The 56,105-nt window shown below is 60.5% G+C and carries 58 protein-coding genes, 1 tRNA gene and 1 pseudogene (2 of these 60 running past the window's edge); 33 read left to right on the top strand and 27 right to left on the bottom strand.

Annotated features, from left to right (window positions below; all coding sequences use genetic code 11):
- The 7 genes from ACR9ZN_RS09360 to ACR9ZN_RS09330 all read left to right on the top strand — a co-directional run.
- Window positions 1-231: the final stretch of a baseplate J/gp47 family protein gene (locus ACR9ZN_RS09360; RefSeq protein ID WP_481272045.1), read on the top strand. 1,011 nt of this gene lie to the left of the window's left edge; the window shows 231 of its 1,242 coding nt (coding positions 1,012-1,242); the start codon falls outside the window, past its left edge; the stop codon is at window positions 229-231.
- 3 nt (window positions 232-234) lie between these two features.
- Window positions 235-987 carry a DUF2612 domain-containing protein gene (locus ACR9ZN_RS09355; RefSeq protein ID WP_481272044.1) on the top strand — a complete coding sequence of 251 codons (753 nt, stop codon included), beginning with the start codon at window positions 235-237 and terminating at the stop codon, window positions 985-987.
- 9 nt (window positions 988-996) lie between these two features.
- Window positions 997-2,217: a hypothetical protein gene (locus ACR9ZN_RS09350; protein ID WP_481272043.1), complete on the top strand. Its 1,221-nt coding sequence runs from the start codon at window positions 997-999 to the stop codon at window positions 2,215-2,217.
- Between the two features lie 7 nt (window positions 2,218-2,224).
- Entirely contained in the window at window positions 2,225-2,887 is a 663-nt protein-coding gene (locus ACR9ZN_RS09345) for a hypothetical protein (RefSeq protein ID WP_481272042.1), read from the top strand.
- A gap of 9 nt (window positions 2,888-2,896) precedes the next feature.
- Window positions 2,897-4,819, top strand: coding sequence for a beta strand repeat-containing protein (locus ACR9ZN_RS09340; RefSeq protein WP_481272041.1), 1,923 nt, complete (start codon window positions 2,897-2,899; stop codon window positions 4,817-4,819).
- Between the two features lie 6 nt (window positions 4,820-4,825).
- On the top strand, window positions 4,826-5,158 hold the full coding sequence (locus ACR9ZN_RS09335) for a hypothetical protein (RefSeq protein WP_481272040.1): 333 nt from the start codon (window positions 4,826-4,828) through the stop codon (window positions 5,156-5,158).
- Window positions 5,159-5,226: 68 nt separating this feature from the next.
- On the top strand, window positions 5,227-5,865 hold the full coding sequence (locus tag ACR9ZN_RS09330) for an acetyltransferase (protein ID WP_481272039.1): 639 nt from the start codon (window positions 5,227-5,229) through the stop codon (window positions 5,863-5,865).
- On the opposite strand, the gene ACR9ZN_RS09325 is transcribed toward ACR9ZN_RS09330, so the two are convergent.
- Both ACR9ZN_RS09325 and ACR9ZN_RS09320 read right to left on the bottom strand, forming a co-directional pair.
- A complete protein-coding gene (locus ACR9ZN_RS09325) occupies window positions 5,859-6,707 on the bottom strand; it encodes a glycosyltransferase family 2 protein (RefSeq protein WP_481272038.1) in 849 nt (282 codons plus the stop codon). The two genes, ACR9ZN_RS09330 and ACR9ZN_RS09325, sit on opposite strands and share 7 nt — an antisense overlap.
- Window position 6,708: 1 nt before the next feature.
- Window positions 6,709-7,389, bottom strand: coding sequence for a class I SAM-dependent methyltransferase (locus ACR9ZN_RS09320; RefSeq protein WP_481272037.1), 681 nt, complete (start codon window positions 7,387-7,389; stop codon window positions 6,709-6,711).
- Between the two features lie 143 nt (window positions 7,390-7,532).
- Between ACR9ZN_RS09320 and ACR9ZN_RS09315 the strand changes: the two genes are divergently transcribed.
- From ACR9ZN_RS09315 to ACR9ZN_RS09275, 9 genes are all read left to right on the top strand, one after another.
- Window positions 7,533-8,444 (top strand): hypothetical protein, encoded by a 912-nt coding sequence (locus ACR9ZN_RS09315; protein ID WP_481272036.1) that lies wholly within the window; start codon window positions 7,533-7,535, stop codon window positions 8,442-8,444.
- Between the two features lie 78 nt (window positions 8,445-8,522).
- A complete protein-coding gene (locus ACR9ZN_RS09310; protein WP_481272035.1) occupies window positions 8,523-8,888 on the top strand; it encodes a septal ring lytic transglycosylase RlpA family protein in 366 nt (121 codons plus the stop codon).
- A gap of 123 nt (window positions 8,889-9,011) precedes the next feature.
- Window positions 9,012-9,548: a hypothetical protein gene (locus ACR9ZN_RS09305; protein WP_481272034.1), complete on the top strand. Its 537-nt coding sequence runs from the start codon at window positions 9,012-9,014 to the stop codon at window positions 9,546-9,548.
- A 626-nt stretch (window positions 9,549-10,174) separates the two neighbouring features.
- Window positions 10,175-10,696 carry a glycoside hydrolase family 108 protein gene (locus tag ACR9ZN_RS09300; RefSeq protein ID WP_481272033.1) on the top strand — a complete coding sequence of 174 codons (522 nt, stop codon included), beginning with the start codon at window positions 10,175-10,177 and terminating at the stop codon, window positions 10,694-10,696.
- A gap of 389 nt (window positions 10,697-11,085) precedes the next feature.
- Window positions 11,086-11,790, top strand: coding sequence for a hypothetical protein (locus tag ACR9ZN_RS09295; RefSeq protein ID WP_481272032.1), 705 nt, complete (start codon window positions 11,086-11,088; stop codon window positions 11,788-11,790).
- Window positions 11,787-12,080, top strand: a complete 294-nt coding sequence (locus ACR9ZN_RS09290; protein ID WP_481272031.1) for a hypothetical protein — start codon at window positions 11,787-11,789, stop codon at window positions 12,078-12,080. Before ACR9ZN_RS09295 ends, ACR9ZN_RS09290 begins: the two co-directional genes overlap by 4 nt.
- A gap of 222 nt (window positions 12,081-12,302) precedes the next feature.
- Window positions 12,303-12,668, top strand: coding sequence for a hypothetical protein (locus tag ACR9ZN_RS09285; RefSeq protein ID WP_454813746.1), 366 nt, complete (start codon window positions 12,303-12,305; stop codon window positions 12,666-12,668).
- A 747-nt stretch (window positions 12,669-13,415) separates the two neighbouring features.
- On the top strand, window positions 13,416-16,115 hold the full coding sequence (locus ACR9ZN_RS09280; RefSeq protein WP_481274338.1) for a type I restriction endonuclease: 2,700 nt from the start codon (window positions 13,416-13,418) through the stop codon (window positions 16,113-16,115).
- 381 nt (window positions 16,116-16,496) lie between these two features.
- The gene (locus ACR9ZN_RS09275) at window positions 16,497-17,123 is read left to right on the top strand and encodes a hypothetical protein (RefSeq protein ID WP_481272030.1); all 627 of its coding nucleotides are present in this window, start codon (window positions 16,497-16,499) and stop codon (window positions 17,121-17,123) included.
- 74 nt (window positions 17,124-17,197) lie between these two features.
- On the opposite strand, the gene ACR9ZN_RS09270 is transcribed toward ACR9ZN_RS09275, so the two are convergent.
- The 5 genes from ACR9ZN_RS09270 to ACR9ZN_RS09250 are packed head-to-tail and all read right to left on the bottom strand — an operon-like array spanning window position 17,198 to window position 19,299.
- Entirely contained in the window at window positions 17,198-17,527 is a 330-nt protein-coding gene (locus ACR9ZN_RS09270) for a DUF1493 family protein (protein ID WP_481272029.1), read from the bottom strand.
- Window positions 17,528-17,562: 35 nt separating this feature from the next.
- Window positions 17,563-17,937, bottom strand: a complete 375-nt coding sequence (locus ACR9ZN_RS09265; RefSeq protein ID WP_481272028.1) for a hypothetical protein — start codon at window positions 17,935-17,937, stop codon at window positions 17,563-17,565.
- 21 nt (window positions 17,938-17,958) lie between these two features.
- Complete coding sequence (locus ACR9ZN_RS09260; protein ID WP_481272027.1) at window positions 17,959-18,240, bottom strand: hypothetical protein; 282 nt, start codon at window positions 18,238-18,240, stop codon at window positions 17,959-17,961.
- A complete protein-coding gene (locus ACR9ZN_RS09255; protein ID WP_481272026.1) occupies window positions 18,237-18,905 on the bottom strand; it encodes an SOS response-associated peptidase in 669 nt (222 codons plus the stop codon). Before ACR9ZN_RS09255 ends, ACR9ZN_RS09260 begins: the two co-directional genes overlap by 4 nt.
- Before the next feature lie 10 nt (window positions 18,906-18,915).
- Window positions 18,916-19,299, bottom strand: a complete 384-nt coding sequence (locus ACR9ZN_RS09250; RefSeq protein ID WP_481272025.1) for a hypothetical protein — start codon at window positions 19,297-19,299, stop codon at window positions 18,916-18,918.
- Between the two features lie 137 nt (window positions 19,300-19,436).
- On the opposite strand from ACR9ZN_RS09250, the gene ACR9ZN_RS09245 reads away from it, so the two are divergent.
- From ACR9ZN_RS09245 to ACR9ZN_RS09235, 3 genes are all read left to right on the top strand, one after another.
- Window positions 19,437-19,985 (top strand): hypothetical protein, encoded by a 549-nt coding sequence (locus ACR9ZN_RS09245; protein ID WP_481272024.1) that lies wholly within the window; start codon window positions 19,437-19,439, stop codon window positions 19,983-19,985.
- A complete protein-coding gene (locus tag ACR9ZN_RS09240) occupies window positions 19,985-20,245 on the top strand; it encodes a hypothetical protein (RefSeq protein ID WP_481272023.1) in 261 nt (86 codons plus the stop codon). Before ACR9ZN_RS09245 ends, ACR9ZN_RS09240 begins: the two co-directional genes overlap by 1 nt.
- Before the next feature lie 292 nt (window positions 20,246-20,537).
- The gene (locus ACR9ZN_RS09235; RefSeq protein ID WP_481272022.1) at window positions 20,538-20,852 is read left to right on the top strand and encodes a hypothetical protein; all 315 of its coding nucleotides are present in this window, start codon (window positions 20,538-20,540) and stop codon (window positions 20,850-20,852) included.
- Here the strand turns inward: ACR9ZN_RS09235 and ACR9ZN_RS09230 are convergent, their stop codons facing one another.
- Both ACR9ZN_RS09230 and ACR9ZN_RS09225 read right to left on the bottom strand, forming a co-directional pair.
- On the bottom strand, window positions 20,853-21,128 hold the full coding sequence (locus ACR9ZN_RS09230) for a hypothetical protein (RefSeq protein ID WP_481272021.1): 276 nt from the start codon (window positions 21,126-21,128) through the stop codon (window positions 20,853-20,855).
- Window positions 21,129-21,201: 73 nt separating this feature from the next.
- A complete protein-coding gene (locus tag ACR9ZN_RS09225; protein ID WP_481272020.1) occupies window positions 21,202-21,456 on the bottom strand; it encodes a hypothetical protein in 255 nt (84 codons plus the stop codon).
- Between the two features lie 92 nt (window positions 21,457-21,548).
- Between ACR9ZN_RS09225 and ACR9ZN_RS09220 the strand changes: the two genes are divergently transcribed.
- From ACR9ZN_RS09220 to ACR9ZN_RS09200, 5 genes and pseudogenes are all read left to right on the top strand, one after another.
- Window positions 21,549-22,010, top strand: coding sequence for a thermonuclease family protein (locus ACR9ZN_RS09220; protein ID WP_481272019.1), 462 nt, complete (start codon window positions 21,549-21,551; stop codon window positions 22,008-22,010).
- Window positions 22,011-22,749: 739 nt separating this feature from the next.
- A pseudogene (locus ACR9ZN_RS09215) lies at window positions 22,750-23,337 on the top strand (methyltransferase domain-containing protein); the annotation flags it as partial.
- A 22-nt stretch (window positions 23,338-23,359) separates the two neighbouring features.
- A complete protein-coding gene (locus ACR9ZN_RS09210; RefSeq protein ID WP_481272018.1) occupies window positions 23,360-23,863 on the top strand; it encodes a hypothetical protein in 504 nt (167 codons plus the stop codon).
- Between the two features lie 29 nt (window positions 23,864-23,892).
- Window positions 23,893-24,759 carry a glycosyltransferase family A protein gene (locus tag ACR9ZN_RS09205; protein WP_481272017.1) on the top strand — a complete coding sequence of 289 codons (867 nt, stop codon included), beginning with the start codon at window positions 23,893-23,895 and terminating at the stop codon, window positions 24,757-24,759.
- A gap of 253 nt (window positions 24,760-25,012) precedes the next feature.
- Window positions 25,013-25,540 (top strand): DedA family protein, encoded by a 528-nt coding sequence (locus tag ACR9ZN_RS09200; protein ID WP_454813734.1) that lies wholly within the window; start codon window positions 25,013-25,015, stop codon window positions 25,538-25,540.
- Between the two features lie 48 nt (window positions 25,541-25,588).
- Here ACR9ZN_RS09200 and ACR9ZN_RS09195 read toward each other — a convergent pair whose 3' ends face one another.
- From ACR9ZN_RS09195 to ACR9ZN_RS09160, 8 genes are all read right to left on the bottom strand, one after another.
- Window positions 25,589-26,875, bottom strand: a complete 1,287-nt coding sequence (locus ACR9ZN_RS09195; protein WP_454813733.1) for a dihydrolipoamide acetyltransferase family protein — start codon at window positions 26,873-26,875, stop codon at window positions 25,589-25,591.
- A 12-nt stretch (window positions 26,876-26,887) separates the two neighbouring features.
- The gene (locus tag ACR9ZN_RS09190) at window positions 26,888-27,901 is read right to left on the bottom strand and encodes an alpha-ketoacid dehydrogenase subunit beta (protein WP_434956154.1); all 1,014 of its coding nucleotides are present in this window, start codon (window positions 27,899-27,901) and stop codon (window positions 26,888-26,890) included.
- Window positions 27,901-29,175 (bottom strand): thiamine pyrophosphate-dependent enzyme, encoded by a 1,275-nt coding sequence (locus tag ACR9ZN_RS09185; protein ID WP_454813732.1) that lies wholly within the window; start codon window positions 29,173-29,175, stop codon window positions 27,901-27,903. The genes ACR9ZN_RS09190 and ACR9ZN_RS09185 overlap by 1 nt, the downstream gene beginning before the upstream one ends.
- Window positions 29,176-29,273: 98 nt before the next feature.
- On the bottom strand, window positions 29,274-30,437 hold the full coding sequence (locus tag ACR9ZN_RS09180) for an isovaleryl-CoA dehydrogenase (protein ID WP_441772432.1): 1,164 nt from the start codon (window positions 30,435-30,437) through the stop codon (window positions 29,274-29,276).
- 15 nt (window positions 30,438-30,452) lie between these two features.
- Entirely contained in the window at window positions 30,453-31,424 is a 972-nt protein-coding gene (locus ACR9ZN_RS09175) for a hydroxymethylglutaryl-CoA lyase (protein WP_454813731.1), read from the bottom strand.
- Window positions 31,421-33,433, bottom strand: a complete 2,013-nt coding sequence (locus ACR9ZN_RS09170; RefSeq protein ID WP_481272016.1) for an acetyl/propionyl/methylcrotonyl-CoA carboxylase subunit alpha — start codon at window positions 33,431-33,433, stop codon at window positions 31,421-31,423. Before ACR9ZN_RS09170 ends, ACR9ZN_RS09175 begins: the two co-directional genes overlap by 4 nt.
- Window positions 33,430-34,197: an enoyl-CoA hydratase/isomerase family protein gene (locus ACR9ZN_RS09165; protein ID WP_481272015.1), complete on the bottom strand. Its 768-nt coding sequence runs from the start codon at window positions 34,195-34,197 to the stop codon at window positions 33,430-33,432. Before ACR9ZN_RS09165 ends, ACR9ZN_RS09170 begins: the two co-directional genes overlap by 4 nt.
- Window positions 34,198-34,199: 2 nt before the next feature.
- Window positions 34,200-35,807 carry a carboxyl transferase domain-containing protein gene (locus tag ACR9ZN_RS09160; RefSeq protein WP_454813728.1) on the bottom strand — a complete coding sequence of 536 codons (1,608 nt, stop codon included), beginning with the start codon at window positions 35,805-35,807 and terminating at the stop codon, window positions 34,200-34,202.
- A 112-nt stretch (window positions 35,808-35,919) separates the two neighbouring features.
- On the opposite strand from ACR9ZN_RS09160, the gene ACR9ZN_RS09155 reads away from it, so the two are divergent.
- The 3 genes from ACR9ZN_RS09155 (at window position 35,920) to ACR9ZN_RS09145 (ending at window position 40,024) form a co-directional block, all read left to right on the top strand.
- A complete protein-coding gene (locus tag ACR9ZN_RS09155; RefSeq protein ID WP_481272014.1) occupies window positions 35,920-36,582 on the top strand; it encodes a TetR/AcrR family transcriptional regulator in 663 nt (220 codons plus the stop codon).
- 349 nt (window positions 36,583-36,931) lie between these two features.
- On the top strand, window positions 36,932-38,758 hold the full coding sequence (locus ACR9ZN_RS09150) for a tetratricopeptide repeat protein (RefSeq protein ID WP_481272013.1): 1,827 nt from the start codon (window positions 36,932-36,934) through the stop codon (window positions 38,756-38,758).
- 240 nt (window positions 38,759-38,998) lie between these two features.
- On the top strand, window positions 38,999-40,024 hold the full coding sequence (locus ACR9ZN_RS09145) for an aldo/keto reductase (RefSeq protein WP_481272012.1): 1,026 nt from the start codon (window positions 38,999-39,001) through the stop codon (window positions 40,022-40,024).
- Window positions 40,025-40,042: 18 nt separating this feature from the next.
- On the opposite strand, the gene recJ is transcribed toward ACR9ZN_RS09145, so the two are convergent.
- Window positions 40,043-41,848, bottom strand: a complete 1,806-nt coding sequence (gene recJ, locus ACR9ZN_RS09140) for a single-stranded-DNA-specific exonuclease RecJ (RefSeq protein ID WP_481272011.1) — start codon at window positions 41,846-41,848, stop codon at window positions 40,043-40,045.
- 141 nt (window positions 41,849-41,989) lie between these two features.
- On the opposite strand from recJ, the gene ACR9ZN_RS09135 reads away from it, so the two are divergent.
- Window positions 41,990-43,888 (top strand): potassium transporter Kup, encoded by a 1,899-nt coding sequence (locus ACR9ZN_RS09135; protein ID WP_454813723.1) that lies wholly within the window; start codon window positions 41,990-41,992, stop codon window positions 43,886-43,888.
- Window positions 43,889-43,894: 6 nt separating this feature from the next.
- Here ACR9ZN_RS09135 and ACR9ZN_RS09130 read toward each other — a convergent pair whose 3' ends face one another.
- The gene (locus ACR9ZN_RS09130) at window positions 43,895-44,257 is read right to left on the bottom strand and encodes a DMT family protein (RefSeq protein WP_454813722.1); all 363 of its coding nucleotides are present in this window, start codon (window positions 44,255-44,257) and stop codon (window positions 43,895-43,897) included.
- An 80-nt stretch (window positions 44,258-44,337) separates the two neighbouring features.
- Window positions 44,338-45,516, bottom strand: coding sequence for a glycosyltransferase family 61 protein (locus ACR9ZN_RS09125; RefSeq protein ID WP_481272010.1), 1,179 nt, complete (start codon window positions 45,514-45,516; stop codon window positions 44,338-44,340).
- A 75-nt stretch (window positions 45,517-45,591) separates the two neighbouring features.
- Between ACR9ZN_RS09125 and rfbF the strand changes: the two genes are divergently transcribed.
- Genes rfbF through ACR9ZN_RS09105 form a run of 4 tightly spaced genes read left to right on the top strand, consistent with a single transcriptional unit; the run spans window position 45,592 to window position 49,223 of the window.
- Entirely contained in the window at window positions 45,592-46,365 is a 774-nt protein-coding gene (gene rfbF, locus ACR9ZN_RS09120; RefSeq protein WP_481272009.1) for a glucose-1-phosphate cytidylyltransferase, read from the top strand.
- Window positions 46,362-47,441, top strand: a complete 1,080-nt coding sequence (rfbG, locus tag ACR9ZN_RS09115; protein ID WP_481272008.1) for a CDP-glucose 4,6-dehydratase — start codon at window positions 46,362-46,364, stop codon at window positions 47,439-47,441. Before rfbF ends, rfbG begins: the two co-directional genes overlap by 4 nt.
- Before the next feature lie 10 nt (window positions 47,442-47,451).
- On the top strand, window positions 47,452-48,696 hold the full coding sequence (locus tag ACR9ZN_RS09110; RefSeq protein ID WP_481272007.1) for a methyltransferase domain-containing protein: 1,245 nt from the start codon (window positions 47,452-47,454) through the stop codon (window positions 48,694-48,696).
- The gene (locus tag ACR9ZN_RS09105; protein ID WP_481272006.1) at window positions 48,693-49,223 is read left to right on the top strand and encodes a dTDP-4-dehydrorhamnose 3,5-epimerase family protein; all 531 of its coding nucleotides are present in this window, start codon (window positions 48,693-48,695) and stop codon (window positions 49,221-49,223) included. Before ACR9ZN_RS09110 ends, ACR9ZN_RS09105 begins: the two co-directional genes overlap by 4 nt.
- A 40-nt stretch (window positions 49,224-49,263) precedes the next feature.
- Here ACR9ZN_RS09105 and ACR9ZN_RS09100 read toward each other — a convergent pair whose 3' ends face one another.
- From ACR9ZN_RS09100 to ACR9ZN_RS09090, 3 genes are all read right to left on the bottom strand, one after another.
- On the bottom strand, window positions 49,264-49,761 hold the full coding sequence (locus tag ACR9ZN_RS09100; RefSeq protein WP_481272005.1) for a GNAT family N-acetyltransferase: 498 nt from the start codon (window positions 49,759-49,761) through the stop codon (window positions 49,264-49,266).
- Window positions 49,762-49,878: 117 nt separating this feature from the next.
- Window positions 49,879-50,136, bottom strand: coding sequence for a YjhX family toxin (locus ACR9ZN_RS09095; protein ID WP_105864712.1), 258 nt, complete (start codon window positions 50,134-50,136; stop codon window positions 49,879-49,881).
- A 234-nt stretch (window positions 50,137-50,370) separates the two neighbouring features.
- Window positions 50,371-50,862, bottom strand: coding sequence for a DUF4189 domain-containing protein (locus tag ACR9ZN_RS09090; RefSeq protein ID WP_454813717.1), 492 nt, complete (start codon window positions 50,860-50,862; stop codon window positions 50,371-50,373).
- 285 nt (window positions 50,863-51,147) lie between these two features.
- On the opposite strand from ACR9ZN_RS09090, the gene ACR9ZN_RS09085 reads away from it, so the two are divergent.
- Window positions 51,148-51,360 (top strand): hypothetical protein, encoded by a 213-nt coding sequence (locus tag ACR9ZN_RS09085; protein ID WP_441772446.1) that lies wholly within the window; start codon window positions 51,148-51,150, stop codon window positions 51,358-51,360.
- A gap of 46 nt (window positions 51,361-51,406) precedes the next feature.
- Here ACR9ZN_RS09085 and ACR9ZN_RS09080 read toward each other — a convergent pair.
- The 4 genes from ACR9ZN_RS09080 to ACR9ZN_RS09065 all read right to left on the bottom strand — a co-directional run.
- Window positions 51,407-51,482 (bottom strand) — tRNA-Val (locus tag ACR9ZN_RS09080).
- A 115-nt stretch (window positions 51,483-51,597) separates the two neighbouring features.
- Window positions 51,598-54,021, bottom strand: a complete 2,424-nt coding sequence (gene lon, locus ACR9ZN_RS09075; RefSeq protein ID WP_434956132.1) for an endopeptidase La — start codon at window positions 54,019-54,021, stop codon at window positions 51,598-51,600.
- A gap of 533 nt (window positions 54,022-54,554) precedes the next feature.
- The gene (gene clpX / locus ACR9ZN_RS09070) at window positions 54,555-55,814 is read right to left on the bottom strand and encodes an ATP-dependent Clp protease ATP-binding subunit ClpX (RefSeq protein ID WP_434956131.1); all 1,260 of its coding nucleotides are present in this window, start codon (window positions 55,812-55,814) and stop codon (window positions 54,555-54,557) included.
- Window positions 55,815-56,094: 280 nt separating this feature from the next.
- Window positions 56,095-56,105: the 3' portion of an ATP-dependent Clp protease proteolytic subunit gene (locus ACR9ZN_RS09065; RefSeq protein WP_434956130.1), read on the bottom strand. The gene runs 622 nt beyond the window's last position; only the last 11 of its 633 coding nucleotides appear in the window; its start codon lies off the right edge, out of view; the stop codon is at window positions 56,095-56,097.

Raw genomic sequence — 56,105 nt, 5'->3', positions numbered from 1 at the left:
GCAATCATCGCGGCCTTTGGCGGCGAGGATGGCGGCATCAGAGCCAAAATCGGCACGAAGATCTATGCCAGCCGGTTCTATTCGGCAGTTGCGGCTTTGGGTTCTTGGGTCCAGATCGTCTCGATCGAGATCGGCACAAGTGCGCTCGATGCGACGCATTTCGAGGTCGGGGTGAACATCAACCAGATCCCGGTCGTCTCGGCGGCCAATATCAACGTGGCATTGAGCTGATCGATGACAGGCACCGGACCCGATTATCCCAGGCCCCCCGCAGCGGGGTCCAATGGGATCGGGCAGTTCATCATTGGCGTCAGCCAGATCGGGGATATTCCGTCGTTCGACGTCTGGAAGACGGTCATTTCGCAGTATGCGAACAGCCCGATCCTGACCCGCCTCATCGAGAACATCGCCGCTTATATCGATCCAACGAAGAACCTCGATCTCTTTTTCGATTACATCTGGAATGTGGCAACGGCCCAGGACTATGGGCTCGATGTCTGGGGTCGCATCGTTGGTGTCCGTCGGATCCTGCAGGTCCAGACCGGCGACTGGTTCGGCTTCGGTGAGGCCCTGCCAGGATCGGAACCCTTTGGACAGGCGGCGTTCTATTCAGGCACCCCGCTGACCAGCAACTACTCGCTGTCAGACGAGTCATACCGCCTGCTGATCATGACCAAGGCAGCGGCGAACATCACTGACGGGTCGATCCCCTCCATCAACCGGATCCTGATGTCGCTCTTCCCCCATCGTGGGAATTGCTACGTCACCGACGGCACCCCGCCCGGCGATTGGTTCGGTTTCGAGGAATCGCGCAACGCCCACGGTTTCAACCAGGCGCCGTTTTACGCCGGCCAGGCCCTCCCCACGATGGTGATGACCTACACCTTCGAGTTCGACCTCACGCCCGTCGAGCTTGCGATCGTCCAGCAATCCGGCGTTCTGCCCAAACCCACCGGCGTCTTCGCCTCGGTCGTCGTGCCCAACTGAGAGCCCTCCATGAAGTATAATCAGATCCCGGCGAAGTTCCTCATTCCGTGGGGAGCCAGTGCCGGCGGCGGCTTCATCAATCCGATCCCGACTGCTTCACAGATCGCCATAAATCCGGGTCGGGCATCGCTCACAGATGGCTTCCCGCCCCTGAACTTCCAGCCTGTCGGTGCCGGCGGCGTCCCGCCATTCGGCCAGGATATGAACGGTATCCTGAACCAAATCACCATGTGGAATCGCTGGCAGGCGGCAGGTGCCCCGATCAGGTTCGACGCGGATTTTTGTGCCTCGATCGGCGGCTACCCGATGGGTGCCATGCTTTCCGGCAGTACGTCCGGCACGGTCTGGCTCAACACTGTCGACGACAACCTGACTAACCCCGAAGGCCCCAGCCCCGTCGGTTGGATCAATCTGGCGACACAGTCGGCATCGATCAGCGTCGGCACCGACACAGGCGGCGCCAACGTCCTCACCGCCGACGTCAGTCCGGCACCGACGGCCTATCTCAACGGCGCGATCTACATCGTCCAGAAGATCGGCACCGCCAACAACGGCGCCATGGTGGGCAATATCCAGTCTTTGGGCCAGCGACCCATCGTCGGGCCCAACGGCGCCCCGCTGACACAAGGCCAATACCCGGCAAGCCATAATGGCATCTTGATCTATCTCACGGCCCTGTCGTCGCTGCTTCTGCTCAACCCGGCTTCAGCCGCCGATCCGAGCACCGTGCAGCCCGGGACAATCGAGTTCTATACCGGTGTTGTGCCGCCAACGGGGCGTATCAAGGCCAACGGCGCTTCGCTTAGCCGCACAACCTATGCCGCTCTGTGGTCATTCGCCCAGGTCAGCGGCAATCTCGCCGGCTCCCAAGCCCTAAAGACCGCAGGCCAGTACGGCCCCGGTGACGGTTCCTCGACCTTCACAATCCCCGATCTCAGAGGCTACTTCCTGCGAGCGTTTGATGACACTGCGGGCATCGATCCGGGTCGGGCCTTCGGCAGCACACAAGGCGACGCCTTCAAGAGCCATAGTCATGCCACCATGGCGCAGTCCGGTGGGAATGTATGGGTCGATGCCGGGAGCGTCGCAACTGGGCCGAACGCTGCTGGTCGAGCAATCAACGCTGCATTTACCGGTGTCTTCACCGGGGCAAGTTGCATCACCGGACTGACGGGCGACAGCGAGACCAGGCCGAAGAACATCAGCCTTCTCGCCTGCATTAAAATCTGAGGTCGACATGCAGATCTGGAATTACGAAGCCGGCTCCGGTGCACTCATCGGGCCCGGCACGGCGGATCCATGCCCGATCGAGGCCGGGCAATACCTTGTGCCGGCGAACGCGACGTCCATCGCGCCGCCAGAATTCGATCCGGAGACGGAAACCTGCACATTCCAAGACGATACCTGGACCGTGTCACCTCGGCCGGTGGAAGGACCGGAACCGAAACGCGAGCTATCCCAGATCGCGGCGGAATCCTCTGGTATTTGCGCCGCCATCGCCCAGGACATCCTCCGCCAGATCTATCCGGACCCGATACGGCAGGCCGCCATTCAAAGCGCTGCCGCTGTCGTCATCGGCAACGGAGGGAGTGCCCCGACATCGGGCCCGGCCGCCCAGAAGGTGCGCGATTTGGCGCGTCTGCACATCAAGGGCGCGGATGCCGTTGAGATCTTTTCGTCGATCGTCGTCACTCTCCAGCTCGCTACGATCGATCTCAACATCGCCCTGGCCTCGGCGGAGATGGCTATCGCGGCGGCCAGGAAGGTCGGGCAGATCAAGGCAGCTGTCGACGCCTTCCAAGCCTCGATCGCAACCATCGTCGCCAACATCAACGAAAGCCGGGTGCCGGCGCCTGTCGTACCGCCTGAGGCGGTCGTGTTCCCCGGAATCAACGCGTAGAGACCCGACATGAAGCTTCGTATCCTCGCCGCCCTGGCCATGTTCTGGCCAGCGCTGGCGCTTGCCCAAACGTCGCCGAACCTGACCTATGGCCAGGTGCCGACGCCTGGCCAGTGGAACAGCTACTTCGCGGCCAAGCAAGATGTCCTCGGCTACACGCCGGTGAACCGCGCCGGCGATACCATGTTCGGCACGCTGAAGACTCTTTCTCCGACGGGGAACGCGGCTGGCCTTGTGGTGACACCCGGTCTGGCGCCGTCGTCGCCGGCCGATGGGAGCATCTGGGTCACCAATACCGGCATCTTTACCCAGATCAACGGATCGACAATCGGCCCCCTCGGCGCCGGCACGATCAACGGTCCCGGGATCACGACATCAGGCAATGTCGTCACCTGGGGCAATGCCACCGGTACTGCGCTGCAGGACATCGGGAAGGCCGCGCCCGCGGGAGATTTCGTCGGTACGAGCGACACTCAGACGCTGACCAACAAGAGCATTTCGGCAGGCCAGATCAATACCGGCACGCTTGCTCCGGCGCAGTTGCCCGCTCTGACCGGCGATGTCACCAGTTCAGCCGGGACCGCCGCAACCACAATCGCTGCTGGCGCCGTCACCTCAGCCAAGATGGCGACAGGTGCGGCCGTTGCGAATATCGGCTTCACGCCCCTGAATCGGGCCAGCAACCTTTCGGATGTCGCCAATGTCGCCACATCCCGTACGAACCTCGGCCTCGGATCTGTTGCGACGCTCAACAGTGTCAGCCTGACTGCAAACGTCACCGGGACGCTTCCAGTCGCCAACGGCGGGACTGGTGCGGCAACGCTGGGGCAATACAACGTACTGATCGGAAATGGCACCTCGGCGCTTGCAGGAACGCTCCTGACCGCTGGCCAACTTCTCGTCGGCCAGGCGACGTTCCCTCAGGCCAGAACGCTCAGCGGCGACTGCACGCTCGCCAACACCGGAGCGATCACCTGCCTCAATACCAATGGTGTGGCCTTCGGCACCGCGGCAACAAAGAACGTCGGCACGGCCGCCAGCAATGTCGTTCAACTGGACGGCTCCGGCCGCTACCCTGCCGCCGACGGTTCCCAGATCACAAACCTTCCCGGCGTCATCTCCGTTCCGGTAAGACAAACCGTCCTCTCCGGCCCTGCCTCCAGCGGGCTGCCGAACTTCCTCCCGGGCACGGCTGCAAGTCTCAGCATCACCAGCCAAAATGTCTCGACTGGCTCGGCCGCACTTATTGCGACCGCAGGGAATGGCTATGGCACTAACGGCGCCATCAACGTCATCGGCCAAGCGACGAGCAACCTGACCTGGCCCGGTCTCACCGCGTCGACCACAAACTACCTCGGCGTAACGATCAGCGGTGGAGCACTTAGCCCGTTCTCGACCACGCTTGCCCCGATCTATCAGTTCGGGGGAGCGATCTCGACGACGAACGGCCAATACTCGTTCGATATCGTCGGGATGCAGATGTATCTCGGGAATGGGACGGTTGCCAATCCAGTCAGCGCCGTCTTCGTTGGGGAAGTGGCGACGAGCGCCACGGCAGTCACTTCCTCGATTGCCTATGCCTACCGTCGTTCTTATCGCTACGTCGATACCGGGTCGTTTCCGAGCGCTGGCACAGCAGTTTCGAAAGCGCACAACATCGGCACCTCAGTTGGTCTTGTGGGCACGCTCAGCCTTGTCTGCGCGGTTGCAGAGGGCGGGTATAATGTCGGGGACGTTGTAACCCACATCGGAATGGCGTCGGCAGGCCCGTGGTACTCACCTCTCAGCCTAGGGCTCGACAACTACAACGCCAAGTTCGCCTCGGGCTCAAACGTAGCGTTCCTTATTGCCAATCCCACGAACGGCACCGTTTTGACAGCGCCCACGCTGTCAAGGTGGCGCTACGCCATCCAAATATCGAGCACTTGGTGAATGATTATGTGGATCAACCCCAGCACAGGAGCAGTCTATGTCGGCGATTGCCGTCCCGGAGATCGGGAGGCAACCGCCGGTGAGATTGCGGCGTGGCAAGACGCCAATACCCCAACCAAAACGATCATCTTCAAGGCCGACATCTGGCGCCGGGCGACCGATGACGAAGCCGCCACGATCGATGCTCAACTGAACGCCCAGCCCGTTCGTCTGCGTCGCATGTGGCAGGACAGTCAAACCCTATCCACCGGTGATGAAATGTACCCGGTCGTAAAGGCGGCTTTCGAGGCGGCGTTCGGCGTCGATCGGGCAGCTGAATTGCTGGAGCCAGCAGCATAGGTTTCCAACTGGCGTAACCAAGGTCTCGCTGCTATCGTGGTTGAGAAAACAGCGAACATGCGGATCAGATGACCGAAGTCGTTTTGTGGGGCGGTACTGGGCATTCCCGCGTGCTTCGCGAATTGCTAAGCCATCTTGGCATGGCGGTGACCGCAGTCATCGACAACCGTGAAATCGAACCTCCATTCGCAGGGGTTGAGACTATCCGCGGTATCGACGGGCTGAAGGCTTGGCTGGAAAGTCGGGCCGATGGTTCAATCAAGCCGTCCTATGCTCTTGCGATTGGTGGCGGTTATGGCCGTGAGCGCCTCGCCATAGCAAAGGACCTCGACGATCTCGGCCTGCCACCGATGACTTTGGTCCACCCAACGGCCATGATCGCGTCTGATGCAATCCTCACATTGGGGTCCCAGGTACTTATCGGGGCTACAGTGGCGACATGTGTTCGAGTTGGTCGATGCTCGATCATCAACACCCGCGCCGGCGTCGATCATGACTGCATCATCGGCGACGGCGTCCATATCGGTCCCGGCGCCACTTTGTGCGGCCAGATCGAGGTCGGAGACGGCGTCTTTGTCGGAGCCGGAGCGACAGTGCTGCCCCGGATCAAGATTGGCCACGATGCCATTGTCGGCGCCGGCGCCGTCGTGACCAAAGACGTGCCGCCCGGAAGCACTGTTGTCGGCGTGCCCGCCCGGCCTCAGTAGCGAAACAGTGTCCGTTTGATGATCTTCTTCATCGGGTAGACCCGTTTGCCGACATAGAGGCGGTTGGCCGCCTTGATTGCCAGCTTCGTGAACGGATCGAACGGGCGTTCGTCCACCATTTCAGCGCAGCATTTGAGGAACTCGCGCCGCAGTTCCAGGAGCTCTGGAATCGGCTGCCGCTGTCCGGTTCGCGGGCCGTGGGCCTTCGGCGTCACACGCTGAATGAACTTGGTGTCGGGCGCCGCCGTGACCTGCTGGTCGAGCAGCAGCGGATAAAGGGTCAGATGGTCCGAGGCCCAGGCATAGGGAAACTCGGTCCAGACCTTGCCAATGAGAGGTCGCAGAGTATCAGTTTTCCATATCCCATAGTACCAGCCGGCATGAGAGCCAAACATCAGCATCAGGATCGCTTTGAGTCCGTGTCGGGCTGGGATCGAAGGAACATAGTCCCTTGTCGGCCGTCCATTCGGGCGCTCGAACTGGATCGTGCCTGTTGCCAGCGCAGCGGACGGCGTTCGCTTCAATGCTGCGACAAGCTTTTCGACGTAGTCAAGCGATGAAATGTCATCATGTGCCCGCCACATAAAGTAGGGCGTTATCGCCTGCTCCAGGGGGGCGATGAAGTTCTTGACGGCACCGACGTTCTCGGGTCTGCGGGTGTACCTGATGCGGTTGTCCAGCGCTGCGAAGCGTTCGGCGATCTCTTGGGTTCGATCAGTTGACGCATTGTCGAAAAGCAGGATCTCGATATCGGAGAACGTCTGCCGGACCAGACAGTCCAGGCACTCCTCGAGCTGGTCCTGGCCGTTATAGACAGGAACGCCAATCGTAACCTCAGCCACTTCAGAGCTTCCCGCGACCTGTTGCGCGATTGAAGGCTGTCGGAATCCTCTTTTTTCGCTGTAGCTGCCAAATCGAAATACCAAATCGAATTGCGAAGTTTCTGATCAGGATGAAGTCTTTTGCCTGGATCAGGTCGTCGAAGACTCGTTTACAATCCCACACCCCTAGCGTGTCGTGGAGGACTATGTACCCGCCGACCTTCAATAGTTCCTTCGTCAGAAAGATGTCTTTGCGTAACCCATGATAAGTGTGGTCGCCATCGACAAAGGCGAAATCGATCTTGTTTTCGTATTTCATCAGGCGCTGCCGAACCTCCGGCGCATGGGAATCGGAGATTATTTCCTCGATGAGGTCGCTGTTCAGGTCTTTTTTGATGCGGGCCCAATGAGGGAACACCGGATGTGTGCCAACGTCGACCACGATCGTCTTATCCGCAGAATAATAGTCACGTAGAAACTTTGTCTGCCCGCCGGAAGCTATGCCGATATCCATACTGTATTCGGCAGGCTTCAGCTTGGTTGCCGCATAGTGCACGAACGATCCGAATTCCTCGGGATCTTGCTGGAGGAACAGACCGTTTTCGCGCGGAGGATAGCCAAAAAAAGTCTCGTCGGAGGATCCTGCCTCTTCGACGGCATGGGTGATACTCTCTCTGCTGCCAGCCGGTTTAGTCGCACGCATAGACCTCTCCCCTCATGCGCGAGCGACGCTAGCCTGCCGTCACATTGAAGACAAGCTCATCTGATTTCATACTAAGGTAGACATGGAGGCGCAGGCACTCGCGTGCTATATGATCGCGAACTGTCAAGGATTGTCAGATATCTATGGCGCGCATTACTGTCATATTCTTGTGGCGAAAAATCAACGACCCAAGATATGCATGTGCATTTTTTAGAAGCCTCAAAGAACATCCGGCCGGCGCTGAGTATGATTTGATAGTTGCGGCCAAAGGTTACCGTCCAGGTGAACCGGTTGGCCATACAGGCCTCTTGTCTGCGCTCCCTGCTTCCAGTGTCAAAGTTTTGCCCTTCCCTGACGAAAAGCCGCCAACTGCGGTTATCAGAGAAGCCTCAGCCACGTGTAAGACTGAATTTGTGCTTGCATTGACTTCATGGAGCCGAATTCTCGCACCAGACTGGTTATCGCATTACCTCCGCGCCTTCGACAGCATCCCCGATTGCGGGATCGTGGGAGCCAGCGGCGGTTACGAATCGCTCAATGATTCTACGCCATTTCCCAACGTGGGAATTCGGTCCAATGCCTTCATGGTCAGAACCGAGATCTTCAACTCGCTCGATGTCGGCCCGCAGGTAACACTTTTTGACGGCAGTTGCTTCGAGGCGGGGCCGAATGGGATGACCAAACAGATCGTTGCCAGGGGTCTGAAGCCGATCATTGTCGATCGCTTCGGCGGACGCTGGCTGCCCGACGATTGGCCGAAGAGCCAAACCTTCCGACTTGGCGAACAAGAAGGCCTCTTGATCGCCGATAATCGCACCTTCCAATATACGTGCGGCAGCCCGCGGAAGCGAAACCGCCTTGTAAAGCGGTGCTGGGGAGCCAATGCCAATGCGGCCCCTGGATCACGGTGGCGCAAGCTTATTGAATGGCTGAAATGGCACTATCCGAGGGGGCCGATTGATGTCGTTCCCGATCTGCGCGATCGCGTCCTTTCGCTCTCGCGCAAGGTGATGCGGAAAGAACCAGCGCCGCCTAAGAAGGCCTTTCCGAGCTGATAGCTCCGCCGCGAAGCCAACATTCGACCTGACATCTCAGCCGCCCTCCGGGGCGGCTTTTCTTTTGGAGAAGCTGCATTGCTTATCGACCGCCGCGACGTCGGCCCCGTCGCCCTCGCCGTCGGTCTGATCTGGGCTGTTGTCTCGATCGATCCCGCCTTTGGTGACCAGACCGGCATCGCATCCTGGTACGGCCGAGAGAGTGGCCGCCGCACGGCCAACGGAGAGCCGTTCCCGACGTCCGCGCGGACTTGCGCACACCGGACGGCTCGGTTCGGGTCGCACCTCAGGGTGACTGTGCTGGCGACTGGCCGTTTTGTTGTCTGCCGTGTCAACGATCGCGGCCCCTTCATTCGGGGGCGCATCGTCGACCTCAATCCGGCGTCGGCGCGGTCGGTCGGTTTATCCGGACTGGCGCGAGTTCTCGTCGAGCACCATCCCTAAAACGCTGGAGTTTTGCATGCTTCGCACCTTGCTTGTCGGGGCGTTGGCGCTTGCCCTGATGTCGTGCGCCACGCGCCAGCCTAACGCGCCATATTGGGCCGCGGTCTCCAAGGAGATCCGCAAATGGTGAGGCTGCTGCTCATCCCCGCTTTCTCCATTCTGAACCACATCCGAGGCGGTGGCGGCCTCTTCGGATCGAGGTTCGTCTCTCTTCTCCAGCGCATCCCGGGCAACGGCGATATCACCGCCGCCCCGTTCATCGCGCTGATGGCATGGACGGCCGGTGTGTCGGCTTTCGGGCTGCCGAGCTGGGCGTCATACTTGATCTTTGCCCTGTGCTGGCTCGCCTGGTCGACGCCGGCTTGGGGCTTCCTTCAGGGACTTGGACGCGGGCCAGGGCCGACAGATCGCGAGCCGTCTTGGTACGAGGCGCTGTTCATCCGATGGTCCTTCGACAGCCCCTATCTCGCCTTCGGCTATCGGACAACGCTGTTCCTCATACCAACCGCGATCTGCTTCGGTTGGCAATGGATCCTGCTGGGGCCGCTGCAGGTTGCCGCCTACGAGGTCGGCTGGCGGTTGCGGCCTAGCAGCGGTATTGCCGTCGGCGAACTGATTACCGGTGCACTGTGGGGTGCTGCTCTTGCGATCGGAACCTGACATAAGTGCGGCCCGGCCCTTTGGATCTTGGGTCGATCTGTACGGGCCGAGCCGCCGCGAAGTTGGACAGCGCCCAGACCTCGCACTTTCCAAACGCTCCTCTCTGCCCCTGGTTCCCAAATAATCCGCCACCGCAGCCCACCACCCGGGAACGGCTGAAACGGTATCGAGCCACTATGCCGGACAACCAAGAACCTTCGAATAGACGGCACAAATCAGAACGTTCGCGCAAGGATGAACTGACTGCCTTAGTTTCATGTTCCAAGGCCTTTTTTCACCGTGCGGCCCGGCTAGCTGGGTCGGAAGTAAGCCGGGCCGCGGTTGGCGCCAACGGGCAAAGCCAGCGCAGGGGCGCACATCATCGCCGGCTCTGCGCGCTAAAAACGATGATTAGAGATCATTGTTCCTTAAAATTTGCGGCCCAATCAGTCTTGCTCTGGCGGGAAAACTGACTGGGCCGCGGCGTCAGGACATCTCGGTACACTGACGTCACGAAGTCTGCCTCTACCCTTCGCCCCACAACAACTGGCTACCTCCCGCGAGGTTCCAAGCCGACGCGTTTTTTTTGGCTATCCGCCTGAAATCGCCCCACGAATCCAACAGAGAAAATTATTGAGGCCCTTCCAATGAGCGACACTCTCGCCCAATCGATCAAGCTCGTCTTCGGATCAGAGGGCGGCTACGTCAACCATCCGAAGGATCCGGGCGGCGCTACGAAGTACGGCATCACTGCCGCCACTCTCGGCGCCTGGCGTAAGCTCGGTCGGAAAGCGATGCCGCCCGAGGTTGCAGCTCTAACTTTGGCCGAGGCGACGCGGATCCTCGACAAGCAATATGCCCAGCCGATCCGCTACGCCGAACTGCCATCCCCCATCGACTATGTCGTCTTCGACGAGGCGGTGAACTCCGGCCCGGTCCAGGCGATCAGGGATCTGCAAGCCTGTGTCGGAGCGAAGGTCGACGGGAACATCGGCATCAACACGCTTCGGACCGTGCAGAACGTCAACGACCGCGCAGCCCTGATCCGCAAGCTTTGCGCCCGCCGTCTCGGCTTCATGCGCCGTCTCAAGACGTGGCTGACATTCGGCCGCGGCTGGACCAACCGCGTCAATCACGTCCAAGCGACCGCGCTAGCGATGATCAAATAATCCGGGCCCGGCGCAACTATGAATAGCGATGATCCGGTCTTTTATCCGGCATCACATTTCGGCTCCTCATAGGGGTGCGCTCTCACGTAGTTGGTCTCAGTGAAGTTCGGACAGCCAGGGATGAACAGGGGTTTGTATCCCTTCGCCCTCACGCAATTGTCGACGAATTTTGCTGCAGCATCCTGGTGCGAGCCCTCTGGAATTGCGTTCACACAGGCAGTCAGGTCACGACCCTTCATGTCATTGGATGCGTTCGGCTTCCACATGTAGGCGTGGGGCGCTCCATTACATCCAGCGATGGCCAAGGCCAAAACGAGTACCCACCCCTTCATGTCTTCCCCCTGCTTTTCGCCAACATTGAATAGTGGGCGGAAGTAGTCAATCGGCCGTTGCTGGCCGCCTCCCGCGCCCGGCCGGCTGCCGAGCATCCCTCCTCACAGCAGGATCTTCCGATGAACCGCTTATATCTCGCGGCGCTGCTGGCGCTCGCGCTGGTGACGTCTGTCTTCTTTCACCCGCTGGTCGGCCTGGTGGTCTTCTCCGTCGGCGTCGTCACTCCCCTCCTCCCTGCCTATGCCTGGGCCGGCGTTGTGGCACTGTTTGCTCTCGTCGCACCGGCACTCGCTCAGACAGCGACCGACGCGGCTTCTACCGCAGTGTCCCTGCCGATCGGGCAATGGATCAGCGATATTGGCACCGTCGTCCTTGCGATTGCCGGCGCTCTGATCGCCTGGATCGTCCGGAAGCTCCCGGCACAGATCGCGCAGATCATCACCACTGCCCAAGTCGATCAGATGCTGACCAAAGCGATCGGCTATGCGATCAACGCTGTCGAGGGCGCCACGGCGGGCAAAACGCTGAACGTCAATGTCGGCAACGCTGTACTCGCTCAGGCTTTGAACTATGTCACGGTCCATGCGCCTCAGTGGCTGATCGAATGGATGGGCGGCCTCGATGCCATCGCCCAGAAGATCATCGCCAGGCTAAATCTTGATCCGGCGGCCGGCGTCTCTTCGATCAACGGCACGCCCGTAATCACTGGAAGCGCGCCGGCGGCACCGTCGCCCACCCCTGCCCCGGCGCCAGCCGCATGAGCGCGTTCTGGTCTGCGCTGCTGGCTCTGTTCCTCGACGCCTTCGGCAAGGCCGCGACCGACTGGCTGACGGCCTGGCAGACCCAGCAGAAGGCAGATGAGGCGATCACGAAGGCGGCCGTCTCATCTGCTGCCACCGAAACCCAACAGGTCATCACCGGAGTTGCCGATGCGCGCTCGCAACTTACTCCCGCTGGCTCTGCTGGCGATCTGGCTGCCGAGCTGCGCGCACGCGCCGCCGCCCAAGGCAGTGGCAACGGTGCCGGCGAAGGCAGCAAACCGGCAAGCTGAGATCAAGCGCCAGCTTGCTCCGATCTGCCCCAATCCGTTGCCGGCGTCATCGCTCAATCGTGCTGCCGACTATCTCGATGCTCATCCCGATGCTTTTCCTGTCGTCGGGGATCTCGACCGTTTGGATCGCGAGACCAGGCTATGCCGCGGCCTTTCACCTGGTCCCTGAGGGACACGCTTCTCAATGGCACTGCACCGCTTCTTCGTATGCTGGGGTTGGAGATGATGGCAAGATCTTACGGGGAAGCGGAGCTGCATCGCGCGGTCGGCGAACTCGACGCCAAGGTCGAGATGATGCGCGAGGATATGCAGGCCATTACCACCGACCTCAAACAGTCCATCGCGGAGAACCACCGGATCCTGCAGAAGCTGGATAAGGTCGAAAACAAGCTCAACCCATTGCCGGATGCCGTGAACGGGCACGATGCCAGGATCGTGAAGCTCGAGCAGTTCGACGGAAAGCTGATGGGCGTCGTCACCCTCGCCGGCATCACGATCTCAGCCATCGGGACCGGTTTCTGGATGCTGATCACCAACTTCTCGGCAGTCGTGTCGTTTGCCAAGAAGCTGTTCGGCTGGGGGCCGTAAGCAGGCAAATAAAAAGCCCGGCGATGTCGGACACGCCGGGCCAAGTTCGTTGCCTGCGGTACCTCATTATACCGCCCTCAATAATTTCGTGGCTCAGCGTGACATGCGTGTGAAAAATTGAACGTACAATTATCCGCTGTGTCGCGCCTGGTCGACGGCTGCCCCGTCGCTGAACGACCTCGAAGCTAGGGCACTTGTTTCGATCCGAAGGCGAACTTGATCGATACCACCGCTTACAACAATGAATCTATCATGGTCGAAATAGATGGTGGTCGTGTTTGAATCGCCCTCCATGTACCAGATTTGGGTCACGTTGACCTCGATCTGGTGATGATCAAAAGATCGCTCCAGGGAGCAGAAAATTGGGACCATTGGCCATCTCCCCAGTTTGGGGTGACCGGCCCAAGAGTGTGGGAATTACGCGAACCGGCCACCGGAGAGAACCCGCATCCACACGGGTCGGTTAGTAGGTCAAGCGCGCCTATGCGGCGCTTTTGAAGAACGCAAACGGGTGGCCGGTTGTTCCGAAATTGTAATTTTGGCGCCCTCGGTCCTTCGGGATCGGGGCGCTTTTTGTCGTTTCGGCTATTAAGATCCAGGCGCGTTCGACTGTCTTGCCGAGATAATATAGGCGACGCAAAAAGCCCCCCCTCTAGCGACGGGCGAACAGCGCCATCTCGTCAATGACACTGTTAATGCGCCACGAATCCAATGAAGGGGGCATCAGGCGACGTTTGCAAATTGAACGTGATCGTGCTCCGTTTGCAAAAGACACGAATGGGGTGGGCCTTGAGTAAAAGAAAAAAAGTAGAGACGTTCAACTCTGAGAGTGACGTTGAACAGAAATTTATCTTCCCATTGCTAACGGCCGCGCCACCTGATGGGCTCGGCATTGCACGAGACGACATCCAAACCAAAGTGAACATTCGAAAGTTCACCTTTGAGAAACGCGCTCTCAAAAAGGTCTACTACCCCGACTACATTCTTCTTTCCGCTGGGCTCCCTCTCGTGGTTGTGGAGGCAAAGCCAGCGACCGAACTGGACCTGAACGAGGCGTTCAGGGAAGCTAGACTTTACGCAACTGAGCTTAACGCCATCTACCCCACAGGAGTGACGCCCGCCTTCTATGCCATCGCAACAAACGGCGTTGATCTCTGGGCGGGACCTGCAGATCACCAAGATCCTACATATAAGGTATCGACCACCGATTTGAAGCCGTTCAGCGAATGCCTCGAAGGGCTGGCGAAGGCAGTCGGCGCCAGTGCGTTAAAGGCAAGAGCCGCCAAAATTCAAGCGGTTCTTGCACCTCCGAAGACATGGAAACCGCGGTCTCTCATCGGCGGCCAGTCCATGCAAGACGAGCCCATGGGAATGAACACCTTTGGCGCAACGATATCTGCTGATCTCGGTGCAACGTTTTCGCCTGTTAGCCGGGACGATAGGGCGAAGGTTGTTCGAGAGGCCTATGTCACCTCATCACGGCGCAGTCGCTATGTGCCCCCGATCGACAACATCATCAGAGCCGCCTCACCTTTTAGTCACTCAAGAGCGCGCCTAGTAGAGGACACAGGAAGACCGGTACCTTTAATCGACAAAATTAAGGGCTCTCGGGCCGCTCTTGAACATAAGGTGATGCTCCTTGTTGGAAGCGCCGGAGCTGGGAAGACTACTTTTGTAGACTATCTTCAGGAGGTGGCTCTCCCTCCCGAGGTTCGCAATGGAACCCTATGGGTGCACCTCAACATGAACTATGCGCCGGTCAATCGACAGGAGATCTACAACTGGCTGCGTGAAGAAGTTATCGCTTCAATCAAAGGCTCATTCCCCGAGGTGGATTTCGAAGAAACGGAGAACGCTAAGTCGCTTTATAGCGTGGAAATTAACGCGTTCAGAAAGCAGGCCGGAAGTCTCCTGGGTGAAAATACGCCACAGTACAACGCTGAGTTATATGTTGTGCTCAAAGATCTTGGCAAAGATCGACATAAAACGACTCAGGCGTTCTGTCGGTATTGCGGCGGAGAAAGAAGAAAACTCGTAATAATCGTCTTAGATAATTGCGATAAGCGACTTTTAGAAGAACAGCTGCTTATGTTCGAGGCTGCGCAATGGCTGCAAAGGGAGTTCAAGGCACTCGTAGTCTTGCCATTGCGGGAAGAGACCTATGACAATCATAGCGATGAGCCGCCTCTTGATACCGCGCTCAAGGATATGGTCTTCCGTATCGAAGCGCCGTCGTTTCACGATGTGCTATCAAAGCGACTGGAGATGGCGCTCAACCAACTGCATGCGTCCCAGAAAACCTACAGGTATGAGCTACAGAACGGGTTCCATGTAGATTACAACGCGGCCGATCAAGCAAAATACCTTACGGCCATAGTCACATCGATTTTTGCCGAGGATCGAACAGTGAGTAGGCTGGTTTTGGGACTGGCTGGAGGGAACCTTCGTCGTGCGTTCGAAATATTCCTCGAATTCTGTAACAGCGGCCACATTCCGGAAAGCGAGATTTTAAAGATCCAGCGAGCAACTGGGACCTATCAGATACCTCTTTATATAATGCTTCGCGTTCTATTGCGGCAAAACCGGCGCTATTATGATGGCTCGAAGACATATGTAAGAAATATTTTTGCTACGAGAGAGAATGCAGCCCCTAAGGAATATTTTTTGCATCTCGCCATTCTGTCGTGGCTTAAACAAAGAAGCACTAAACGAGGTAGCAGCCGAGTGCTTGGCTATTTTCCACTTCGCGATTTAATTACTTTTCTAACGCCATATGGCTTTGAGAGTGAAGACATCATCACAGCGGTTGAAACGCTCGCGAAGTGGCATTGTATCCTGAGCGAGGATTTTAGAGTCGAGGGCCTATCCGAAGGGACTTTGGCGAAAATTTCTCCGGCTGGCGTGGTGCACCTAGAGTTGTTGTCTGATGTGAATTACTGGGCTGCAGTGGCTGAGGATATCTATTTCGACGATCACCAACTCGCCGAGAGAATTGCGGCTCGTATGGCCGATGCTGGCTCGCACTATGGCCTCGTCACGGCTTGGCAAAACGCCTTCGAAACCCATTCGTATCTGGAAGACGTAAGAACTAAGGCGATTCAGACTGCGGCCTTCCTGGAAAAAAATGAGTTTGCCGACTTGGTAGACCTATCAGTTGCAGAAGCCAGCATTGAAGATTCATCGATAAGTCTAGGGATGAAAGAATGGATGAAAGCAAGAGAAGAGTTCCCACCTAATACGACAGTGAATCTCAAGGTTGCCCGCATAAAGCCGTATGGTTTCTTCGTGGATTTCAACCAGACCGTTTCTGCATTGGTACACATCAGTCAGATTCCTCGGCCACTAACTCTTTCGTCGTTCAAGGTAGGAGATGAGGTTCAAGTTAAAATAGTGGCAGTCAGGCCTATCGAGCGCAAGGTTGTCGTTGATTTGGTAGTGGCCGGCTGACAAAAAAATTCGTTGCGCGCTGGAGCGTTTTCATGTTTTTTATGATTGGTATGGCGCTTCCCTTGACAACGCCTGATGGTTGGGGTTTAGGAAGGCGCTTCGCGTGACCTACTTCACGCACCTACTCGCCCCGCCGCGGCGGGGCAAAGTCGAGCTACTCCACTCGAACCATGTAGGGCAAAAGATGTGCTAGCACCCCGCAGAAAATAATGAAAGGCCTTCGCGGACGACGCGAAGGCCTTTCTCTTTCGGGCGACTGCATCTTGCCTCCACGCAACCCGATTGGGTGCGCTTTCCGATTAAAGTGACGATTTTGCGTCCGACTTTTGCAACGCCTTTCAGTGCCCCTCTGGCCTTCGGGGTGGAGGGGCTCTTTCGCAATTGAACATCAACATATTATTTGCGATGTTGCTTCTGACGATCGCATACAATACCGGTAGAGCTTTCATGAATGAGATAGAGAAAGAAATTTACGGAAAAATAGCTGAATTTTTCACTCAGCGCGTCGCCGACGTCTACGGAGGCGAAACCTTCGTACAGCACTCGACAAACATACTTATTCAGGCGCCGTATTTCTATCATATCTCCATGTCCGAGTATGAATACATGGCGGATTACTTGTGGCGATTGGGAATTTTGCGGCCGCTAGATGAGAGGAACGGTTGGGCTTATCATTTCAAATTGACATGCCCTCCAGATGGAGCTGCAGAGGTCGCCCTTCGAAATTCAAGCAAAGGGCCGTCCTTTGCGAGATTTCTCGCTTTTTATCTGAAGTATAGGAGACATCATGGTCGCCTGAATAAACCGAAAATTTCCGCATTTTTTAGTGCAGATGAAATATATTTTTGGCTTGAGATCGACGAAATACCGTTATTTGAACTAATTGCTGGTGTTGGACATGTGACGCAGGCGGATGAACATTTCATCGCCACAGAAAAGGTTATGCCGCTCCTCGAGCAAGGGGGTAAGCCCGAGGATCTTGATGATCCAGAGTCCCCATTGCTCTAATAGGATTTTGCCCGATAATACGTCGTCGGCCCGATCTTCGCCATTCACTCGTCGATCAAAGTGCCCCTTACCATTCATGGAGCCCACCGGCCTTTCCTAACTGCCTCGGCTAACATGCCAACGGTGAGCGATCTGTATTCCCCCTTGCCCCTCAGCCATCGCCAAAAGAATGTCAGAGCGTGATTGCCTTCAGGTGGTACGTACTCGTCTAACCTCAAGGTGCTGAAGTCAGTTCCATATTTGTTGTGGAGTAAAAGGGATATTTCCCAGACATCCATGCCATAGATGCCTAGATCTTCGTAAATTTCCGATTGAAGTGTGATTTCGCCGGAACGTGCTGTCCACTTGGCTGCTTCTTCGATAATTTCCGTCTCTATATCGTTTCTATCGTTGGGAAGAAGCATGGGGATCTCCGGGGTGCAACCAACGCTGCTCGCCATTATTTCCGATAATATGTTGTCGCCCCAATTTTGGCTGTGCGCTCGTCGATCTCACTGACTTCCTTGCCGTTGAGTAGCCAGACCAGTCCCATGACATCGTAGCGGGTCAGTGGTGCCACGGGATGCAGCCCGAATAGCTCCTCGGCCGTCCAGCCGAACTCGGCCGCCTGGTCGCCCCAGTCCGATAGGAACTCAATCGCATCGCGTTTCGCCTGCTCCCAGCGCCGTGGATCTGGCGTCGGGTTCTCGCGCATCAGTTTGGCGAGCTCGTCGGCGAACGGGCCAGCATAGGCTGGAGCTCGGGCAAGGGCGGCTGGCATCGGCATCTCTCCGTCAAACGGTAGATCGAACAGCGGCTCAGCGGGATCGGCCATCGTCTCTACCTCTCAACGGACTCAGCGACGGAACGGTGTAGATTCGGTTTCTGTTCGAGCCCAGATAATGACCCACCTGGTGCCGAGCTTCCCGCCCTCCGGCTCCAATCTGAAGCTCATGTTGTCAACGCGCACGATGATCGCAGTGAAGGTCGCGGTGACTATGAAGGCGCCCAGGCCGGGCCGTTCGCCGGGCACGAGCTCGGGCGGCTCTCCTGGCAGGATCGTGGCCGGATGATTGGGCCACGGCATTTGTTTGAGCAGCAGCACCGAGCCGCGGCGAAATTCAGGCCACAGCCTCATCGCTCCGCCGAGCTCGCATTCGCCGGCCTCGGAACGATCACGAGCTGATCATCTGGCAGCGGGCGCTGCAGGAACTTGGCCTCACCCCATGGCGCCCGCAACCACGTCTCACGCTCCTCGGCAGTCGTGAGGATCACGGGCATGGCCTTCGCGTGATGGGGCTTCACAACCGCATTTGGCTCGGTCGTCAGGAACCCGAAGACATCCGCCGTGACCTCGCCCTCTTTCACCTTCCGGACCGAAGTCCAGTTGGTCCAGATGCCGGCGAAGAAGGCGACCGGCTGGTTATCGTTTAGCGCGAACCACTTCAACGCCTTGCCGCCTTTTTCGTTCTTCTCGCTGTCAGAATATTCAGAGAAGGCGGTCATCGGCACCAGGCACCGGTTTTCCGTGCCGAGCCAGCGTCGCCAATGAGGCGAGGACACGTTGCGGATATTGGTGACGCCGGCATCGCTCTTCTTGCCTTCGAGGAATTTCGGAGGCGTCGGCATGCCCCAGCGCGCCAGCACGAGTTCACGGACGCCGTCGGCTCCGTCCCGGATGATCGGTGACGGATAATCTGGATAGACATCGACCGCGTCAGGCCAGTTGACCGTGTCTCGAATGACCGGACCCAGGAGCCGCAGTTCCTCTTGCGTCATGCGCTGGTTGAACAGATTGCACACTGGCAGCTCCCTAGATGGGCGAGTGGGGGTCGCTCTCCCAATTGCCGTCGGCAAATTCGGCAAGCTGCTGCACGGTATAGCCAAGGCCGAAAGACGCAAGCGGTGCCGGGTTCGCCCAGCCCTGACAAATGGCGGCGGCGGCCACTGCGCGAGCCTTCTCCCAGATATCGGCGAGGCGCTCTTCTTCCTTCGTCGCGCCACCCTCACCCATCATCATGCCTTCGTAGGCATAGGCGCCATCGGCGGCTTGCTCGGCGGTGCAATTATTCTTCGCGAAGAAAGCCAGCGCAGCGGCATGACCACGTTCTAGTTCCGCCTCGGTCGCTCCACGCACATACACGCCCAGCGGTTGCGATGTTTCGGTCGGTTTCCAGGTGTCGACGGTACCGGTCATTTCAATGTCCTTCCGTTCTGGATCCAAGGGCGAGCGTCTTAGCATGACGTGAACGAAATGAGAACAAAAGAGTCGACTCATCCGAAAATCGGGATTAGCCTTTTCCTCGATCGACACCGCAGATGGAGGCGAAAGTGTTGGAAAAGCGACGCGTTACCGTCGATATCGACGAGAAATCTGGTCCCACCTACGAGGAAGCCAGAAAGCTTGACGACCTGCGCTCCAAGCTCGCCGATCCCGAGAGGGTTCAACTGGTTCTTCTGCGCGCCTGCACGAATATGGCCCGCGAACTCGATCTGGCGCGGGCAGAGCTTCAAATCTTCGACGAAGCCAAGGCGAAACCTGGTGATGACAGGATCTCGCTCGATGACCTCGAGCGGCTCGACAGCATGAATCCCGATTGCAGTTTCGAGGCTGTCGTCAACAGTTGGCTGCATGATGCCGGCGGCGATGCCATGCTTGCTCTCCGCCGAATGGTGCGCCGCGGCTTCGCCAACGACAACGAGCTCGATTCGGCCCGATTGGCGTTGCGCGACCTCCAGGTAAAGCATGGCGAGACCCCTTTATGGATCGATGATCCTGAGGAACTGCGCGCTCATCTCAAGGAGATGTTCGATCGCGAGATGCGCGAGATTTCGGATCGATGGGTCGGCGTGACGCTGACACCGGACGAAACTGCGAACTGATGGGGACGCCGGCCTCTGAGCCGGTCCCCGATGATCTAGAAACCAGTGTCGATGATGCAATCGCAGCCTGCGAGGGCGATGCGAGGGCGGCCGTTCGCGTCTTGCTGGTGGCGCTGGATCATTGCCAGATCGAGCTTGAACAACGAAACGAAGAGATCGCGCAGCTCGCGCGGGACATTTCGAGGGGCTATTCCCGCGGGCGCTGGGAGGATCTCCTGACCCGCGCCGAGGTGCCGATCCCCTACAAACCGGACGACTGACATGGGGAGAGACAACCCACCCCAAACAATTCACCAGGCACTGGAGTTTGGCTGGACGCACATGTCGATTGAATGCCGGCGTTGCAGGCATGAAGGCAAGATCGACTTCCTGCAACACATGCTTCGGCGTCCCGGCTCACTCTTCGCGCTCTTTGGATGCGCGGTGTGTGCCAAGTGCGGAGCGCGGCCGACAACGGGGAGCTTGGCATTCCAATTGGACAACGGCGGATGGCACACCAAGCGCGTCGATTTCTTCGAGGGCATGGTGATCCGGCCCTCTCGGGAGTGAGCAATGGTCTACCGAAAAGGCGAGTTCCAGCTGTCGAGCCTGGATAGCCAATACCCGTTTCACATCGCCCGGCACTCCCCGAACGGCAAGGTTCCGAATCTGGCGGAGGTCGACGAGTTCTCCCGTGCATTTGGCGGAGCGCCGCGGCATCGCAGCGTCGGCGACTGGGCGACGTTCCATCATATCTTCTGTTTCAAGGAAGAGCGTTACGCCAAGGAATTTCAAGAGCGATTCGGCGGGTTCCCGATTGAGGCCAATCCGAAGGCACGGAAGGCTTTGTTGGCCGAGTTACGAGCAAAGACATCCCACCGAACTTGATCAGTCATCCGGCCAAGCGAGCCCTTGTTCTCGCCTTGTGTTTGTCCGCAATTCTAGGAGCAGATACGTGATGTAGGTCAAAGTGGTGCCGGGAAACATTATCGCCCCGGCGCGTCCGATTTCGTACCAAATGTCATGTTTGATCCGGCCATACCGAGTTTCTTGTTCAAGGTATTTTTCCCAAAGGTCGGGGAAATCTCGTTTCAGAACGAGAATGAAAATCGGCCAATTTGCAACGGCCCAAGCCTCCTCATCACGTAGATTGGCGCCGCTCATTCGAAGCACTCTTTCAGATAATTCATCCGCTTAATACCGCCTTCTAGATCCGAGGCGTTGAGTGTGGGATCTGCTATCGATTACCCAGTCTACGATTTCGCTCCACTACCCAAGCAATCATAGCCTCTGTTCCAGAATCCGCAGCCTTCTTCAGCATGTGATGATCAGCCAGGCTCTGCAGCGCGACGGTGATCTCGATCGTATCCCACCCTGCCCGTTCGGCGCGCTCGACGATGTCCTGAAAGGCGCGCTCCAAAGCCTCCTCGCATTCCAGCAGGCGGTCGGAGATGTCACTGATTCGCCGAGGGCCGGCGATGGGAGCGCTCATGAGAGGACATACTACACCGAATTGGAAGATGGCGCATTCTGAGGGTGCCCAAGGCATCGAAACTGGTAGGCGCCTGATGCTAAGAGAGAAGAATGAAACCAGTTCTGCGTATCGCCCTAACCACGCTTCTCCTCGTATCGCCGGCTGCGGCCGCCACCTATGAACCGGTCGACGGAAATCGCATCATCGTTCTCGACGGCGATACGGTTGCCCTGCCCTGCAAGAAACCAGCCCGGGGTTGCTCCGAGAGAGTAAGGCTACGCGACATCGACGCGCCAGAGGTCTTCCACCCTGATTGCCGCGAGGGCCTGCAACAGGGCCTGAAAGCGAAGGCGAGGTTGGTGCAGTTGATCAGAGGCAAGACTGTCTACGTGGAACGTGACGGGCACCGGGACTTGTACGGACGCACGCTCGGCGCGCTGCGAATCGGTAGCCCTTCAGGGGTCAACGCCGGCATGCAGCTTGTTCGGGAAGACCTGGCTCGACCTTGGAAGTCTGGGTCGGCAGCGCGCGAAGAACGGCGACTATGGTGGTGCGGGCCTGTATCAAATTAGACGCCCAGCTTTTTCTGTTGCGGGAGCTGGCGCCGAATCTGCAGCCCAAAGGTGCGACACACCTCGCCGAAATACCCAACAAATCACCCCTGAAAGGTGCGACGTCCGAAGGCCATAACTAATTGATTTTACTCGATCGTGAGTGGCCCCTAGGGCGCGCCACACCGCTAAGTCAGCATTGACTTGGTCAGAGGCGCAAAGCCTGATTTTGCTGCCCTCTCCATACCCGCCGAAAAATCTTCTCATAGATCCAGTCTCGATAAATCTGATCAGAGGCTGCCATTGTCGGGATTAGCACCCCCACCGTGTCGACGCTCGGCATCTGGCATCTTCATGGCCATCCGTCGACTTCAGTTCGACCCGAGCGCACGTCGAATGCCTCCGACAGGAGCGCGGCTTAGGCCTTAGACGCCCCCCGGCTCAGCCACATCGACCCAGCTAGCGACCGGCAACCGTTCCATGCTGGCATTCTTGCCCATATGAACGCCCATTCAGAGCCGGATCCTTGCGTTCTTGCCGCAGCGTTCATCTACAATGCCAAATTGTTTCTCTCTCGCGGCAAATTCACGGCGGAGTCACGTTTACTTACATACTTCAGCGGAGTAATAAAAGTTCATCCTTAGAGCTCCCAAAATTGTTTAAGAACCACACAAATATCAATTGTCCCTTGTGCAGATTCGACGATGTCCAAGTTGTCGAAGAACGTAGACATGCACCTGTATTTTCAAATCGCCTTCCGGTGAACCATTCAACTGCAACAAGATTTCCATCAAGAAACTTACATGTTATCGGATGCAAGAGATGCGGATTTTTATGGAATAATGCCTTCACAGTGGAATCTATACATTTTGACGGCGAGTACGAACAAGATGGAACCTATTCGTCTTCTTACAGGTCGTACCTAGATGAGGTCGCCTCAAAAGCAATTAAAAGCATAAATTTTGTAGAAAAACTTAGAATTCTGGAAATCGGGTGCGGACAAGGACAATTCCTTTGCCATCTGATCAGAATGGACAAGGACAATCGAATCGAATCGATCGATGGATTCGATCCGGCGTATCGAGGATTGAAGGGAGCGTTTGGCAACAATATCAACATTCATGGTCAATATTTCAACAAGTCTTCCTCTAAAATTCTTTCGGTAAAACCAAACCTAATCATTCTCAGGCATGTACTTGGTTACGTGCAAGATCCCGTCGGATTCCTGACTTTGCTACGCGAAGTTATCGATGACAATGAAACCACATTGTTCATTGAATCGCCCGACGCTGCATGGGTTCTGAATAATAGAGCCATCCAAGATATATTCTACGAAACCTGTTCATTCTATACGCCATCGAGTTCTTGCCATGGCATGCCGGTTGAGCGGCTTCGACATGGTGTCTTCGACCTCGGTCTTCGGAGACCAGTACTTTCTTGCAACGGCACGGCCATCCACGGTTTACAGGCCGCCGGAGCTTCCGAATCTGATCGCGTATCGCGAGCAATACATCGCCTATTGGCGTGAATTGATTGCCGAGAGCCAGGGGCCGGTTGCAGTGTGGGGAGCGGCGGCGAAGGGTGTCGGCTTCACCCAATTGGTAGATCCCGGCAGCGACTTGATCGAAATGCTGGTCGATATCAATCCAGCCAAGCAGGGATGCTTCGTGCCGATCACAGGCCATCGAATCGTTTCGGCCCAGGAAGCCGTGCAAGCTGGCGTCAGGACGATCATCGTCGCCAATCCGCTCTACCGCGACGAGGTCGATGCCATGTTTCGCGCACTCGGCGGCAGCGCCAAGGTCATCGGTCTCGAAGGCACACCGGCGACGCCCCTGCCCCGAGGTGACGCGCAGCCTGCGTCCGCTGCATGACTGCGTCATTTGCCGAGAAAGCCCCTTTCATGAAACCAGTTCCGCGCGTCACCATCGGTGTTCCGATTTTCAACGGCGGAGAGTTGCTGCGTTCCTGCCTTGAAAATCTGCGCAGACAGACCTTCATCAATTTCAAGGTTGTGATCTTCGACAATCGTTCCACTGACAACACCCCGGCGATCTGCAAGGAATATGTCGACCTGGACGCTCGCTTCTCCTATCACCTCAATGAAGAAAATATCGGCGCGTGGCCCAACCTGGTCGCATTGGCGAAGGCATGCGACAGCGAATACTTCATATGGCGCGCCTATGACGATCACAGCGACGAGAATTACCTCGAAGAAATGGTAAAGCTCCTGGATTCGCACCCGGATGCGGAACTTGCCGTCGGACGCGTCGAGACCCTGCGAGAACATCGCTCCCGGAAAAAAATCGTCACCCCGGCGCTCGAAGGCCTGCCAACAGGACGCACGGCGAGCATTCGCCTGATGAAACGAGCGCATGCAAGCTGGCTATACAGCCTGTGGAGAACACGAACTCTCCAGGACCGTCTCGACAAGGTGATCCCCTGCTACCCGTTCGCCTGGGGCGGAGATTTCGTCGTTCTCTTCGAAACTCTCTACCGCACTCGCGTCGCCGGGTCGAACCGATCGACCTTCTACCAGCGGATCATCGAGCGTGATTACAAGGCAGCGCCCGAGCAGCTCACCATCAAGCTTGAAAACGTGGTGACCTACAGGAACGCCGCGCGGGACTTCCTCCAAAGCAAATCCGGGTTCCACGCCGCTGGCTGGATCAGCAAGGCCTTGCTTGCCTATCTCATTTCCTGGTTCGTCGAGCATCGGATCTATCCGGCGAGAAAGGTACGAAAGCTGAAAAGGCAAGTTTGCCCCTAGAGGTATTTTGCGATTTGCCGGCGGCGGTAAGAATCGCAAAGACGCGTTGGGCGGAGCGTGCCTGATCGCCCCCTTACAACTCCGTAAATTGACACGGCAGCGCGGCTATCCCTTACTGCGGCCGCGTTACGGATTCGAGCCGAATACGACGGATGCTGGCCCCTCGGGCCATCGCTCAAATCCGTCGTGGCGTGCGGATGTCCCGCCCGCATATTGCATCTGCCCCCGTTATGAAACCGCGTCCCTGCGCCCTATGACACTCGCCGATATCACGCAAACCGTCATCGCCTTTGTCCGCGCGCATGAAGGCTGGGGTATCCTCGTTGTGCTGCTGCTGGCCTTCGGGGAATCGCTCGCCTTCGTCTCGCTGCTGGTTCCGGCGACGGTCATCCTACTCGGAATCGGTTTTCTCATCGGGGAAGGCGGCGTGTCGCTCTGGCCCTTCTGGGCTGCGGCGGCGCTGGGGGCCTTTCTGGGCGATTGGCTGTCCTATTGGATCGGTCTCAAGCTTGAAAATCGCGCTGCCCATTACTGGCCGCTCTCGCGCTATCCGGACCTGCTGCCGCGCGGCCATCGCTTCTTTGAGAAGTGGGGTACGCCCGGCGTCTTCTTCGGTCGTTTTCTCGGGCCTCTGCGGGCCTCGGTACCGCTGGTTGCCGGCATCTGCCAGATGCCGGCACTCCCGTTTCAGCTCGTGAACGCCTCCTCGGCCGTGATCTGGGCCTTCGGCGTGCTGGCGCCCGGTGCCCTGGGGCTGAACTGGCTGCAATCGCTGTTCTGATCGGGGTTTGGATGGGGCAGCATCTTCGAATCCCGATCTGGGAAGACACTACACCATCAGCCGAACCGGTGCCTCCAACTCGCCCTTTACCGTCTTGATGAAGGCGGCGGCATCGAAGCCGTCAACGATGCGGTGATCGAAGGATGAGGAGAGGTTCATGAGCTTGGCGACGGCGATCTGACCGTTCTTCACTACCGGCCGTTCGACAATCTTGTTGACGCCGACGATGGCAACCTCGGGCGGATTGATGATCGGCGTCGCGGCGATGCCGCCGAGCGCCCCGAGGCTGGAGACCGTAATGGTCGAGCCAGTCAGTACCTCGCGGCTGGCCTTGCCGGTTCTGGCGAGCTCGCTGAGCTTGACGATCTCGGCAGCAAGCTGATGCAGCGTCAGCATTTCGGCATGGCGGATTACCGGCACCACCAGGCCGCGGGGCGTCTGCGTCGCCACGCCGATATGCACGGCGTTGTAACGATGGATGACAGCCGCCTCGGCATCGTAGCGGGCGTTGACGATGGGGTGCTGGGCGATGCCGCGCACCATCGCCTTGATCAGGAAGGGCAGCAGCGTCAGCTTCGGCCAGCCGACGGCGGCCGTATTGATCTCGGCGCGCGCCGCTTCGAGGGCGGTGACGTCGATCTCCTCGACATAGGTGAAATGCGGCACGCTGCGCTTGGCTTCCAGCATGCGCTCGGCAATCTGGCGTCGCAGGCCGATCACCTTGATATCTTCGATGCTGTCATCGCCGACCGTGGGCGGCGGTGGCACGGGCGCGCGCGCCGCCGGGGCTGAAGCCGGGGCCTGGGGTTGGCTGCGGGTCAGATGATCGTCGAGATCGGCATGCTCGATGCGCCCATCGGGACCGCTGCCGCGGATCTTGGCACCATCAAGCCCGAGAGCCGCCAACCGGGAGCGCACAGCCGGTGCCGCCAGGACCTTGCCCGAGACTGCCGGAGTGACCGCATGCGGCGACGCGGCAGCAGGCGCAGCAGCCGGCACCGGGGCTGACGCGGTCTTGGCAGGTGCCTTGGCGGGTTTCGCCGGCGCCGGGGTGGAGGCGGCCACGGGCTCGACAGCAGGCGCCTCGGCCTCGCCACCGGTATCGATCACCACCAATTCGCTGCCGATCGAAGCCATCACGCCGACCTCGGCATGACGCGCCAGGATGCGGCCCGACACGGGCGAGGTGATCTCGACCGTGGCCTTGTCGGTCATCACATCGACCAGCGGGTCGTCCTCCTGGATCTCCTGCCCGATCTCCGCATGCCAGGCGACGATTTCGGCCTGGGCGATGCCTTCGCCGACGTCCGGCAATTTGAACACGAAATTGCTCATGATCGTCTCCCCTCAGCCTGCCATCACTTTGCGCATGCCTTCCCCCACCCGTCTGGGGCCGGGGAAATACTGCCATTCGAAGGTATGCGGATAGGGCGTATCCCAACCCGTGACACGCTCGATCGGTGCTTCCAGATGGTGGAAACAGCGCTCCTGCACCAGCGCCGACAATTCGGCCCCGAAGCCGCCGGTGCGCGTCGCTTCGTGCACGATCAGGCAGCGGCCCGTCTTCTTCACCGATTCCTCGATCGCCTCGATGTCGACGGGCAGAATCGTCCTCAGATCGAGGATCTCGGCATCGATACCGGTCTCCTGCGTCGCGGCTACGGCCACATGCACCATGGTGCCGTAGGCCAGAATGGTCAGTTCCCTGCCCTCCCGCACGATTGCGGCCTTGCCGAGCGGCACCTTGTAATGCCCCGTCGGCACGTCGGCCCCGGCCTGATCGGTCCAGGGCTTCAGCGGACGGTCGTGATGACCATCGAAGGGACCGTTGTAGAGTCGCTTCGGCTCGAGGAACAGCACGGGATCGTCGTCCTCGACCGCGCTGATCAGCAGGCCCTTGGCATCATAAGGGGTGGACGGGATCACCGTCTTGATGCCGCACACATGGCTGAACAGGCCTTCCGGGCTCTGGCTGTGGGTCTGACCGCCGAAAATGCCGCCGCCATAGGGCGAGCGGATGGTGATCGGCGAGGTGAATTCTCCGCCCGAGCGATAGCGCAGGCGCGCCGCTTCCGAGACGATCTGGTCGAAGCCGGGATAGATGTAATCGGCGAACTGACACTCGACGATGGGCCTCAGCCCATAGGCGCCCATGCCGATGGCAATGGCGATCAAGCCACCTTCGGCGATCGGGGTATCGAAGACGCGTTGCGAGCTGTAGCGTTGCTGCAGGCCGTCAGTGCAGCGGAACACGCCGCCGAAAAAGCCGACATCCTCTCCAAAGATCAACACGTTGGGATCATTCTTGAGCAGGACATCCATGGCCGAGTTGAGGGCCTGCACCATGTTCATGGCGGGCATTATTTGCCCTCCTTCTTATTAGCGGCGTCCTTGGCGGCTTCGAATTGGTTGAGTTCGGCCAATTGCTCCTTGAGATGCCAGGGCATGTCCTTGAAGACGTCCTCGAACATGGTCTCATTGCCGTGATGCGGCCCGTCGCTGAGAATGCCGTGGCGCTGGGCCTCGACATTGGCCGCCTTGACCTCGGCCTGCAATTCCTTTGCCTGCGCCTGATGGCGCTCCTCGTTCCATTCGCCCAGGCCGATGAGATGGCGTTTCAGGCGCTCGACCGGGTCGCCGAAAGGCCAGTACTTCTCCTCGTCGCCCGGGCGATAGCGGCCGGGATCATCGCTGGTAGAGTGAGCCGCGACGCGATAGGTGAACAGCTCGATCAGGGTCGGGCCATGGTTGGAGCGAGCCCGCTCGGCGGCCCAGCGCGTCACCGCATAGACGGCGAGCAGATCGTTGCCGTCGACCCGGATGCCCGGCATGCCAAAGCCGATGGCGCGCGAGGCGAAGGTCGCCTCCTCCCCGCCGGCGACGCCCTGGCTTGATGAAATCGCCCATTGATTGTTGACGAGATTGATCAGCACTGGCGCGTGATAGACCGAGGCGAACACCATGCCGTGGTGGAAATCACCCTCGGCAGAGGAACCGTCGCCGATCCAGGCCGCGGCGATGCGGCGATCGCGCTTGTAGGCCGACGCCATGGCCCAGCCGACGGCCTGCGGCACCTGGGTAGCGAGATTGCCAGAAATGGAGAAGAAACCGGCCTCCTTGGCGGAATAGAGCACCGGCAATTGCCGCCCCTTCAGCCTGTCTTGCCCGTTGGAATAGATTTGCGACATCATGTCGGTCAGCGGCCAGCCACGCGCCACCAACAGGCCTTGCTGGCGGTAGGTCGGAAAGCACATGTCACCGGCTTCCAGCGCCAGCGCCTGGCCGACAGCGACCGCCTCCTCACCGGTGCATTTCATGTAGAAGGAGGTCTTGCCCTGGCGCTGTGCCTTGAACATCTGGTCGTCGAAATAGCGCGTCAGCATCATGGCGCGCAGGCCCTTGCGCAGGGTATCGGCATCGAGCTTGGGATCCCAGGGGCCGAGCGCCCTGCCCGCATCGTCGAGCACCCGCACCAGACCGAAGGCAAGGTCGCGGGTTTCCGAGGCGACGGCGCCGACCGGCGGGCGCTGGGCCTCGCCCGCACCCGGCAGATTGAGATAGCTGAAATCGGGCGTATCGCCCGGCCGGAAGCGTGCGTCCGGAATGTGCAGGCTGAGCGTGGTCTTCTTGGTCATCGAACGGGCGCTCCCAGGAGGTCTTGTTGTGACCGTCGTGCTGTCCGGCTGGCGTGAGAATGCGTCTGGCCGTATCGTTTCGGGCGTGTCCTGCGATGTCAGCTCGTCTCGCGAAAGATCTCGCGGCCGATCAGCATGCGTCGGATTTCGGAGGTGCCGGCGCCGATTTCGTAAAGCTTGGCGTCACGCAGCAGGCGTCCGGCCGGAAAATCGTTGATGTAGCCGTTGCCGCCCAGGGCTTGGATGGCCTCGAGTGCGACCTTGGTGGCGTTCTCGGCCGAATAGAGGATGCAGCCGGCGGCGTCCTTGCGGGCGACCTCGCCGCGGTCGCAGGCAGCGGCCACCGCATAGGTATAGGCGCGCGAGGCATTGTAGAGGGTGTACATGTCGGCGAGCTTGCCTTGCATCAGCTGGAAGGTGCCGATGGCTTCGCCGAACTGCTTGCGCTCATGGACATAGGGCACGACGAGGTCGAGCGCCGCGGCCATCAACCCGATCGGCCCACCCGATAGCACCACCCGCTCGAAATCGAGGCCGGACATCAGGATGCGGACACCATCGCCGACCTTGCCGAGCAGATTGGCTGACGGCACGAAGCAATCCTCGAAAACCAACTCGCAGGTGCTGGAGCCGCGCATGCCGAGCTTGTCGAGCTTGGGCGAGGTCCGGAAGCCGGCAAAGCCGCGCTCGACGATGAAGGTGGAGATGCCCTTCGGGCCGGCGGCCGGATCAGTCTTGGCATAGACGACCAGCACGTCGGCATCGGGACCGTTGGTGATCCACATCTTGGTGCCGTTGAGGACGAAACCACCGTCGCGAGCCTCGGCCTTGAGGCTCATCGATACCACGTCCGAGCCGGAGCCGGCCTCCGACATCGCCAGCGAGCCGACATGTTCGCCCGAGATCAGCTTGGGCAGATAACGTTGCTTCTGATCGGGATTGGCATGGCGGGTGAGCTGGTTGACACACAGATTGGAATGAGCGCCATAGGAAAGCCCCACCGCGCCAGAGGCCCGGCTGATTTCCTCCATGGCGACGCAATGGGCAAGGTAGCCCATGCCCGAGCCGCCGTACTCCGCTTCGGCAGTAACGCCGAGCAGGCCGAGGGCACCGAGTTCGGGCCACAGGTCGCGCGGAAAGGCATTGTCGCGATCGATGGCGGCGGCACGCGGCGCAACCTTCTCCGCCGCGAAACGCTGCACCATGCGGCGCAATTCCTCGATGTCTTCGCCGAGATTGAAGTTCAGGCCGCCGTCATACATGAGCCCTCTCCCTGATTATTTTACTTTAGCCGCCAGAGCCTGGCCCGTGCGCGAGCGCGGGGCTGAGCCGAGCGCCGCACAGACAGCCCTGCCCGCCGCCGCGACCTTGTCGAGATCGACCCCGGTTTCGACGCCAAGGCCATCGAGCATGTAAACGAGATCCTCGGTGGCCAGGTTTCCACTCGCCCCCGGTGCATAGGGGCAGCCGCCAAGGCCGGCGACGGAGGAATCCACCACGGTGACGCCGAGATCGAGACAGGCCAGGACATTGGCGAGCGCCTGGCCGTAGGTGTCGTGGAAATGCACGGCGGTGCGCTGGATACCGATCTCGCTGGCCACCGCCGCCGTCATCGCGCGCGCCGCATCGGGCGTTCCCACGCCTATGGTGTCGCCGAGTGAGATTTCCTCGCACCCCATCGCGGCCAAGGCCGTCGCCACCGAGACCACGGCGGAGACAGCCACCTGCCCTTCATAGGGGCAGCCCAGGACACAGCTGACATAGCCACGCACCTTCAGGCCCTTGGCCCGGGCCTGAGCCACGATCGGGCGGTATTCGTCGAGGCTCTCTTCGATACTGCGATTGATATTGCGACGGCTGAAGCTCTCGGAGGCGGCAGCAAAGACCGCGATATACTTCGCCTTGGCCGCAAGCGCGTCGGCAAAGCCACGAGCATTGGGCACCAGCACAGGCAGGTGGATGGGTGGGTCGATCTCCAGATCGACCTTACTCCCTGCCTCCGCGCTATGGGTCGATCTGGAGATCGACCCACCGAACGAGGACAGCCCGGCCAGCACGTCGGCGGTCTGAGCCATCTGCGGCAGATTTCTGGGCGAGACGAAGCTGCCGGCTTCCACCGTGCGCAGCCCGGCCGCGGCAAGATCGCGGATCAAGGCGATGCGGGTCTCGACCGGCAGCACCTTCGCCTCGTTCTGGAGGCCATCACGGGGGCCGACCTCGAAGATCTCGATGGTACCGGCCCGGCTCACGGCTCGACCTCCAGCACCACCAGCTCGGCGCCGGCGACGACCTGATCGCCCACGGCGACATCGACGACCTTGACGATACCGGCTCGAGGCGCCGAGACGGTGTGTTCCATCTTCATGGCCTCGATCACCACCAAAGGCTGCCCCTTCTCGACCGTCGCTCCAGCCACGGCGCTCACCGAAAGAACGAGGCCTGGCATCGGCGACAGGATGCGGCCCGCGCCCTCGCTTTCCACGCCGCGCGGCTTGCGGGCGTCGCGCAACCCGAAAGCATAGGATCGGCCATCCACGAACAAGGTCAGCGTTTCGCCGAACAAGACGGCGCGGGCCTTCAGCACGGTCTCGCCGATCCGCAGCCGCGCCGTTCCGTCGGCATCGAGGCTACCCGCGACATTGACCCGCTGGTCCGCGAGATGCAGCTCATACCCCCCGGCCAACCAGGCGGCATCTACGCCGATCAGCGTGTCACCCCAGGCCAGCTCCAGCTTGCGCCGCGCCGAACCGGAGAGGCGCCAGCCGCCGATCTCGCCCCAGGGCGAATGGGGATCGGCCGGATCGCCCGTCTTGGCCTGGCTCTCGGTGGCCCGCAGCGCCACGAAGGCAGCCGCCGCAATCACCTCATTCGCCGGATACGGGGATGGTTCCAGCAACTCGGCCTGGTGGTGCTCGATGAAACGTGTGTCGACCCCGCCTGCGGCAAAGGCTGGGTGGCGGATGATGGCGGCGAGGAAATCCCGATTGGTATGGGGCCCGACCACCTCGACGGCATCGAGCCCGGCCCCGAGCCGGGCAATAGCTTCGGCGCGGTCGGTGCCGGCAGCAATCACCTTGGCGAGCAGGGAATCATAGTGCATCGAGATGGTGTCCCCGCTGCGAAAGCCGCTGTCGACGCGAAGGCCGGACAGGCCCTCGGGCAGCGCCAGATGCTCGATCCTGCCGATGCTCGGCAGGAAGCCACCGGCCGGATCCTCGGCGCACAGGCGCGCTTCCAGGGCGTGGCCCGCGCAGGTGATCGCCTCCTGCGCCAGCGGGAGCGGCCCGCCGCCAGCCACCCGCAGCTGCCAGGACACCAGGTCGAGGCCGGTGACCGCCTCCGTCACCGGATGCTCGACCTGAAGCCTGGTATTCATCTCCATGAAATAGAAATGGTCATCGGCGACCAGGAATTCGACCGTGCCGGCCCCGACATAATCGACCGAACGGGCGCAGGTGACCGCCGCCTGATGCAGGCCGTCGCGCAGGGCGGACGGCAGATCGGGCGCCGGCGCCTCCTCGATCACCTTCTGATGGCGGCGCTGCACCGAGCAGTCGCGGTCGAACAGATGCACGGTATTGCCGTGGTGGTCGGCAAAGACCTGGACCTCGACATGGCGGGCGATCTGGAGATAACGCTCGATCACCATGCGGTCGTCGCCGAAGGAGGAACGCGCCTCGCGCTGGGCCGCCTGCAAGGCGGCCGCCAGGTCTTCGCTGCGGCTGACGATGTGCATGCCCTTGCCGCCGCCGCCGGCCGAAGGCTTGAGCAGCACCGGAAAACCGATGGCCTCCGCCGCACGCATCAGCGTGTCGAGGCTCTGGTCCTCGCCCTCATAGCCCGTCAACACCGGCACGCCGGCAGCGGCCATGCGGGAACGCGCCTGCGCCTTGTCGCCCATGGCGAGGATGGTCTCGGCCGACGGCCCCACGAAGGTGATGCCTTCAGCCGCGCAGGCCCGGGCGAACTCGGCATTCTCGGCCAGGAAGCCATAGCCGGGATGGATGGCGTCGGCGCCGCTTGCCTTGGCGGCGGCGATCAACTTGTCGATCGACAGATAGCTTTCTCGGGAGGGGGCGGGGCCGAGACGCAGCGCCCGGTCCGCCAGCGCCACGGCGAGGCTGTGGGCATCTGCGTCGGAATAGACGGCGACGGTGCGGATGCCCATAGCGCGGGCCGTGCGGATGATGCGCACGGCGATCTCGCCGCGATTGGCGATCAAGAGCACGCGAATGGGTCTGGGTCGATGGGCGGTCATGACATCCATCCAGGCTTGCGCTTGGCGAAGAAGGCGGCGAGGCCCTCACGCGCCTCGGGCGAAGAGCGGATCGTGGCAATGCGTCGGGCGCTTTCCTCGATGCGTTCGGCCGTGATGGGTCCGGCCATGTCATCAGCCAGTTTCTTGGCGGCGGCGACGGCCTCGGGGCCCCCCGCTAAGATATCCGAAAGACAGCGCTGCACCGTCTCGTCCAGCGTCTCGGGCGACGCTATTTCATGGATCAGGCCATATCTCAGGGCATCCTCGGCCGAAAAGCGCTCAGCCGTGAGGAAGAGGCGGCGCGCGGCACGCTGGCCGATCGCCCTGACGACATAGGGGCTGATCGCCCCGGGGATGAGACCGAGGCGCACCTCGCTGAGGGAGAAACGCGCCTGCGGCACGGCAATGGCGATGTCGCAGCAAGCCACCAGGCCGACCGCCCCGCCAAAGGCCGCCCCCTGCACCCGCGCGAGCGTCGGCTTGGAGCAGGTATCGACCACCCGCAGCAGTTCGGCAAGCTGGCGCGCATCGGCCAGATTGTCTTCCGGCGAGGCATCGGCGGCTCGGCGCATCCAGGCAAGATCGGCCCCGGCCGAGAAGGTCTTGCCCTCGGCCTGCAGCAGCACGGCCCTGACCGTGCCGTCGGCGCCCACCTCGGCAAAGGCTCGGGTCAGTTCGGCGATGAGCGCTTCGTCGAAGGCATTCAACACCTCGGGACGATCCAGGGTGAGGACCGCGACCGGCCCATTCCGTTCGACCCGCAAACTCACATCCGGAACACGCCGAAGCGTGTCTCCCTGGCTGGAGCATTGCGCGCGGCCGACAGGGCCAGCGCCAGCACCATGCGGGTTTCGGCCGGATCGATGATGCCGTCGTCCCACAGCCGCGCCGTCGAGTAGTAGGGGTTGCCCTGCTCCTCATACTGGGCCCGGATCGGCGCCTTGAAGGCTTCCTCGGCCTCGGTGTCGATTTTGGACTCATCGGTCCCGGCCGCATCCCGGCGCACTTGCGCCAGCACATTGGCGGCCTGTTCGCCTCCCATCACGGAGATGCGGGCATTGGGCCACATCCACAGGAAGCGCGGATCATAGGCACGGCCGCACATGGCATAATTGCCGGCGCCGAAGCTGTTGCCGATCACAACGGTGAATTTCGGCACGTTTGCCGCCGCCACCGCCGCCACCAGCTTCGCGCCGTCCTTGGCGATGCCGCCCGCCTCATACTCCCGGCCGACCATGAAGCCGGTGATGTTCTGCAGGAAGAGTAAGGGAATGCCGCGCTGGCAGGCAAGCTCGATGAAATGAGCTCCCTTCAGCGCCGATTCTGAGAAGAGGATGCCATTATTGGCGATGATGCCGACGGGATAGCCCCAGATCCGGGCAAAACCGGTGACGAGCGTAGTGCCGAAATCGGCCTTGAATTCGTCGAATTCCGAACCGTCGACCAGCCTGGCGACGACCTGACGCACATCATACGGCTTGCGGGGATCGGCTGAGACGATGCCGTAGATTTCCTTGGGATCGTAGAGCGGTGGCCTGGGCGCCGCGAGGTCGGCGTCGTCATGCTTACGCCGGTTGAGATTGCCGACGATCTCCCGCGCAACACCAAGGGCATGGGCATCGTTCTCCGCAGCATAGTCTGCGACGCCCGAGGTGCGGGTGTGGGTGTCGGTGCCGCCCAGCACCTCCGCGCTGACCGTCTCACCAGTGGCTGCCTTCACCAGCGGCGGGCCGCCGAGGAAAATCGTGGCTTGGTTGCGCACCATCACGACCTGATCGGCCATGGCAGGCACATAGGCGCCGCCCGCCGTCGAACTGCCCATCACCACCGCGATCTGTGGAATGCCGGCGGCCGACAGGCGCGCCTGGTTGAAGAAGATGCGGCCGAAATGCTCTCGGTCGGGAAACACCTCGTCCTGCTTGGGCAGGAAGGCCCCGCCGGAATCGACCAGGTAGACGCAAGGCAGATGATTCTCGGCGGCAATGGCCTGCGCCCGCAGATGCTTCTTCACCGTCATCGGGAAATAGGTGCCGCCCTTCACCGTGGCATCGTTGGCGACGATCATGCATTCCTGGCCGGAGACCCGGCCAATGCCGGTGATCAGCCCGGCAGCCGGAACCTCATCGCGATAAAGGCCGAAGGCGGCAAGTTGGGAAAGCTCCAGGAACGGAGCTCCGGCATCGAGAAGCAGTTCAATGCGGTCGCGCGGCAGCAGCTTGCCGCGCTTGAGATGCTTTTCGCGCGCGGAGGCCGAACCGCCGCCACCAGCGCGCTGATTGCGTTCGCGCAATTCAGCGGCGAGCGCTGCCAGCGCATCGTGATTGCGCTGAAAAGCCTCCGACCGCCGATCGATGGCACTCCCTATGACCGGCATGCAGACCGCCTTGCCTGTTGCAAGCCGCTTGCGATGCGGCCCTGATTGGATCATAAACGAACGGACGTTTGTTTCTATAGTCGGGGGCGGGTTTCTCCGCAAGTGGTTTCATATGGCGCGCAAGGTGGGAGCGGATGGCAGCAGGACGGCGGAGGCGATCCGCGCGGCCGGCCTGCGCCTGATCTTCGAACATGGCTATGAGGGCATGAGCCTGAGGGATCTCGCCCAGATCGTCGGCATCCAGCCAGGTTCGCTCTACAATCATATTACCACCAAACAAGCGCTGTTGTTCGACTTCCTGGTCGAGCACATGACGAGGTTGACCGAGGCGCTCGACGCGGCGCTTGCAGGCGTCGAGAGCCCGCTTGCCCGCCTCGACACCTTCATCGAATTCCATCTGCGCTATCACCTGACCCGGAGGATGGAAGTCTTCATCAACAACTCCGAACTGCGCAGCCTGGAGCCGCAAAACCGGGCTGTCGTGACCGGACTGCGGCGCGACTATGAACGGCGCCTGGAGCAGATCCTGGCCGAAGGGACCAAGAGCGGTGCCCTGCTGGTGCCTGATGTGACCGTCGCCACCTTCGCGATCATCGCCCAACTCACCGGCGTGGTCGGCTGGTACGATCCCAATGGCCAACTCGGTGAGGACGAAATCATCGCCATCCACCGGCAGCTCGTTATCGGCGGGTTGTTACCCGGCGCTTCGGCGGAGTTCCCCGGCGAGGCAGCCGCCACCGGGATCGGCACTACCCGAATGCAGGCAATCGGTTGAGGCAAACCGGCATCGATGCCTGGGTGCTTGGCTCTATATGCTGCTGCACAAGCATAGCTTGCAACGCCGACTGATCGAGCGAGCAGACATTGAGCCTTTTCACCATTGCTAAGATAGGCTTTACTGCAAACAGGGCTGATTTCGCTGGGTGAGGTCTTCGTTGAACGGGAAACAAGCGCTATGGGCGATAGCAATCGTGTTGTCGTTAGTCCCCGCAACCGGGTTCGCCAGAGGGATTTCGAGCAAACAGGCTGAGACATTTTGCTTCGACGCCAAATCCACCGACGATCAGACTATCACTGGCTGCAGTTGGCTCATTGTGGGAGGGGGCAGTTCCCAGGCGGATCTGGTGACCGCCTATTACAATCGCGGCGTAGCTTATCAGCACAAGGGCGACAGGGACCGCGCCATCGCGGATTATGACCAGGCGATCTTCCTGAAACCCGATCACGCCTCCGCCTACAACAATCGCGGCAACGCCTATGCCGACAAGGGCGATACGGGACGCGCCCTCCAGGATTACGACCAAGCCCTTCGCCTGGACCCGAACTTCGCGCTGGCATTGAGCAATCGCGGTAACGCCCATGCCGACAGAGGGGACTATGACCGCGCCATCCAGGACCTTGATCGAGCCATCCTCCTCAGGCCGGACGATGCCCTCGCGCTCAACAATCGCGCCAGCGTCTATGCCGACAAGGGTGATCGCGACCGCGCCATCCAGGATTACGACCACGCCATTCGCATCAGGCCGGACTATGCCACGGCCTTCAACGGCCGTGGCAAGGCCCATGACGCCAAGGGCGATCGCGATCGCGCCATTCAGGACTTCGACGAGGCCATCCGTCTCAAGCCTGATTATGCCTACGCCTTCAATAACCGTGGCAGCGTCTATCAAGACAAGGGCGAGTACGATCGGGCCATTCGGGACTTCGATCGCGCCATCCGCCTCAAGCCCAATTACGCCGATGCCTTCAACAACCGCGGCAGCACCTATGATGACAAGGGCGACTACGACCGCGCTATCCGCGATTACGATCAGGCCATCAGCCTCAAGCCCGACTATGCCTACGCCTTCAACAACCGCGGCGTCGCCAACAGGAAGAAGGGTGACAATGACAAGGCCATTCGGGACTACGATGAAGCAATCCGCATAGATCCCGATTACGTCATCGCCTATTCGAACCGCGGCAACGCCTATTACGGCAAGAGCCAATTCGACCGCGCCATTCAGGACTACGATCAGGCCATCCGCATCAAGCCGGACCATGCTCTCGCTTATAATGGCCGGGGCAACGCTTATGACGACAAGGGCGACAGCGACCGCGCGCTTCAGGACTACGATCAGGCGATCCGGCTCGACCCCAATTTGGCCATCGCCTTCAACAATCGGGGTGGCGTATATGCCGAAAAGGGCGACCCCGATCGCGCGATCCGGGATTTCGACGAAGCCATTCGCCTCAAGCCTGATTATGCCAGGGCCTACAATGCGCGGGGCAACGTCTATTACGACAGGGACGACTATGAGCGCGCCATCCAGGATTTCGACCAGGCCATACGTTTCGACGCCGGTTACGCGCTCGCCTTCAACAACCGCGGCAACGCCCATGACGACAAAGGCGATCGAGACCGCGCTCTAGCGGATTATGATCAAGCCATTCGCCTCGAACCCGACTACACCCTCGCCTATAGGAACCGCGGCATCACATATGACCGGCAGGGCCATTACGATCGCGCCATCCGCGACTTCGACCAGGCTCTCCGGCTCGATCCCGATAATGCGGCCGCCTTCGTCAATCGAGGCGTCAGCTACGACAACAAGGGTGACCACGCCCGCGCGATCCAGGACTTCAATCAGGCGATCCGCATCAAGCCGAACAATGCCCTCGCCTATAGGAGGCGCGGCTCCAGTTACGACAATCTGGGAAAGTCCGACAGGGCGCTGACGGACTTCAATCTGGCCATCAGCATCGACCCCGACTATGCCGAGGCCTATAATGATCGCGGCATCACCTATTTGGGCATAGGTGATTACGACAAGGCGATCACGGATTTCGATCAGGCCATCCGCATCAAACCAAAATTCGACCGCGCTATAAGAAATCGCGCCAAGACCATAGAAATAAGAGACAAAAACTTTCCTGAGAAGAAAACACTCAAGGCATCGGCCTCCCCATAGAACCGGACGACAGGCTACAGCCGCCACGCGAGGCCGTTGACCTGAGGACGGATCGGATTGCGCTATTTTCGCGAGGTACCCGCTCTCGCCCCGATTCAGATTGTCGTCAAATCACAACCGGAATATCCTCTGACAAATCGCGTTCGCCTTGGATGAGATATCATGCGATCGCGTCGGCGTGTCTTTGCCATTTGAAGTCATTCATCAAATTTCAAAACGCTTCAGCAACGAGGAATATCCATGGAATATCGTCAATTAGGCGGCTCGGGCTTCAAGGTGCCGGTCCTTAGCCTGGGCACAGGCACGTTCGGTGGCGGCGGTGATTTCTTCAAGGCCTGGGGTTCGACCGATGCGGAAGGCGCACGGCGCCTGCTCGACATCTGCATCGATGCCGGCCTGACCATGTTCGACAGTGCCGATGTCTACTCTTCCGGTCTCGCCGAGGAGATTCTCAGCAAAGCCATCGCGGGGCGTCGCGACCAGGTGATCATCTCGACCAAGGCGACCTTTCGCTCCGGCGAGGGGCCGAACGATGTCGGCTCCTCCCGTTTCCATCTCACCGATGCCGTCGACAAGGCGCTGAAGCGCCTGGGCACCGACTATATCGATCTCTTCCAACTGCATGGTTTCGACGCCCAGACACCGGTGGAAGAGGTGCTGCAGACTTTCGACGACTTGGTTCGGGCCGGCAAGATCCGCTATATCGGCGTCTCCAATTTCTCCGGCTGGCATCTGGCAAAGTCACTGGCGGTTTCGGACCGTTATGGGCTGCCGCGCTATGTCGCCCACCAGGCCTATTATTCGCTGGTCGGCCGCGACTATGAATGGGAATTGATGCCGCTCGGCCTCGACCAGAAAGTCGGTGCCGTGGTGTGGAGCCCGCTCGGTTGGGGCCGCCTGACAGGGAAGCTGCGCCGCGGCGCGGCCTTGCCGGCCACGAGCCGCCTGCACAAGACGGCCGCCGAGGGGCCCCCGGTGAGCGATGATCTGCTCTACCGCGTCGTCGATGCTATCGACGCGATTGCCGCCGAAACCGGCAAGAGCGTGCCCCAGATTGCTCTTAATTGGTTGCTGCAGCGGCCGACGGTAGCCAATGTGATCATCGGCGCGCGCGACGAGGCGCAATTGCGCGAGAATCTCGGGGCTATCGGCTGGTCGCTCACATCGGAGCAGATCGCAAGGCTGGATGAGGCCAGCACCGTCACCCTGCCCTATCCCTATTGGCACCAGCGCGGCTTCGCCGAGCGCAACCCGCCGCCGGTCTAGTCGTTCCGGTATGCGCGTTCAGCCATTGGCGGGAGCCGCGTCGATCACCCGCAATTGCACGCGCTCACGCCCGCCATAGCGATCGACGCTCAAGGTACCGGCGACATGCACGGCCTTGCCGCGATGGCTGACAAGGCCATCGCCCAAGGGCTGCCCGACAGACCGGAAGGCGATGGCGTCGAGCATGGCGCCGTCATGCGCCTTGAGGCGCAGACGCAAATGCGCTTCGCCGACTGTGTCGACGAAGGCAAGCTGGTGGCCTGGCAGCGCCAGCAGGGGTTCCGGATTGCCCTGGCCGAACGGACCGGCTTTTTCGAGCATCTCGATCAGGCCGGTGGTTGCTCCGCCGGCGGCGAGCGCGCCGTCGATCTCCAGGGCAGCATCGGCCCGGGCCGCCTCGACGGGCACAGCAAGCTCGGCCTCCAGATAGGCCCGGAAGGCGCCAAGCTGGTCCTGGCCCAAAGTGATGCCCGCGGCCATGGCGTGGCCGCCGCCCTTGACGATGAGGCCGGTTTCCACTGCCTGCCTTACGGCTTTGCCCAGATCCACGCCGCCGATGGAACGTCCGGATCCGGTGCCGACCCCATCCTTGTTGAAGGCGATCGCAAAGGCAGGCCGGCCGAAACGCTCCTTCAGACGGGCAGCAACCAAACCCACGACACCAGGGTGCCAATTTCGCGAGGCCGTCACCACAGTCGCGCCCGTCTCCTCGAGGCCGAGGGCGGCGACAGCCTCCGCCAGCGCTTCCTCCAGCATGATGGCTTCGACCGTCTGGCGCTCCCGGTTGAGACGGTCCAATGTCGCGGCGATCGAAGCCGCCTCCTCGCCATCCTCGCTCATCAACAGCCTTGCACCCAGCGCGGCATCGCCGATGCGCCCACCCGCATTGATGCGCGGCCCGAGCAGGAATCCGAGGTGATAGGGCCTCGGCGGCCCGTCCAGGCGAGCCATGTCCATCAACGCGCGCAAGCCGGCGCGCTGGCGCTGGCGCATGACGGCGAGACCCCGGGCCACAAAGGCTCGATTGAGGCCCTTGAGCGGCACCACGTCGGCCACCGTTCCCAAAGCGACCAGGTCGAGACGCGCCATCAGATCCGGCTCTGGCCGATCCCGCCACCAGCCGCGCTTGCGTAGGCTCCGGCTGGCGGCGACGAGCAGCATGAAGGTAACGCCGCAGGCACATAGATGCCCTTGCCCGGAGAGATCGTCGAGACGATTGGGATTGACCACCGCCACCGCCGGCGGCAGAGCCTCACCGGCCTGGTGATGGTCGACGACCAGCGTCTCGAAGCCGAGTTCCGCGGCCTTGCCGAGAACGTCGACGCTGGTCGTACCGCAATCCACCGTCACAAGCAGGCTGGCCCCGTCGGCCCGCAACAGGCGAATCGCCTCCTCGTTCGGGCCATAGCCTTCATAGATGCGGTCGGGGATGTGGATTCGCGCCGGCACGCCGGCCTCGCGCAACCACCCTGCAAGCAGCGCCGCGGAGGTGGCGCCATCGACATCATAGTCACCGAAAATAGCAATGCTTTCACGTGCCATCACTGCATCGGCCAGCCGTTCCGCCGCCTTGTCCATATCGGTCAAACGGGAGGGATCGGGCATATAGTGGCGCAAGGTGGGAGCGAGATAAGCGTCGACCTCCTCGGCCGTCACGCCCCTGCCGGCAAGGATGCGTGCAAGGAGATCGGGCTGACCGGAGCGCTGGGCCAAGGTCATGGCCTGCATCTGCCCCTGCGCATCCAGCCTTTCCCGCCAGGCCTTGCCGGTGAAGGAGGATTGCACGCCGAGAAAATAACGAGAAGGGGGAGTGGGTGACTGCATGCGCGGACCATATCGGCGAAGCCATGATCCAAGCCAGCGGAAATGCTTCGACGACCCCGCATAACACCTTCGGTATCCTTGACCATGTGCGACAATCTGCCATCAATCGCAGACTTCCGGAACGCTCACGGGGTGATGGTGATGACGGCTGCGGCGGGCGCTAATGGATCTCGGTTTTCACCAGGCTTGGCCCTGGCGGCGCTTGGTGTCGTCTACGGGGACATCGGCACCAGCCCGCTCTACGCCTTTGCCCAGGCCATCAGTGCCAGCGGCGATGGCGGTGCGGGCCAGGCCTGGATCGTCACGGGCGTCGTCTCGGTGATCTTCTGGGCCCTTATCCTGATCGTATCCTTGAAATACGCCATCCTGATCCTGCGCGCCGACAACAAGGGCGAAGGCGGCATCGTCGCCCTGCTGGCGATTCTGGAAGGCAGTGGCCGGCGCGAGGGTCGTCGCCAGGTCGTCCTCTTGATCATCGGGCTGGTGGGCGCTGCGCTGCTCTATGGCGACGGCGCCATCACGCCGGCCATCTCGGTGCTCAGCGCCATCGAGGGCTTGGAGATCGCCGCCCCATCGCTGGCCCATGTCGTGGTGCCCTTGACCCTGGTGATCCTCTTCGTTCTGTTCATGGTCCAACGCTACGGCACCGGCATGATCGGCCGTTTCTTCGGCCCGATCATGCTGGCCTGGTTCATCCTCATCGGCCTGCTGGGATTGGCCAGCATCGTGCGAAATCCCGCCATCCTCACCGCACTCAATCCGTTCGTGGCCCTGAATTTCCTGGTGACGGCAAATCCAGCCGTCAGCTTCGCCATCCTGGGGGCGGCCTTTCTCGCCGTCACCGGCGGCGAGGCGATGTATGCCGATATGGGGCATTTCGGCCGGAACCCCATCCGCCTCGCCTGGTTCACGATCGCCCTGCCCACCCTGGTTCTCAATTATTTCGGCCAGGGCGCCCTGCTGCTCGGCAATCCCGCCGCCGCTTCCAATCCGTTCTACAACCTGGTGCCGGACTGGCTCCATTTTCCCGTCATCATCTTCGCCACGGCAGCCACCGTGATCGCCAGCCAGGCCATCATATCGGGAGCGTTTTCATTGGCGCGACAATCCATACAGCTTGGTCTCCTCCCGCGCCTCACCATCAAGCAAACCGACAATCAGGAGTTCGGCCAGATCTACGTTCCCCTGGTCAACTGGCTGCTGTGCATCGCAACACTCGGCGCCGTGCTCGGCTTCGGCTCGTCCGCGGCTCTCGCAGGCGCCTATGGCGTGGCCGTCTCGCTGCTGATGGCAATCACAACTCTGCTGGCAGCGCTCGTGGCCCGGCATTGGGGCTATAATCTCTTCCTCGTCATTCTGGTCAATGGCGCCTTCTTCATCGTCGATCTGATCTTCGTCTCCGCCAATGGCGTCAAGCTCTTCGAAGGCGGCTGGTACCCGCTGCTCTTGGCCATCTTCGTCGCCATGCTGATGTTGACCTGGCGCCGCGGCCAGATCCTGGCCGAACAGGCCCGCAGGCATCTGCGCGTGGAGGAAACGGCCTTCTTTGCAGCGATGAAAACCCAGCGTCCCGTCAGGCTGCCGGGCACGGCCGCCTTCCTGAGTTCGGCCATAGTCGGCATGCCGCTCTCGCTGAGCATTTTTTGGCGCCACACCCACGCCATTCCAGAGCGCGTGCTGCTGGTCACCGTCAAGGGCGCTGAGACCCCCCGCGTCAAGGATGTCGACCGCGTGACGGTAACCTCTCTTCGCCCCGGTTTCGAGCGCATCATCCTGCGCTTCGGTTTCATGGAGGAACCGGATGTGCTCAAGGGCATGCGGCTGGCCATCTCGCAAGGCCTGATCTCCGGCTTCGACCTTGCCGAGATCTCCTTCTATATCGGCAGTGAGACCATCATTCCGTCCAAAAAGATCGCGGGCATGGCCTTCTGGCGTGAGGTCCTCTACGCCATGCTCCAGCGCAATGCCGAACGCTCGGCTTCCTATTTCCGCATCCCGGCGCCGCAAGTGGTGCAGTTTGGAACGGAGATCGAGATCTGAACGCCCTCAGGACGCGATCGGCCCCTTGAAGACGAAGAAGGCGCCGGCGCAGATCAGGGCAAAGCCAATGGCGTGGTTGATCGTGAGTTTCTCACCCAGATAGAAGACCGAGAACAGGGCAAAGATCACCAGAGTGATCACCTCCTGCATCGTCTTGAGTTCGGCCGGTTGATAGATGTGGTTGCCAAAGCGATTGGCGGGAACCGCGAGGCAATATTCGAAGAAGGCAATGCCCCAGCTCACAATGACCACCAGCCACAGAGGCCGGTTCTCGAATTTGAGATGCCCGTACCAGGCAAAGGTCATGAAGACGTTGGAAAAGGTCAGCAAAACGATCGGCAGCAGCCAGGCGGGAATGAAGGACAGCATCGATATTCCAGGGTTATGGTCGCAACGCAGTCCCGATCGCGCAGATTTGCGGGCGGGGATCGATGCGAAGGATGGGATCCTCAGGAGGGAGCGGAAAGTTCATCGAGCTTGCTGCGCAGCAAGCCCTCGTTCAGCGTGAACGCCTGGTCATAATCACCCGGCCCACCGATGAGCCAGTGATAATCGAGACCGAGGCGCTTGCTGAGCCATAGATAGGTACTCTTGGTGAAATTTTCGGGAAACAGCTCGATGACCTGCGTTCCCGGCCGGCAGAACGCCAGATTGCCGAGCCCGGCACCATGTACTCCGATGACCATTTCGGCCTGGGAGAACAGGCGGACCTGCTCGGCATGATTGTCGCCCCTGGCCTCGAAGCGCTCGAAGCCGTGCTCCTTTGCAATGTCCCAGAGCGCGTCTTCGTTGAGCAGACGCCGGATCTTGCTGCTCCCTCGCGAAAAGAAGATGCGCTGGGCGCCTCGGGGCTCCACCCGGTAATGCTCCCGGAAGAGCTCGGCCAGCCGCCATACCGGTGCGGCTTCGGCAAAACTCCATTCGGCGTTGCCGGCATCGAAGGAAAGCCACAGAGCCTCCTCGACCGCAACCTTGGCATCGTCCGGCAGAGCAACCACACGCACCCCCGGATAGGCCTGCTCAAGCAAGGCGCAGCCCAGATGCAGGCTCTCCAGGCGCGAGGGCGGCAGCAACAAGGTGAGTGGCAGGCCCCTGGGGTGAAAACGCTCAAGATAGTCGACCACGGGCACCAGGTCTTCAAACAGGGCATGATAATAGTTGTCCGTGCGGGCCAGCAGAAGGCAACGCCCGGCCAGAGCGGGCAAGGTGCGAAGCCGCTTGGCCTTGGCGAAGTTCCAATTGACCCATTCCACGTCGCGTATCACCACGCCCCCCTTACCGGGCGCGAAAATGCGGCTGACATGGCCGAGCACCTCGGCGGGCTTCACTGTCACGGCCAGTTCCTGCACAGGAACCGTGACGCCTCCCGTCCACTCGCGTGCCAAAGTGTCATAGGGCCAGCACCGGTCCCGCACAAAGGCGCATTCCTCAGGCGTGAACGAGGTTGCCATCTCGGCCTTGCGATCTTCGATGACCAGGGCTGCGGCAATCTGGGGATCGACCCCGCGCGGATAGAAGGAAAAATGGCGCCGCAACAGCCCTACCCGCCCGATGGTCGCCCGCGTCATGCGCCAGCGCCAGTAGCGGATATTGAAACGCTTTCGAAATCCGGATTTGACGCGGGCCATTTCTGCCGTTTGATTGCCATTGAACAGCCAAGCGGCTATAGCCGCGCCACCACCCTCTGTCTATCGGATCAGACCTTGAAAGCTATCATTCTCGCCGGCGGCATGGGCACACGCATTTCCGAAGAATCGCATCTGCGCCCCAAACCGATGATCGAGATCGGGGGCCGGCCGATCCTCTGGCATATCATGAAGATCTACAGCCATTACGGCATCAATGATTTCGTGATCTGCCTGGGTTACAAGGGGTATATGATCAAGGAGTATTTCTCCAATTACTTCCTGCACAATGCGGATGTGACGATCGACGCCGAGAAGAACGAGGTCACCTATCACAATCAGAAGGCCGAGCCCTGGCGGGTCACCATGGTGGATACCGGCGAGACCAGCATGACGGGCGGCCGGCTGAAGCGGGTCGCGCCCTTCCTGACACCGGGCAAATCCTTCTGTTTCACCTATGGCGACGGCGTCGCTGATGTCGACATCGGCGCCCTCATCGCCTTCCACAAGAAGCATGGCAAGCATGCCACGCTGACGGGCGTGATCCCCCCCGGCCGTTATGGCTCCCTGTCCCTCGACGGCGAAAAAGTCACCCGTTTCATCGAAAAGCCTCCGGGCGACAATGCGCTGATCAATGGCGGCTTCTTCGTGCTGGAACCGGGCGTGGTCGATCTGATCGAGACGGACCAGACCTCCTGGGAAGGCGCACCGCTTGAAGCCTTGGCCGCCTCCGGCGAATTGATGGCCTATCGGCATTCGGGGTTCTGGCAGCCCATGGACACCTTGCGCGACAAGAACCATCTCGAACAATTGTGGGCACAAGGCAAGGCGCCCTGGAAGGTCTGGCCGTGATCGGGGCAGCTGCCGCAGGCGCATTGCCTTCACCGGGCTTCTGGCGGGGCAAGAAGGTGCTCCTGACCGGCCATACCGGCTTCAAGGGAAGCTGGATGGCCTTGTGGCTGCATCGGCTGGGGGCCGAGGTCACCGGCTTTGCGCTGCCGCCGGCCGCCGACCAGCCGCTGTTCGCCGCAGCCGGCGTGGACAGCGCGGTCCGCTCGATTCTGGGCGACCTGCGTGACGCCGAGGCCGTGCGCCAAGCAGTGAATGTGGCGCAGCCACAGATCGTGCTGCATCTCGCGGCCCAGGCATTGGTGCGACGCTCCCTCGCCGATCCGGTCGAGACCTTCGGGTCCAACGTGATGGGTACTGTCCATCTTCTCGACGCCCTGCGCTCTCGCCCCGGCCTCGCCTGTATCCTCGCGGTGACCTCGGACAAGGTCTACCTCAACCAGGAAGAAGGATCGGCCTTCCGCGAGGACGATAAGCTCGGCGGCAAGGACCCCTATTCTGCCTCCAAGGCGGCGGCCGAGATCGTCACCTATGCCTATGCCCGCTCTTTTTTCGACAAAGCGGGTGTGCCGGTTGCCACGGCGCGCGGCGGCAATGTCATCGGCGGCGGAGACCATTCGGCCGACCGGCTGGTTCCCGATATCGTACGTGCCGTGCGCAGCGGGAGGCCGCTCGAACTGCGCCATCCGGAAGCGACACGTCCCTGGCAGCATGTGCTGGACTGTGTGAACGGCTATCTCGTCTATGCCGAGCGGCTCGCCACCGTTGCCGATACGCCGCGCGCGCTCAATTTCGGCCCCGATCCGTCTCGCCCCCTGCCCGTCTCGGCAGTGGCGGACGCTGTCTTCCACGCCCTCGACCGCAAGCCGGACTGGCTGCACAAGCCGGTACCCGGTTCCATCGAGATGAAGGCCCTTACCGTCAACTCCGACCGCGCCCGCCACCTGCTCGGCTGGCAAGACAGGCTGGCCGGCCCGGCCAGCCTGGAATGGACCGCGCAATGGTATGCGGCCGAGGCCGCCGGCCAGGATATGCACGCCTTCACCCTCGACCAGATCTCCCGTTTCTCGACGCTTTGAGACCGCCGCCATGACCGATGCCAAGTCAACGCTTCCCCATTGCCGGTTCTGCGCCACGCCGCTGACGACGACCCTGTGCGACCTCGGTTCGATGCCGCTCGCCAATGACTATCGCCTGCCCGACGACAGCAATCCCGAGCGCAGCTTCCCGCTGCACGCACGCGTATGTCCGAGCTGCCTGCTGGTCCAGGTCGACGATTCCGTGCCGCCCGATGCCATCTTCTCCGACTATGCCTATTTCTCGTCCTATTCGGACAGTTGGGTCGCGCATGCCAAGCGCTATGCGGATGCGATGATCGAGCGTTTCAAGCTCGACAGCGCTTCGCTGGTTGTCGAAATCGCCTCCAATGACGGCTACCTCCTGCAGCACTTCAAGGCCGCGGGCGTGCCGGTGCTCGGTGTCGAACCGGCTGCCAACGTCGCCGAGACGGCCCGGGCCAAGGGCATCGATACCGAGGTGGCCTTTTTCGGGGTCGAAACCGCCAGGCACCTGGTCGGCCAGGGCAAGCGCGCCGATCTGATGGCCGCCAACAATGTGCTCGCCCATGTCCCCGACATTCGCGATTTCGTCGGCGGCTTCGCCACCCTGCTCAAGCCCGAAGGCGTCGTCACCTTCGAATTCCCGCACGTGCTCAATCTGATCGAGAAGGTGCAGTTCGATACCATCTATCACGAGCACTTTTCCTATCTCTCGCTGGTGACGGTTGAAAAGGTTTTTGCCGCCGTCGGGCTCAAGGCCGTCGATGTGGAGGAATTGCCGACCCATGGCGGCTCGCTGCGCCTCTTCGCGGCGCCGGCAGCTTCCAGCCACCAGCCTTCGGCGCGGCTCGATGCCCTGCGCGCCAAGGAGCACGCCGCCGGTCTCGACACCCTGGCAGGCTATGAAGGCTTTGCCGCCAAGGTCGCCGAGGTCAAGCGCGGCTTCCTCGCCTTCCTGGCCGAGGCCAAGGCCGCCGGCAAGACCATCGCCGCCTATGGCGCTGCCGCCAAGGGCAATACTTTCCTGAATTTCTGCGGCGTCGGCCCTGCCGATATCGTGGCGGTCTTCGATCGGTCCCTGGCCAAGCAGGGCCGCCTGCTACCCGGTAGCCAGATTCCGATCCTCTCGCCCGACAAGATCAGCGAGATTACGCCGGATTATCTGGTCATCCTGCCCTGGAACATCGCCGAAGAAGTGATGGAGCAGATGCGCCCCTTGATGCCCTCAGGCAGTTCCTTCGTGACGGCCGTGCCCAGCATCAGGCTCACACCGTGATCTTCAGCGAAACGCGGATCCCGGGTTGCTTCCTCATCAAGCCGGAGCCGCGGCGTGATGATCGCGGCTTCTTCGCCCGGACCTATTGCCCGGATGAGTTCGCCGCGGCCGGCATCACCTTCGCGCCGGTGCAGATCAATCTCTCGCGCAACGACAAGGCCTTCACGCTGCGCGGCATGCACTTCCAGGACCCGCCTCACGCCGAGGCCAAGCTCGTCCAGGTGGCACGGGGCGCGATCCATGATGTCGTGGTCGATTTGAGGCCGGACAGTCCAGCTTTCCGGCAATGGATCGGCGCGGAGCTGAGCGCCGACAACCTGCACCAGCTCTATATTCCCGAGGGCTGCGCCCATGGCTTCCTGACGCTCGAAGCCGGCACGGACGTCCTGTACGGCATGGGCCGCAAATATGTTCCCGGCTATGCTCGAGGCTATCGCTACGACGACCCGGCCTTCGCCATCGAGTGGCCTCACCCGCCGGCGGTGATCGCACCGGCAGACGAGGCCTGGCCGGCCTTCGGTACGTGAAAGGCCGTCCGCCGCGGGGCTCTCGCGGCGGACGGATCTCCTATTTCGCCTCGAAACCAGGATGGTAGGCCACGTTTCCATGCGGTGTGTCAGCCCCGAAGGGCAGGCACTGGAAATAGACCGGCGGCAGGCCGGGAAGGCAAAGCCTCGCGTCGTTCTTGAAGCCGAAACGGCTGTAATAGGCCGGATCCCCCAATACCACACAGCCTTCCGCCATCAACCGGCGCAGATCGGCCAGGCCTGCCTCGATCAAGGCTCGCCCGATGCCGTCCCTCTGGCAATCCGGCCGCACCGATACCGGCCCCAGCCCATACCAGCGCCGAAAAGCGCCGTCGATGGTAACGGGCGAGAAGGCGACATGGCCGACGATCTCGCCTGCTTTTTCTGCAACCAGCGACAAAGTCAGGGCTCCCGCCGCCCGCAAGGCGTCGACGATCGCCGCCTCCGTCTGGCTGCTATGCGCCATTGCCTCGAAGGCCACCTTCGTCACCGCGCGAATGATGCCGATATCGTCGGCACGTTCTGGTCGGATTTGCATGATTTGTCCTCTAAAGCGTTTTTCAGAAAAGCCGATGGGCTTGTTGATCAAGAAACTGCGTTGAAACAGTGCGTTGGAGAAAAAGTGCCATTCGAAGAAATCGCACTTTGCTCTTGTTCAGCGATTGTCGGCCTGCGCGCGCACGCTCTCCCGCCCCTTGCGCGAAATGCGGTAAGGGCCGGAGGCATGCGACTCGATCAGTCTCTTGCGGTGAAGCTTGCCGAATGTCTCCAACGTGCAGTCGGCCAGACGATGACCGTCGCGCGTGAAGCAGTCGACATGGTGGATGCGGCCATTATCGCCGCGGTGATGACGGATATGGCCGCCCTGGGCCAGCACGTGCAGCACACGCTGCTCGCCCCGTGAAATGTTCATGATGGTAAAGCCTGTCGCAGAAACCATGACAAGCATCGCCCGGGCGCTCGGCTGATCCAGCCACAGCACCTCGCAATGCTTTCTCATGTCTCGTCAAATCGAGACGATCAGCGGTTTCCCACAAGCTCTGACATAAAACCTTCCGCTCAAATCAGCAGGTGGCCATCGCATAGTTCGGCATTGGCCCGGTGTCAATCCGACCCAGTCATCAGGGCCTGCCGAGGGTCACAAGCCTCAGGTACACAAATCCTGCTGCACCTTGCAGGCGCCGTTCTTGTCCGCGCACGCCGCGAGTGCGCCATCCCTCGCCTCGGCCAGGCTGCGTCCGCGCGCGGCGGCATAGCGATGGCGCTCACCAACGGCAACCGCCCCGCAATGCGGCGCCCGATTGTGGGCGCTGGCAGTCCGGCCGATACGCCGATCATCCCAGTCATTGTAAACGAGCACGGCAAGAGCGCAGTCATCTCCCGCACCGTCCTTCTGCCCGATGGCATTGCGACAATGGCGGAGCGCCGTTTCGCGCGCCTCCTCACGTGTCGCCGCTCCCCAGAAGATGCCATCCTTGCCTGTCGAGGGTGAATAGGCGATTGCCCCCCAGACGGCTCGATCGGCAGTGGTCAGCGGAACGGGTTGCACAGCCCCGTAGGTCGTGTCCCTGTTTTCGCCGGCACCGGCCGGCAAGCTCATCGCGGCCAGCGTGACACCGATAAAGAAAGCCCTGCGCATTGTCTGTCCCCGCCGAAAGCCCGGTCGCGTCCCGCCGATCAGGTGGCCTTACGCAAGGATATGCATATAGAATTCAGGCTTTGACAAGAGGTCATCCCGGCTGAAGGGACGTTGACACTATAGCGACCTCAACACCGGTGATTTCGCATCCTTGTTGGGGCCGATTTCCCCCGGCCGCAATTTACGGAGGTCGATCGAGGCGAGAGTGTGAAACGAGCGTCGCTGTGGAACCCGCGCGCCTAGGCGTGCATTTCATCTATGAATTCAATGTTCAGGAAGACTCGAATGCCCCAGTTCGTCATCATGAAACGTCGCGGCGCTCACGTCGTACCGCTGCCGGAAGCGCCGACTTTCGATGATCTCGTCGAGGCCGAGATTTGGGCGGCCACCTATCTGGAAGGCGATCCAACCTTGTTCGACAAAAGCCTGGATTCGATCGAAGTGCACAGACAGGACCTGCAACCGGCGACACGCAAGGCAGCAGCAGGCCGAGGCTAAACACAAATCGCGCTTGCAGGACGACAACGCTAAACGATTGAATCATTGGTGGGCGGTGACGGGCTCGAACCGCCGACCCTCTCGGTGTAAACGAGATGCTCTACCAACTGAGCTAACCGCCCCCAGTCGCGGGGAACCACACAGGGCCTCTGTCTATTGTGCTTGCGCGCGCTTCGCAAGGCAAAAGAAAGCGGCCGTGCCTTTGTGAGGCACGGCCGCTCCCAGATCATTTCAGTGTCAGTGGGCGACGACGGCGTTGGCGTCATCGCCGGCTTTGGCCGGCGGCGGCGCGTTCTTGTCCTCGTCCCAGGTGATGGGCTCGGGCATGCGCACCAGCGCCCTGCGCAGAACCTCTTCCATCCTGGAAACCGGCACCAGTTCGAGGCCGTTTTTCACATTATCAGGAAGTTCTGCCAAATCCTTGGCATTCTCTTCCGGAATCAGCACGGTCTTGATGCCAGCCCGCAGCGCAGCGAGCAGCTTCTCCTTCAGGCCACCGATCGGCAGCACGCGGCCGCGCAGAGTGACCTCACCGGTCATGGCGACATCGCGGCGAACCGGGATGCCCGTCATCACCGACACCATGGCAGTTGCCATGGCGATACCGGCAGAAGGGCCATCCTTGGGCGTTGCGCCTTCGGGCAGATGCACATGCACGTCGCGCTTATCAAACAGCGGCGGCTCGATGCCGTAATCGATGGCACGCGAACGCACATAGGAGGCTGCCGCGGAGATCGACTCGCGCATGACGTCCTTCAGATTGCCTGTCACGATCATCTTGCCCTTGCCAGGCATCATCACCGCTTCGATGGTCAGAAGCACGCCGCCGACCTCTGTCCAGGCCAGACCCGTGACCGCACCGACCTGATCCTCGAGTTCGGCCTGGCCGTAGCGATAGCGCGGCGCACCGAGATACTCTTCGAGCACCGTGTTGGTCACCTTCACGCTCTTCTTCTTGGACATCAGAATGTCCTTGACGGCCTTGCGGGTCAGGTTCGAGATCTCACGCTCGAGGTTACGCACCCCGGCTTCCTGCGTGTAGCGGCGTACCAGGTTGAGTAGCGCTTCGTCATCGATCGAAAACTCGCGCGCCTTCAGACCATGCTTCTGCACGGAGGAAGGGATGAGATGCTTGCGGGCAATCTCGACCTTCTCGTCTTCCGTATAACCGGCGAGACGGATGATCTCCATGCGATCCAGCAACGCCGGCGGGATGTTGAGCGTGTTCGCCGTGGTCACGAACATCACATTCGACAGGTCATAATCGACCTCGAGGTAATGATCGTTGAACGTCGAGTTCTGCTCGGGATCCAGCACCTCCAGCAGAGCCGAAGACGGATCGCCGCGGAAATCCTGGCCCATCTTGTCGATTTCATCGAGCAGGAAGAGCGGATTCTGCTTCTTGGCCTTGCGCATCGACTGGACGACCTTACCGGGCATCGAGCCGATATAGGTCCGCCGATGGCCACGGATCTCGGCCTCGTCCCTGACGCCGCCGAGCGACATGCGCACATATTCGCGGCCGGTCGCCTTCGCGATCGAACGGGCGAGCGAGGTCTTGCCGACACCCGGCGGACCGACGAGGCACAGGATCGGGCCGGTCAACTTGTTGGCACGCTGCTGCACCGCCAGATACTCGATGATGCGCTCCTTGACCTTCTCCAGGCCATGGTGATCGGCATCGAGAATCTCCTGGGCATGCGGCAGATCCTTCTTGATCCGGGACTTGTCGCCCCAGGGCAAGGAAATCAGCCAATCCAGATAGTTGCGCACGACGGTGGCCTCGGCCGACATCGGCGACATCTGGCGCAGCTTCTTCATTTCGGCTTGCGCTTTATCGCGGGCCTCCTTGGAGAGCTTGGTGTCCTTGATCTTCTGCTCGAGTTCGCCGAGTTCGTCCTTGCCTTCCTCGTCGCCCAGTTCCTTCTGGATCGCCTTCATCTGCTCGTTGAGATAGTATTCGCGCTGGGTCTTCTCCATCTGCCGCTTGACGCGGGTACGGATGCGCTTCTCGACCTGCAGAACGGAAATCTCGCTCTCCATCAGGGCGAGCACCTTTTCCAGGCGCGCAGAGATCGACAGGATCTCCAGCACTTCCTGCTTGTCGGCAATCTTCACCGCAAGATGCGCCGCGATGGTATCGGCCAGCTTGGAATAGTCCTCGATCTGGGTGACCGTGGCCACGACTTCCGGCGACACCTTCTTGTTGAGCTTCACATAGCTCTCGAATTCGGCGACTACGGAACGGGCGAGCGCCTCGGCCTCGATCTTCTCTCCGCTGCCATCGCCCAGGACTTCGGCTTCGGCCTGGTAGAAATCATCATGCCCGGAGTAGGAGAGCACGCGCGCGCGATCGACACCCTCGACCAGCACCTTCACCGTGCCGTCGGGCAACTTCAGCAATTGCAGCACGGTAGCCAGCGTGCCGAGCTTATAGATTGCCTCCGGCGCCGGATCATCCTCGGCGGCGTTCAACTGCGTCGCCAGCAGAATGTGGCGATCGGTCCGCATGACTTCTTCCAGCGCCCGAATCGACTTTTCGCGGCCGACGAAGAGCGGCACGATCATATGCGGGAACACGACGATGTCGCGCAACGGCAACACCGGGAACGTATCGACGGTGCCGGCCGGCAACGGAGGACGCTGTTTATTCGTTGTCATTGCATATCCTTTCCTGCGCCGTACCACGCTGCAATAGCCGTGCCAGCGGCGCTATCCTCCTGGCCAACATGAAGAGCGACCCGGAGGTATTCCCAACTGCCCCGGCTGGGCACAGTTGCTTCGATAAGGGTTAGGTGGAGAGCACCAAGCACAGTGTCAAGCCGGCCAATCCCGGTAAATTGCGCTGTCTCGATTTTCCTTCTCGCACCTGCGAACCTCACTGTAATTTTCTGCCCGATCGACTTCGGATTGATTGCGGGGAGCTACGAGCTATCCTTGAAATGACGTCCCGAAAAGCTTCGACAATCCTTTAAATCGCGTAATTTTCTACGGAAACCAGCTCGAATCGAGCTGATCCCTCCTGGCCCCACGATACCCCCCTCCGACGTCCAGCGCAATCAACGGCCGATGCGGCGAATGGTCGACCTTCACCAGATCGAGCCATGCATTTCAACATGACTGCAGGCAGGCACCGACATGACAATGCCGGCCCACAGGCCGGCATTGCAGTGCAAGCGTTGTTCCTGCCGGCATCAGCCGGTGGAGGAAACCTCCTGCTTTTCAGAATAGATGAAGAGCGGCTTAGCCTGTCCGTCAACGACCTCCTTGGAGATCACCACTTCCTCGACACCGTCGAGGCCCGGCAGTTCGAACATGGTGTCGAGCAGGATGCCCTCCATGATCGATCGCAGGCCGCGCGCACCGGTTTTGCGCTCGATCGCCTTCTTGGCAATCGATGACAAGGCCTCCTCCTGGAAGGTCAGATCGATGCCCTCCATCTCGAACAGGCGCTGATACTGCTTCACCAGTGCGTTCTTGGGCTCGGTCAGGATCTTGATCAGCGCCGGCTCGTCGAGGTCTTCCAGTGTCGCAATGACAGGCAGACGCCCGACGAATTCCGGGATCAAGCCGAATTTCAACAGATCCTCGGGCTCGACCTCGCGGAAGATCTCGCCGGTCCGCCGGTCCTCCGGTGTCACCACGCGAGCACTGAAACCGATCGAAGTGCCCTTGCCGCGGCTCGAGATGATCTTTTCGAGGCCCGAGAAGGCACCGCCGCAGATGAAGAGAATATTGGTGGTATCGACCTGCAGGAACTCCTGCTGGGGATGCTTGCGTCCACCCTGGGGAGGAACGCTGGCCACCGTGCCTTCCATGATCTTCAGCAAGGCCTGCTGCACGCCCTCGCCCGAAACGTCACGGGTAATCGAGGGGTTGTCGGACTTGCGGCTGATCTTGTCGACCTCGTCGATATAGACGATGCCGCGCTGGGCGCGCTCGACATTGTAGTCGGCCGCCTGCAGGAGCTTGAGGATGATGTTCTCGACATCCTCGCCGACATAGCCGGCTTCCGTCAGGGTGGTGGCATCGGCCATGGTGAAGGGCACGTCGATGATGCGGGCCATGGTCTGGGCAAGCAGTGTCTTGCCCGAGCCGGTCGGCCCGATCATCAGGATGTTCGACTTCGCCAATTCGACATCGCTGTGCTTGGTAGCATGGTTGAGGCGCTTGTAGTGATTGTGCACGGCCACGGAGAGCACGCGCTTGGCCTGCATCTGACCGATCACATAATCGTCGAGCACCTTGCAGATCTCACGCGGGGTCGGTACCCCATCGCGCGACTTCACCAATGAGGATTTGTTCTCCTCACGGATAATGTCCATGCACAGCTCGACACATTCATCGCAGATGAACACTGTCGGGCCGGCGATGAGCTTGCGAACTTCGTGCTGGCTCTTGCCGCAGAACGAGCAGTAGAGCGTGTTCTTGGTATCGCTGCCGGCCTTGGTCATGGCATCCCCCTTTCGGGCTCTCTCGGCGGAACGGACATTCCGCGTAATCCCACGGGAACCCCCGTGGCTGTAAACACAATCCTGCAGGCGTACCTGCATCGACAAGTTTCGTATTGCAAGGGTTATGCCAAGTGGCGTTCGCCCCTGCAATCTTTGATGACACTGCATCCAGCAGGTTCAATGCTGGAATCTAGCGCCCTTCACGTCAACAGATCATTACCGATATCCATCGCAATGAACTGTGGCGAAACTCGTGCAGGTCGCCTCCTGCAACGTCATATCAGGCCTTGG

Source organism: Labrys sp. HAY1-8F, assembly GCF_056754975.1.
Note: the sequence above shows the minus strand (reverse complement) of the source record. Positions and strands in the feature narration are given on the sequence as shown.

Bases quoted from the DNA above. Each gene is read 5' to 3' on its own strand.
- ACR9ZN_RS09220 (WP_481272019.1), top strand. From the start codon at position 21,549: ATGAAACCAGTTCTGCGTATCGCCCTAACCACGCTTCTCCTCGTATCG.
- ACR9ZN_RS09160 (WP_454813728.1), bottom strand. From the start codon at position 35,807: ATGCCGGTCATAGGGAGTGCCATCGATCGGCGGTCGGAGGCTTTTCAG.
- ACR9ZN_RS09260 (WP_481272027.1), bottom strand. From the start codon at position 18,240: ATGAGGCTGTGGCCTGAATTTCGCCGCGGCTCGGTGCTGCTGCTCAAA.
- ACR9ZN_RS09170 (WP_481272016.1), bottom strand. From the start codon at position 33,433: ATGACCGCCCATCGACCCAGACCCATTCGCGTGCTCTTGATCGCCAAT.
- ACR9ZN_RS09270 (WP_481272029.1), bottom strand. From the start codon at position 17,527: ATGCTTCTTCCCAACGATAGAAACGATATAGAGACGGAAATTATCGAA.
- ACR9ZN_RS09345 (WP_481272042.1), top strand. From the start codon at position 2,225: ATGCAGATCTGGAATTACGAAGCCGGCTCCGGTGCACTCATCGGGCCC.
- ACR9ZN_RS09195 (WP_454813733.1), bottom strand. From the start codon at position 26,875: ATGAGCAATTTCGTGTTCAAATTGCCGGACGTCGGCGAAGGCATCGCC.
- lon (WP_434956132.1), bottom strand. From the start codon at position 54,021: ATGACAACGAATAAACAGCGTCCTCCGTTGCCGGCCGGCACCGTCGAT.
- ACR9ZN_RS09340 (WP_481272041.1), top strand. From the start codon at position 2,897: ATGAAGCTTCGTATCCTCGCCGCCCTGGCCATGTTCTGGCCAGCGCTG.
- ACR9ZN_RS09335 (WP_481272040.1), top strand. From the start codon at position 4,826: ATGTGGATCAACCCCAGCACAGGAGCAGTCTATGTCGGCGATTGCCGT.
- ACR9ZN_RS09180 (WP_441772432.1), bottom strand. From the start codon at position 30,437: ATGTATGACGGCGGCCTGAACTTCAATCTCGGCGAAGACATCGAGGAA.
- ACR9ZN_RS09350 (WP_481272043.1), top strand. From the start codon at position 997: ATGAAGTATAATCAGATCCCGGCGAAGTTCCTCATTCCGTGGGGAGCC.
- ACR9ZN_RS09095 (WP_105864712.1), bottom strand. From the start codon at position 50,136: ATGAACATTTCACGGGGCGAGCAGCGTGTGCTGCACGTGCTGGCCCAG.
- ACR9ZN_RS09265 (WP_481272028.1), bottom strand. From the start codon at position 17,937: ATGGCCGATCCCGCTGAGCCGCTGTTCGATCTACCGTTTGACGGAGAG.
- ACR9ZN_RS09250 (WP_481272025.1), bottom strand. From the start codon at position 19,299: ATGACCGGTACCGTCGACACCTGGAAACCGACCGAAACATCGCAACCG.
- ACR9ZN_RS09285 (WP_454813746.1), top strand. From the start codon at position 12,303: ATGATGGCAAGATCTTACGGGGAAGCGGAGCTGCATCGCGCGGTCGGC.
- ACR9ZN_RS09225 (WP_481272020.1), bottom strand. From the start codon at position 21,456: ATGAGCGCTCCCATCGCCGGCCCTCGGCGAATCAGTGACATCTCCGAC.
- recJ (WP_481272011.1), bottom strand. From the start codon at position 41,848: ATGCAGTCACCCACTCCCCCTTCTCGTTATTTTCTCGGCGTGCAATCC.
- ACR9ZN_RS09330 (WP_481272039.1), top strand. From the start codon at position 5,227: ATGACCGAAGTCGTTTTGTGGGGCGGTACTGGGCATTCCCGCGTGCTT.
- ACR9ZN_RS09100 (WP_481272005.1), bottom strand. From the start codon at position 49,761: ATGCAAATCCGACCAGAACGTGCCGACGATATCGGCATCATTCGCGCG.
- ACR9ZN_RS09110 (WP_481272007.1), top strand. From the start codon at position 47,452: ATGACCGATGCCAAGTCAACGCTTCCCCATTGCCGGTTCTGCGCCACG.
- ACR9ZN_RS09090 (WP_454813717.1), bottom strand. From the start codon at position 50,862: ATGCGCAGGGCTTTCTTTATCGGTGTCACGCTGGCCGCGATGAGCTTG.
- ACR9ZN_RS09300 (WP_481272033.1), top strand. From the start codon at position 10,175: ATGAGCGACACTCTCGCCCAATCGATCAAGCTCGTCTTCGGATCAGAG.
- ACR9ZN_RS09185 (WP_454813732.1), bottom strand. From the start codon at position 29,175: ATGACCAAGAAGACCACGCTCAGCCTGCACATTCCGGACGCACGCTTC.
- ACR9ZN_RS09155 (WP_481272014.1), top strand. From the start codon at position 35,920: ATGGCGCGCAAGGTGGGAGCGGATGGCAGCAGGACGGCGGAGGCGATC.
- ACR9ZN_RS09315 (WP_481272036.1), top strand. From the start codon at position 7,533: ATGGCGCGCATTACTGTCATATTCTTGTGGCGAAAAATCAACGACCCA.
- clpX (WP_434956131.1), bottom strand. From the start codon at position 55,814: ATGACCAAGGCCGGCAGCGATACCAAGAACACGCTCTACTGCTCGTTC.
- ACR9ZN_RS09210 (WP_481272018.1), top strand. From the start codon at position 23,360: ATGGCATGCCGGTTGAGCGGCTTCGACATGGTGTCTTCGACCTCGGTC.
- ACR9ZN_RS09240 (WP_481272023.1), top strand. From the start codon at position 19,985: ATGGGGACGCCGGCCTCTGAGCCGGTCCCCGATGATCTAGAAACCAGT.
- ACR9ZN_RS09135 (WP_454813723.1), top strand. From the start codon at position 41,990: ATGACGGCTGCGGCGGGCGCTAATGGATCTCGGTTTTCACCAGGCTTG.
- ACR9ZN_RS09145 (WP_481272012.1), top strand. From the start codon at position 38,999: ATGGAATATCGTCAATTAGGCGGCTCGGGCTTCAAGGTGCCGGTCCTT.
- ACR9ZN_RS09235 (WP_481272022.1), top strand. From the start codon at position 20,538: ATGGTCTACCGAAAAGGCGAGTTCCAGCTGTCGAGCCTGGATAGCCAA.
- ACR9ZN_RS09230 (WP_481272021.1), bottom strand. From the start codon at position 21,128: ATGAGCGGCGCCAATCTACGTGATGAGGAGGCTTGGGCCGTTGCAAAT.
- ACR9ZN_RS09085 (WP_441772446.1), top strand. From the start codon at position 51,148: ATGCCCCAGTTCGTCATCATGAAACGTCGCGGCGCTCACGTCGTACCG.
- ACR9ZN_RS09305 (WP_481272034.1), top strand. From the start codon at position 9,012: ATGGTGAGGCTGCTGCTCATCCCCGCTTTCTCCATTCTGAACCACATC.
- ACR9ZN_RS09320 (WP_481272037.1), bottom strand. From the start codon at position 7,389: ATGCGTGCGACTAAACCGGCTGGCAGCAGAGAGAGTATCACCCATGCC.
- ACR9ZN_RS09290 (WP_481272031.1), top strand. From the start codon at position 11,787: ATGAGCGCGTTCTGGTCTGCGCTGCTGGCTCTGTTCCTCGACGCCTTC.
- ACR9ZN_RS09125 (WP_481272010.1), bottom strand. From the start codon at position 45,516: ATGGCCCGCGTCAAATCCGGATTTCGAAAGCGTTTCAATATCCGCTAC.
- ACR9ZN_RS09190 (WP_434956154.1), bottom strand. From the start codon at position 27,901: ATGCCCGCCATGAACATGGTGCAGGCCCTCAACTCGGCCATGGATGTC.
- ACR9ZN_RS09355 (WP_481272044.1), top strand. From the start codon at position 235: ATGACAGGCACCGGACCCGATTATCCCAGGCCCCCCGCAGCGGGGTCC.
- ACR9ZN_RS09200 (WP_454813734.1), top strand. From the start codon at position 25,013: ATGACACTCGCCGATATCACGCAAACCGTCATCGCCTTTGTCCGCGCG.
- ACR9ZN_RS09130 (WP_454813722.1), bottom strand. From the start codon at position 44,257: ATGCTGTCCTTCATTCCCGCCTGGCTGCTGCCGATCGTTTTGCTGACC.
- ACR9ZN_RS09205 (WP_481272017.1), top strand. From the start codon at position 23,893: ATGAAACCAGTTCCGCGCGTCACCATCGGTGTTCCGATTTTCAACGGC.